The following is a 57671-nucleotide window of genomic DNA, read 5'->3' on the forward strand; positions in this document are numbered from 1 at the left end:
CGGGTGCTTCGGGCAGAGCAGTGGCCGACGTGGGCGTCAGGACCTGGATCGCGTTGGTCTGCCCGACATAGACGGCTTCGGTCGCGACCTTTCCGCCGGTCGCTTCCAGGCGGGCACTGTCAGTATCGGCGATCTCGGGGGAGAACCACTCGCCCCAGGTCCCGTCGGGCTTCTTCGCCCGGATTTTCGACTCAGCGGCCCCGACCGTTTCGGATGTGAGCGCCACCATACTGAAGGGGGTATCGCGAGTGACTTCCTTGACGATCGTGCCTGGCTCGTGATCGGCCGGCGGAGGCGTCGCCGGGTCGGAGACGTCGCCCATCACAGGGATTTTCAGCGGGATTTGCACTCCACCGGGAAGTTCCAGAGTGCTCGGAATCTGAATGGACGGCGGAATCGGCAGGTTCCTTAGCTCGCCGATGTTGACGTCAGGCAGGTCCAGCCCGGTCAATTCCTTCAGCGGAATTACGACATCGGGGATCTGGGCCAGGACCACCTCCGCGATGTCGGTCGAAATCTCGGTGGTTTCGCTCGTAGAGCTGATGCCGGAGGGCCCGTTACCGCTGTAGACCGCCACGGTACTCGTGACAGTCAGAGCAGCGACAGCCCCGAGGACAAACGAGGGCTTCAGTCGGCGGTGCGGCACGGGACTCTCCTCAGTCGTAGTTTTCTGCGAGTTGCTTCGCAAACCTGCAACTTGTGGTACTCATGTTGTTAGAGTGTCTCTTGTTGCACACTCCAGTCACTCTTGACACACTAATCCCACGAAAATATGAATCTCAACCTTACGTTGAGACTTTATCGGATTGTTTCGAAGCTTCCGGGGAGCGAGGCGCACGCCACGCCACGGAGCCAGTTCCGAAGTGGTGAGGAGTGTGTGATGGCGAAGCCCGAATTCGGGGTCCGCGCAGTTAGACGGGCCCGCACTCGAAGCAGGCTGTACATCGCGAGGCCCACCAGCACACGCGGTTGGACGAGATCGCTGTTGCGTATGTCGGCACTCGGAATCGCACCCGCCCTCGTAGTTGGTGCAGTAACCGGAGTGGTCGCCCAACACCAACCCGCGAGGCAGGAGGTTCGGGTCGCAGTCGCGTCCGACACGCCGTTCACAATCTCCGGGCACGGCAACGGGCACGGCCGCGGAATGGGCCAGTGGGGTGCGTACGGGTACGCCAAGGATCACGGATGGGCGGCCGAGCGGATCCTCGCTCATTACTACGGTGGGACCACGCTCGGTACTCTCGCCGACGCGCAGATCAGCGTGCGACTGCAGGGACGCGACGATCAACCCCTCGGCGTGTATTCGGACGTGGGTGCCGTCGTTGCGGGCAAGTCAGTCGGACCGGGAGATGGCGTCCATTTGACGCCGACTGAAGGAGGCGGAGCGAGCGTCGTGGTCACCCGGGGGTGTGCCGGCGATGTCCTGTGGCAGGAAACGACCGACCATCCGTGGGTGGACCCCGTCGACCTCGGGCCCGACCGGCCCCCAAGCGAGCACCTGAAGCTGTGCGCCGATGACACCCCATACCGTGGCTCGCTAGGTGTCGCACTCGACGGCGGAGCCACGCGCACCGTCAACGTTCTCGAAATAGATGACTACCTACTGGGCGTCCTCCCTCACGAAGTCAAAGCCAACTGGGCTGATACCGGTGGGGCGGAGGCACTTCGGGCGCAGGCAGTCGCGGCACGCTCTTACGCCGCCGCCGAAGACCGCGAGGAATATGCCAGGACCTGTGACACCAAGGACTGCCAGATCTACGGAGGATCCGCCAGCGAGGATCCACGGACGACGGAGGCCGTCCGCTCAACCTCGGACATGATCTTGACGAGAGACAACAAGGTCGTCGCGGCCGAATTCTCCTCGTCCACAGGTGGATACACGGCCGGCGGAGAGTTCCCTGCCGTCGTGGATCTCGGCGACACCGCGTCGCCGTACCACGACTGGACGGTGACTCTCACCGCGGGCGACATTGCCTCCGCATTCGGAGTGGGAGAACTCGAGTCGTTCGAAGTCGTCGCCCGCAACAACTTTGGGGCCGAGGGCGGTCGCGCCACCGGCGTGAAGGTGGTCGGGTCGACGGGTACGGCCGAGGTGACCGGTCTCGAAGCACGCTCGAAACTGAACCTTCGGTCTGACTGGTTCACAGTCGGCCCCGGCGTCGGCGACCCGGAGCCACTGTCGCTGATCGGTAACCCGGACCCAGCCTCTCCAGCGGGTGAGGACGTGGGCGCCGTCGGTACAACGCTGGGTTCGCCGATCGACGAGAAGTACGAGGAAGTCGGCGGCGTGAACGGCACACTCGGAGCTCCGGTCGGACCCGAGATGATGCTGCCTTCCGATGCGGGGAAGTTCCGCACATACACCGGCGGAACGATCATCTGGACGGAAACACTGGGCGCACGAGTAGTCGACGCCAACGTGCTGCGTGAATGGGCACCGGAGAGCGGAAGTTAAGGAAGGTGGGCCAGTAGGGGTCGCAAGTCACCTGCTCACCTTCCGTCACCGACGGTTCGCTCGCCTATTCGCGTTCCCGCCCGAGGGAGGGCGGAATCTGCAGGACTTTCCGTGCTTTGCGGGAGATGTCGCAGTTGCCGGAGGCGACGGAGTGGAGGATGCCGTTGTAGACCAGGTCCCACATCTGTGGGTTGCTCTGGACATCTCGCAACCCGAAGGAGTGGACCTTCCTGCCCTCGGCGTCTTCGAGGCGCAGTACCCGACGGAGTCCGTCGACGCTGAACCTGATCCGGACCAGCTCGTAGGTGTTGACCCACTTCGGGCCCTCCTGGACCCACATGGCCCCGGCCGCCATCCACTCGTATCCGGTTCGCCAATACATTACGGCGCCGATAACGGTCAGAAGAACCCAGAATCCCCAGTCGCTGACCCAGTCGAATCCACCAACCTTGAGGGTGGCGAAGGCTGCAACGATTGCCGGCATGCCGATCGTCGCTTGCATTCTGTGCTTGCTCTCGAACTGGAACCATTCGAGGGTGGGGCCGAGGTCCTCGGGGGCGGGTGGGGGCTTGGTCGGGGTCCGGTCGGTCGGGGTCGTCTCGTTGGCGGAGCTTTCCCGGCGGGGAGCCGTGGGTGGACGTGGTTCGCCGGTGTGTGGGTCGGGGACCGGGGGGAGGCGGAACTGCCCGCGCGGGAAGTAGTGGGTCATTGTCAGTCCGCTTTGTCCACTGGCTCCCGGCCGAGGGAGGGCGGGATCTGCAGGACTTTCCGTGCTTTGCGGGAGATGTCGCAGTTGCCGGAGGCGACGGAGTGGAGGATGCCGTTGTAGACCAGGTCCCACATCTGTGGGTTGCTCTGGACATCTCGCAACCCGAAGGAGTGGATCTTCCTGCCCTCGGCGTCTTCGATTCGGAGTACCCGGTTGAGTCCGTCGACGCTGAATCTGATCCGGACCAGCTCGTAGGTGTTGACCCAGAATGGGCCGTCCTGCACCCACACCGCCCCGGCCGCCATCCACTCCTGGCCGGCCCGCCAATACATGAACGCGCCGCACCCCACGATCCAGAACCATGGGAACCACTGACCGACCCATTCGAATCCGCGGTTTGTAAAGATGATGAATGCCAACAAGAGTCCCGACATAGCAACTGCCGCTTGCACTCTGTGCTTCGTCGACGCCTGTGACCATTCCAGGGCGGGGCCCATGCCCGAGGGCTCAGGCGGGGCTTTTCTCGGGGTCCGGTCGGTCGGGGTCGTCTCGAACGCGGAGCTTTCCCGGCGGGGTGCCGCGGGTGGGCGGGGTTCGCCGGTTTGTGGGTCGGGGATCGGGGCAGGGCTGATCCACCTGCGGGGGAAGTAGTGGGCCATCGTCAGTCCACCTTGTCGACGGGCTCCCGGCCGAGGGAGGGCGGGATCTGCAGGACTTTCCGTGCTTTGCGGGAGATGTCGCAGTTGCCGGAGGCGACGGAGTGGAGGATGCCGTTGTAGACCAGGTTCCACATCTGTGGGTTGCTCTGGACATCTCGTAACCCGAATGAATGGATCTTCCTGCCCTCGGAGTCTTCGATTCGGAGTACCCGGTTGAGTCCGTCGACGCTGAATCGGATCCGGACCAGCTCGTAGGTGTTGACCCAGAATGGGCCGTCCTGGACCCACACGGCCCCGGCCGCCATCCACTCCTGGCCAGTTCTCCAGTACATGAATGCGCCCATCAGCACCATCCAGATCCAAGGGAACCAGTGGTCGACCCAACCGAATCCCCCCTCTTTGACGGTGGCAAAAGCGGCAATGAGTGCTGGCAGGGCAACCGCCGCTTGCGTCCTGCGTTTGGGCTCGAACTGTGACCATTCCAGGGTGGGGCCGAGGTCCTCGGGGGCCGGTGGGGGCTTGGTCGGGGTCCGGTCGGTCGGGGTCGCCACGTTGGCGGAGCTCTCCCGGCGGGGAGCCGTGGGTGGGCGTGGTTCGCCGGTCTGTGGGTCGGGGATCGGGGCAGGGCTGATCCGTCTGCGGGGGAAGTAGTGGGTCATTTTCAGTCCGCTTTGTTCACGGGTTCCCGGCCGAGAGAAGGTGGGATCTGCAGGACTTTCCGTGCCTTGTTGGAGATGTCGCAGTTGCCGGAGGCGACGGAGTGGAGGATGCCGTTGTAGACCAGGTTCCACATCTGTGGGTTGCTCTGGACATCTCGTAGCCTGAAGGAGTGGATTTCTCTGCCCTCGGCGTCTTTGAGGCGCAACACCCGGCGGAGACCGTCGACGCTGAATCTGATCCGGACCAGCTCGTAGGTGTTGACCCACTTCGGGCCTTCCTGGACCCACACGGCCCCGGCTGCCATCCACTCCTGGCCCACCCGCCAATACATGAACGCGCCGGTCAGCGCCGCGAGGAGCCAGTAGCCCCAGTCGCTGGTCCAGTCGAATCCGCCCTCTTCGAGGGTGATTAATGCTGCACAAAATGCCGGCAGGCCGACCGCCGCTTGCATACTGTGCTTGGGTGCGAACTGGGACCATTCGAGCGTGGGGCCGAGGCCCTCGGGGGCGGGTGGGGGCTTTCTAGGGGTTCGGTCGGTCGGTGTCGTCTCGACTGCGGAGGTTACACGGCGGGGTGCGGTGGGTGGGCGTGGTTCGCCGGTGTGTGGGTCGGGGACCGGGGGGAGGCGGAACTGCCCGCGCGGGAAGTAGTGGGTCATTGTCAGTCCGCTTTGTCCACTGGCTCCCGGCCGAGGGAGGGCGGGATCTGCAGGACTTTCCGTGCTTTGCGGGAGATGTCGCAGTTGCCGGAGGCGACGGAGTGGAGGATGCCGTTGTAGACCAGGTTCCACATCTGTGGGTTGCTCTGGACATCTCGTAGTCCGAAGGAGTGGATCTTCCTGCCCTCGGCGTCTTCGATGCGCAGCACCCGGCGGAGTCCGTCGACGCTGAACCTGATGCGTACCAGCTCGTAGGTGTTGACCCAGTCCGGGCCGTCCTGCACCCACACAGCCCCAGCCGCCATCCACTCGCAGCCTGTTCGCCAGTAGAAGAACGTGCCGGTCAGCGCCATGAGAAGCCAGTAGCTCCAGTTGCCAGTCCAGCCGAACCCGCCCTCCTTGACCGTGACGAACGCCGCGCATAGCGCTGGCATGATGACCGCCGCTTGCACTCTGTGGCCTGTCGCGAACTGGGACCATTCCAGCGTGGGGCCGAGTCCCTCGGGGGCGGGTGGGGCCTTCCGCGGGGCATGGTCTGTCGGGGTCGCCACGTTGGCGGAGCTTTCCCGGCGAGGTGCCGCGGGTGGGCGAGGCTCACCGGTCTGCGGGTCCGGGATCGGGGGGAGGCGGAACTGCCCGCGCGGGAAGAAGTGGGTCATGGAGTCAGTCCGCCACGTATTCGATGAGTTCGCCCACCCCGTAGCTGACAAGTACACCTGCGCCGACCGCAAGGAGGGTGGCGGGGCCTCCGGCGGCGCTAGCCAGAAGCAGACTCGTTGCGGCGGTTCCCGCCAGGAAGCCGCCCGCGTCTTTCGCGACAACCTTGGCGATATCGCCAGCGTCCTCGGCGCCCTGCACGTCAGACAAGATCTGGAAGCCGGTGAATGCCAACCCGGCCGCCGGAATCTTGGACCCGAGCGAGGACACGTTCTTGGGGACGATCCCGGCATCAAAGAACTGGGCGACCCGACTCCCGGTCTGTCCTGCGATCAGTCTGGAGTTCTGCGCGGCGAACCTCGCGGCGTCGTCGGCTGCGGTTCCGAATGTGTTGGCTGCGTTCGTAGCAGCGGCTCGCATCGAGTCGGTGGTGGCCTCGGCCGCAATCGTTCGGAACGTCTGCACCTGCGTGGCCCGGGTCTGCGCGATAGCACCCCACTTGTCGGCCTCCTGGACCGCGGTGCCTACGTAGCCGATCCCCGCGCCCCCCGCCATCCACGGGGCTGAACCCTTCAAGCGATCGAGCCAGTTATCTTCGCCACTTTCATTCGTTCCTCTGAAGGCCATGCGGAGGTCCTCGTGGGCGAGTCGCTCCTTCTCCCTTGCCTCGGCCACCATGCCGAGGGCTTCCTGGTACGCGGCGATCTGGTTCGCCTGCTTGGTTAGCTGGTCGATGGTCCACACACCGGGGGGCAGTAGTTCGGGTTCGGCGATCCAGTCGGGGAAGCACACGTCAGGTCCGACCCACAGGCCGGCCTCGAGGGCTTCGGCCGCGGCCTCGGTCATGCGCTTCTTGACTGTGCTCATCTCGTCGGCAAAAGCACGGAGGGCCTTGGCCAGGTTCTCTGCGCGGTCGGCGACCTCGGTCGTCGCCTTCCCGAGCTTCTCGACCGCGGTGCGGAAATTGTCACCGGCCTTGTACTGCCAGTCCGCCTCGGACCGATCCCGGGCATTGCGGAATTCTCGTGCGGCGTCGTCGGCGCCCTCGGCGAGTTGGTCGAGGGCAACGGCGCACTCGGTGCAAGACTCGGGGTCGGCGTCGACATAGACGTAGATGGGCATCAGCGCATTCCTCCGCCAGATGTCTCCGGGATATGTTCGCCGACGCCGGACAGCTGCCGGCCATTCGCCTGGTCTGTGGCGGCGTAGTTGGCGTCGGAGGCCTGCACGACATCGGCAGCGTTCGCCGACGCCTGCGCCACGAACGACATTGCCTCTGCGAGTTCCACGAGCGCGTCACCGACCAGCGCGGTCGACGGTCCTGCGTTCGGCACACTGGGGGCCTTCGCGCCCAGGTCTTCTACCTCTCGAGCGTTGCGCGCAAGAATCTTCGCGGTCTCGTTGAGGTGTTCGACCTTCAAACCGTCCGTACTCACCAGCTGTTCCCTCTTCGTCTTACCGAGCCATACGGCTATTGCAGAAAGGACATCGGAATATGACTGCCGGGTTCTTCGTCGTCCCGGTCATCCGGCGCAACTTCTCTTCGTGAGCCGGGCGGCATCTCGGCGTCGAGCAGAACCACGTCGTAGCCGGTCGAGCTCTTGATCTCGTCCAGGCCGTCGGAATTGACTGCCCCCCACGGCTGGCCTTCTCCGCAACACCTGGCCAACTGGGCGGGGGAGGTGTAGGCCGGTAGCGCCAGCCTGCCGTCAGGAAGGGTCCTCAGCTCCAACTGCACCTGGCCGGACGCGCTCCGAGGCAGCATCGGCAAATACAACACGCCCCCGGCATGCCGCGACGACTGGTCAACCATCGATCCCCCCTCGGTCACCTACTCGGCGAGTACCTTAACTATTGGTGTCTGTAATCACACGCGGCGGGTCACGCCACCGGGTCGAGTTCGGGGATCCCTGTACCCGGAACGAGTGCATCGGGGGGTATCGACGAGATTGCTGTCACCTTTTGGCGAGCAGGGACTACCAGAGGCTTACGTAAACGGCACGGTCGCTTACCCTGGTCTACCGTGACCGCTGCAAACTCACAGACCACCTCCCCCGCGACGGCCGAGTCGGACTACGACCTCATCGTCGTCGGATCCGGATTCTTCGGACTGACGATCGCCGAGCGTGCAGCAACACAGCTGGGCAAGCGCGTGCTCGTGCTAGAGCGTCGTCACCACCTCGGCGGCAACGCGTACTCGGAGGCCGAACCGGAGACCGGGATCGAGGTCCACAAGTACGGTGCGCACCTGTTCCACACCTCCAACAAGAAGGTGTGGGACTACGTCACCCAGTTCACCGAGTTCACGAACTATCAGCACCGCGTCTTCGCGCTGCACAAGGGCCAGGCGTACCAGTTCCCGATGGGTCTGGGCCTGGTGTCACAGTTCTTCGGCCGCTACTTCACCCCCGACGAGGCCCGCAAGCTCATTGCGGAGCAGGCCAGCGAAATTGATTCCAAGGACGCGGCGAACCTCGAGGAGAAGGCCATCTCGCTGATCGGCCGCCCGCTGTACGAGGCGTTCGTGCGTGACTACACCGCCAAGCAGTGGCAGACAGACCCCAAGGAACTACCGGCGGGCAACATCACCCGTCTTCCGGTGCGGTACACGTTCGACAACCGCTACTTCAACGACACGTACGAGGGCCTGCCCGTCGAGGGTTACACGGCCTGGCTGGAGAACATGGCCAAGGACCCCAAGATCGAGGTCCGGCTCGATATCGACTACTTCGAGGTCCGTGACGAACTGCGAGCCGCCAACCCCGACGCCCCCGTCGTCTACACCGGTCCGCTCGACCGGTACTTCGACTACGCAGAGGGTGAACTGGGATGGCGGACCCTCGACTTCGAGACCGAGGTCCTGGAGACCGGTGACTTCCAGGGAACACCGGTGATGAACTACAACGACGCCGACGTGCCCTTCACGCGCATCCACGAGTTCCGCCACTTCCACCCGGAGCGGAATTACCCGAAGGACAAGACGGTGATCATGCGGGAGTACTCGCGGTTCGCCGAGAGCAAGGACGAGCCGTACTACCCGATCAACACCCCCGAGGATCGTCGGAAGCTCGCCGCCTATCGGGAGCGCGCCAAGGCGGAGACCGCTGCGGAGAAGGTGCTGTTCGGTGGTCGCCTCGGCACGTATCAGTACCTGGACATGCACATGGCTATCGCTAGTGCCTTGTCGATGTTCGACAACTCCTTGCGCCCGCATCTCGAGACCGGTGCGCTGCTCGTAGAGGAGAGCGAATGAGCCCTCGCCATCTGCTCGCCGCCGAAGAATCCAGCGGCGAGGTCGAACTACTCGGCAAGGCGCTTCTTCAGCGGGTGATTCTGCCGCGCCCCGGCGAACCACTGGACGTGCGCACCCTCTACCTGGAGGAAGCCAAGACGAACAGTCGCCGGGCGCACTCGGTGTCACGGACTTCGCTGTCGCTGGGCGCCGAGTCCGAAGTGTCGTTCTGTAGCTACTTCAACGCGTTCCCGGCCAGTTACTGGCGCCGGTGGAGCACCTTGACATCGGTGGTGCTGCGGCTGGAGTTGTCCGGTCACGGGCGTATCGACGTGTATCGGTCGAAGGCCGATTCCTCCCGAATTCACGTGGAGGGCCGCGAGTTCCAGGACGACGAGGCCGCCATCGAGTTCGAGATCGACCTCGGCCCGTTCGAGGACGGCGGCTGGATCTGGTTCGACATCACCTCGGACACCGAGGTGATGCTCGAGAGTGCAGGCTGGTTCGCACCTGTCGACGCACCTGGCGAGGCCACCGTGGCGGTGGGTATCCCCACGTTCAACCGACCTGCCGACTGTGTGAAGGCGCTGGTGGCACTGGCTTCGGACGAGTTGGTGATGGACGTTGTCAAAGCCGTCATCGTTCCGGACCAGGGCACCCGCAAGGTCAAGGACGAGAACGGTTTTGCCGAGGTCGCCACAGCTTTCGGTGACCGGCTGGCGATCCACGACCAGGCCAACCTCGGTGGGTCGGGCGGCTACAGCCGAATCATGTACGAGGCGCTGAAGACCACGGACTGTCAGCACATCTTGTTCATGGACGACGATATCGAGATCGAACCCGATTCGATCCTGCGCGCGCTCGCCATGTCCCGGTTTGCCAAGACTCCCATGCTGGTGGGCGGGCAGATGCTCAACCTGCAGGAGCGTAGTCACCTGCACACGATGGGCGAAGTGGTCGACCGCAGCATCTTCATGTGGACCGCCGCTCCCAACGTCGAGTACGACCATGACTTCTCCCGGCACCCGCTGAGTGATCGTGAGAACTCGAAGCTGCTACACCGCCGCATCGACGTCGACTTCAACGGCTGGTGGATGTGCATGATCCCGCGGGAGGCTGCGGAGAGGCTCGGGCAGCCGTTGCCGCTGTTCATCAAGTGGGACGACGCCGAGTACGGCTTGCGGGCCCGCGAGGCCGGCTACCCGACGATCACCATGCCCGGCGCTGCGATCTGGCACATGGCATGGAGCGACAAGGATGACGCCATCGACTGGCAGGCGTACTTTCACCTGCGAAACCGACTTGTCGTAGCGGCCCTGCACATGCCGGGCAACGGGCGCGGCCTCGTCATCAATACGGTCAAGGCCACGATCAAACACCTGCTGTGCCTCGAATACTCCACCGTGGCGATCCAGAACCAGGCCATCGCCGACTTCCTGCAGGGCCCGGAACACATTTTCGAATTGCTGCCCACGGCACTCGGCAACGTTCATGCGATGCGCAAGGAGTTCCCCGACGCAGTGGTCCTGCCGTCATCGACGAGCCTGCCGATGCCTTCCGGTGCCGGTGTCGGCGCCGTCGGTGAGCCCCACAACCCGCTTGCAAAGGTCGTCCGGCTCGGCAAAGGCCTGCTTCACAACGTCAAGCCCGTTGCCCAAGAGCATCATGAGCGCCCGCAGCTGAACGTGCCCACGTTGGACGCGCGCTGGTTCCTGCTGTCACAGGTGGACGGTGTCACGGTCACGACCGCCGACGGCAGGGGAGTCGTCTACCGCAAGCGCAACCCAAAGCAGGCGCTGGAATTGCTGAAGGAAGCCTTGCGGTTGCGCCGCGAACTGGCTCAGCGGTTCCCGGATCTCAAGCGCGAGTACCAGGACGCCGTTCCTGCGTTGACCAGTAAGGAGAGGTGGGAACGTGTCTTCGGCATCGCGTGAGGTCAAGATCCTTCAGACTGTGCAGGCGACGATCGCGAGCAAGCCCGCAGTCGTGGCCACCGCACGAGGGATGTCCCACTTCGGGGAGCATGCCCTCGGCTGGGTGGGGCTCGCCGGTGTCGGCGCAGTTCTCGACAAGCCGCGGCGACGCCAGTGGGTAGGGGCCGCGGTCGGTGCGGTGGGCGCCCACGCGGCTTCGATCGCGATCAAGCGTGTCGTCCGCAGGCCCCGGCCCGATGATCCGTCGATCCAGGTCAACGTGTCTACGCCCAGCAAGTTGAGCTTCCCCTCCTCGCACGCCACGTCCACGACTGCTGCCGCCGTGCTGCTCGGGCGCCTCACCGGGTTACCCTTGCCTGCTGTGTTGGTACCGCCGATGCTGCTCTCCCGTCTCGTTCTGGGAGTGCACTACCCGACCGATGTGCTTGCCGGATCTGCCCTGGGGGCCGCCTCCGCGGTCGCAGTGCTCAAGGCCGAGCAGAAGTTTGGAGAGAAATGAGCGAGGAACCGGCTGTCGCCACCGGACCCCCGTCGTCCCTGGCGGCAGGCATCGTCAAGGCAGTCCGCCCGCGTCAATGGGTCAAGAACGTTCTGGTCCTCGCAGCTCCCGTCGCAGCTGGAACAGCGACGGAATCGGGTGTCCTGATCTCCGTTGCGATCGCTTTCGTCGTGTTCTGCATGGCGGCATCGGGAATCTACCTCGTAAACGATGCGCTGGACGTCGAAGCGGACCGTGCGCATCCCACCAAGCAGTTCCGCCCGATTGCCGCGGGTGTGCTCCCTGTCAATGTGGCGTACGGGTTGTCGGTCGTGCTGCTCGTCGGCTCCATAGCTCTGTCGTTCGCCGCCAATTGGCAGCTCGCGGTCGTGATGGCCGTCTACATCGGCATTCAACTGTCGTACTGCTTCGGTCTCAAACATCAGGCCGTGCTCGACATCTGCATCGTCTCGTCCGGGTTCCTCCTGCGAGCCATCGCAGGCGGTGTGGCTGCCGAAATCGACCTGTCTCAGTGGTTCCTGTTGGTCATGGCGTTCGGCTCGCTGTTCATGGCGGCAGGCAAGCGGTACGCGGAACTGCAGCTTGCCGAGCGCACGGGCGCGAAAATCCGTAGGGCGCTGGAGAACTACACCACGACCTACCTGCGTTTCGTCTGGACGCTCAGCGCCACCGCCGTGGTGCTCTGTTACGGACTCTGGGCGTTCCAGCAGGACGACGTGAAGGGCACCAACTGGTACGCAATCTCCATGGTGCCGTTCACCATTGCGATCCTGCGTTACGCCGTCGATGTCGACGGCGGCGAAGCAGGAGAGCCCGAAGAAATCGCGCTCGGCGACCGTGTGCTCCAGCTTCTCGCGGTTGCCTGGATCGGGGTGGTGGGTGTCGCTGTCTACCTCGTCTGATTTGGAAGCCGGCACCGAGGAGTCGGAAGCCGCCGTGGAGCAGACCACCGCACGTCAGTGGACCACCTCGTCCAGGGTGGTCTTCCTTTCAGGTGTCCTCGTCTCAGCTCTCCTGATGTTCTGGGGTGCCTGGGAACGTCGGTGGATCGCCGACGACGGCCTCATCGTGCTGCGCACGGTTCGCAACCTGCTCGCGGGCAACGGTCCCGTCTTCAACGAGGGCGAGCGCGTCGAGACGAACACGAGCACCGCGTGGACGTACATCGTCTACGTGTTCAGTTGGCTGTCCCAGGTACGGCTCGAGTACGTCGTTCTGACGGTCGCGCTGGTCCTGTGCACGTCGGCAATCGTGCTCGCCATGTTCGGCGCGGCGCGGCTGTACCGGCATGGATCGTTGGTGTCGGGCGGCACGTTGTTCCTCATGCCTGCAGGCGTGCTCGTCTACATCGCGATGCCCCCGGCTCGCGACTTCGCGACCTCAGGGCTGGAGAGCTCCCTTGTGATCTTCTGGATCGCGCTGCTCTGGCTGTTGCTGATCAGGTGGAGTCAAGCCAAGACTCCGTCGACCACATCGGTGCTGCTTCTCGCGCTCATAGCGGGGTTGGGACCACTGGTGCGTCCCGAAATGACGATTCTCGCGGCCATGTCGTTGGCGATGATCTTCTTCGCGCCCGGCCTCACTCTGAGGGTGCGCTTGTCGATGGTGGCTGTTGCGGGCATCGTCCCGGTGGGTTACCAGATCTGGCGCATGGGTTACTACGCCCTCCCGTACCCCAACACCGCTGTCTCCAAGGACGCCGGTGGCGCCAAATGGGCGCAGGGGTTCGCTTACCTGTGGAATTTCGTCGGCCCGTACCTACTGTGGCTGCCCCTGCTGTTCCTCTTGGTCGGTGCGGTGATCATCTACCGAGGCCGGGACAAGCTCCTTGAAAGTGGTGTTCGTCACACTAGTGCTAACCGGATCGACCGTGCGCGCGCATCGCTGCGGACACCAAAGGCCGTCGTCGTTTTCATTCTCGTCAGCGGCTTGCTCCTCGGTCTCTACTCACTGCGAGTGGGCGGCGACTTCATGCACGGCCGCGTTCTGCTTCCCGTCCTCTTTTGCTTCATCCTTCCCGTGGCAGTTGTCCCGGTGCGAATTCCGGATCGGTCCTCTTGGGGACGTAATCGGGAATCATCGATTTTCCTGGCGACTGCATTTCTGTGGGTCGGCACGGTGGTGTGGGCCTTTTTTGCGGCGAATACCACGGGAATGCCGGAAGGTGCCGTTGTCGGGCGTTCCGGAATCGTGGACGAACGGGCGTTCTACGTTCTGAATACCGGCCACACGCACCCGATCCGAGCCGAGGACTACCTCGACTACCCGCGCATGCGTGCCATGCTTCAGGCCATCTCGAACACCCCCGACGGCGGTCTGCTCATCCCAGCAGGCGACTTTACGTATTGGTTCGTCGACCCACCGCCCCTACCGATTCCGGACGGTGGCGCAGGACACACGGTTTACTTCCTGAACCTCGGCATGACGAGTATGAACGTCGGCCTCGATGTCCGGGTCCTCGACCAGATGGGGTTGGCGTATCCACTTGCCGCGCACACCGAGCGCCTGGACGACGGCCGGATCGGTCACGACAAGAACCTGTACCCCGACTGGGTCGTGGTGGATACCGGAATGAACGAAAAGCATCCGTGGATGCCCGCATTCTTGGACGAGGAATGGGTAGCGGAAGCGAGGGTCGCGATCACGTGCCCTGAGACGCAGGAATTGTTGACGTCGTATAGGTCTGAACTGACCTGGGCGCGATTCAAGCAGAATTTGAAAGAGGCATTCGACTTCGCGAGTTATCGGTTCGATCGAGTTCCGGCATACGAAATTCAAAGGTGCAATCTAGAGCCGCCGTTCCCCGGACCTTGACAGCAGGGCGCGCCCTGTGCACCGACGTTTCGGTGTGGTACCAGCTGGATCTCGAGCCCTGAAGATCGCATCTCGTTCATGTAACAATGGGTTCGTCGGCGATGATCCATACCGATGAGAGTGAGCGGTGACGGCGTTCGGGGCCCTCGAAGGGGCTTGTCGAACGATTGCCCGGGACCTTCCCGTGGCATCCAGTCCACCGACAGCAGTGCGACTCGGAAGAGGTCCGCTGCCGCCCCGGGAACGTCCTGGGTCGGAGATTCGCCTGTTCCCGACGGAATCCGCGGGAGCCGCCCATAGCGGAGTCCGCAGACGAAGAGAGCGAGCAGTTTCATGCGTTTTTCCCGACCGAGGTTGTTTCATCGCCTCAAGCAGCGTGCGATGGCCGTCGGTGCCCTCGCGTTGGTACTGCCCGTAGGCGCTGGAATCGTCGGTGGAGCCGGCGCTGTAGCAGCACCGACCCATGCGGGGCCCGCTCGCACCGTGCCGGCGGGCGGTTATGAAGAACTGTGGGTTCCCTCCCCCATGGGCAATATCAAGGTCCAGGTCCAATGGGCGTCGCGCGGCGGCAACGCCGCGCTGTACCTGCTGGACGGACTGCGTGCCCGGAACGACCGCAACGCGTGGACCTTCGAGACCAACGCTCTGGACGAGTTCCGTGACAACAACTTGACTCTGGTGATGCCTGTCGGCGGAGAGTCCAGCTTCTATACCGACTGGTATGCACCGTCCAATACGAACGGACAGAGGTTCACCTACAAGTGGGAGACGTTCCTTACCGAGGAGCTTCCTCAGTTCCTTGCGAATTACGGTGTCTCACCCACCAACAATGCCGTCCTCGGTCTGTCGATGGGTGGTACCGCTGCCCTGACGCTTGCCGCATACCACCGCGAACAATTCAAGTACGCGGGTTCGCTGTCCGGATACCTCAATATCTCCGCACCGGGGATGCGCGAGGCGATTCGATTGGCAATGCTCGACGCCGGCGGATACAACGTCGACTCGATGTGGGGTCCTCCCTGGGACTCGGCGTGGCTGCGCAACGACCCCTTCGTATTCGCACCGCAGCTGAGGGGCCTGCCGATGTTCATCATGGCTGCCAGTGGTCTGCCTGGGCAGTTCGACCGCCCGGCTTCGCTGGTCGGCGCCTTCAACACTGTCAACGCCATGGGGCTGGAAGCCCTCGCTCTGGCCAACACGCGTGCATTTCAGGCGCGTCTGAATTCGCTGGGCATACCGGCAACCTACGATTTCCCCGCAACCGGTACACATTCGTGGCCGTATTGGGGTGAGGGGTTGGCGAAGGCCCGTCCCCAGATTCTCGACACCATGAACGCCTGGTGACCTGAGGCCGCACCTTCCGCGGATGCCACTGCGCCCGATGGGCGTGGTGGCATTCTTTCGATCCGGTCAGGCCTGAGCCAATTCAACCCAGATGTGTGCAACGGCATGGTATGTCAGTAGGGTAACCCCGTCGAGACGCCACCCGCGCAGCTGTCGCTGTTCGGGTGGCGTCTACGTGAGAACTAACGGGAGTTATCTACTTCGTACCGCAACCGCGGCGCGGGGAGGTATCAAGCGGAGGGAAGAGGGTTTCATGCGATATAGGGGTTCAGGGAGGATGAGCGGATGGGTGAGGCGTACAGCTGCCGCACTTGCTCTTGCGGTCGCTGTGCCACTCGGTGTGACGATGGTGGGTGGCGGCGCAACAGCCTCGGCAGCCTTCGACCCCGCAGCCGAGGACTTCTGGGTGGACTCCAGCATGGGTCCGATCAAGAGCCGCATCTGGCGTGCTGCTGACGGCAACACCGAGCGAGTTGTCTACTTGCTCGACGGACTGCGCGCGCAGAACGATCTGAACGGCTGGGAAATCAACACCGACGCGGGCGACTTCCTCTCCAAGTGGAACATCAACGTCGTTCAGCCCGTTGGGGGGCAGTCCAGTTTCTACACCGACTGGTTGAACACCTCCAACCTCAACGGCCAGGAGACCAAGTACATGTGGGAGACCTTCCTCACAGAGGAACTCCCCACAGCCTTGAACGAGCGCCTCGGGTTCCAATCCACCCGAAACGGCGTCATCGGTCTGTCGATGGGTGGCAGCGCTGCCCTCACGCTCGCCGCATACCATCCGGAGCAGTTCAACTATGCCGGCTCGCTGTCCGGCTACCTGAACATCTCGGCCCCCGGCATGCGTGAGGCGATTCGACTGGCGATGCTCGATGCCGGTCGATACAACGTCGACGCGATGTGGGGTCCGCCCTGGAGCAAGGCGTGGCTGCGTAACGATCCGTTCGTCTTCGCCGATAAGCTCCGCGACAATGGCACCCGCCTATGGGTGTCGGCAGCAAACGGAATTCCCGCGAAGGGAGGACCTGCACCGAGCGGGTTCATGGATGTCTTCAATGCGAGTACCGGTGCAGCCCTCGAGGTTCTGTCGCGAGCGAACACCCGCGCGTTCCAGATCAAGATGGCCGCCATCGGCGCCGACAATGTCACATACAGTTTTCCCTCCCGCGGAATCCATGCATGGCGTTACTGGCAGGACCAGATCTACGATTTGGCCGGCGATTTGAGTAGCACGATCGGGCCGCAGCCATGATGTCCAGTCCCGGGCTCGGGGTTGCCGTACGATTTGGCCGGCGATCTGAGTAACACGATCGGGTAGCCGAACGAAGAGTCACAGGAAATAACAATTGCAACAGCAGAACCAGTGGTAACAGCGCGGCATCCCCACTGGTCTGTTGATTGCGTGTAGAAAGAACGGGAACGCGAGGCCGCGCTCGGTGTTTTGGTCTCCTCCCGCAGAGAAAGAGTGAAGTCATGCGAGTAGGCCTGTTCAGAGCGGAACGTCAGCGGGCAGTAGTTCGAAGCCCTAGACGACGGGTACTCGCTTGGCTCTCTGCTGCGCTCGTCGTACCGGTGTCGGCCGGGTTCGCCCAGGCCGCCACCGTTTCGGCGGCGCCAGTTGCAGCCCACGCATCGTCACCTGCCACTGCGCAGGCACCGCTGGACCTCGGGAGTACCGGGGCAACGGTCGATCGCGTCGACTGGCTATCGGAGCGGCGAGTCGCTCTTTGGGTCAACTCTCCCTCGATGGGTGTGCCGATCCAGGTCCAGCTCCTGCTGGCACGTGACTGGTACTTGAAGCCGGACGAAAAGTTCCCGGCGGTGTACATGCTCGACGGTCTGAGGGCTCAGGACGACGAGAACGGCTGGACGCTCGAGACGGACGCCGAGCAATTCTTTGCGGACAAGAACGTCAACGTCGTTCTGCCGGTTGGTGGCGAATCGAGCTTCTACTCCGACTGGCTGGCACAGGACAACGGTCAGAACTACCAGTGGGAGACGTTTCTCACGAAGGAACTTCCGCCGATCCTCGAGAACGACTGGCGCACGACCCAGACTCGCGGTGTCGTCGGACTCTCCATGGGAGGAACGTCCGCGATGTTCCTCGCAGCTCGCAACCAGGGGTTCTTCAAGTTCGCTGCATCGCTGTCGGGCATTCTGACAACCACTGCACTCGGCATGCCTCAGGCAGTGGCCTACGCGATGAGCGACGCGGGGGGCTTCGATGCGGAGGCGATGTGGGGTCGGCCGACCGACCCGGCGTGGGATGAACACGACCCGTACCTGCTCGCCGACAAACTCGAGGACGTCAGCCTCTACATCTCCAGCGGTAGTGGAACCACTGGTCCATACGATCAGCCATCTGGGATCCCCGGTGTCAGCACCAATTACGCAGGTATGGGACTCGAGATCCTGTCGCGGCTCACGTCGCAGACGTTCGCGACCAAGCTCAACAAGCTGGGGATTCCAGCGCAGGTCAATTACAGGCCTTCCGGTACACACTCGTGGCCGTACTGGCAGTTCGAGCTCCATCAGTTGTGGCCTCAGCTCGCAGGCGCCGTCGATGTCCCGGCCAACAAGCCGGCTTGCGGAACCTCGGGAGCGATCGCAGGGGCGGCGGGCGCCAACTCCTGGATCGGCGACTGCCTGACCCCCGAGTACGGCATCGCGGGTGGCACGGTCCAGGACTTCACGAACGGGCGGATCTTCTCCAAGCCCGACACCGGTGCGCAGCCGGTTGCCGGTGCCATCGGTGGTGCATACCAGGTCAGCGGTGGCCCGGAAGGGCCGCTCGGCTTCCCGACGACCGGGGATCTTGTAACCCCGGACGGCCGTGGTCACTTCAACCACTTCGAGAACGGCTCCATCTACTGGACTCCTCAGACCGGTGCGCATCCTGTCAGCGGAGCGATTCGGGATGAATGGGCCCGTCAGGGTTGGGAAGGTGGACCTCTCGGATACCCGGTGGCCGAGCAAGTTGACACACCCGGCAAGGACGGAGTGGTGCAGGGGTTCGAGATCGGTGCCATGTACTCGAGTCCGGACAACGGCACTCATGCGGTGCAAGGCCTGATCATGGCCAAGTACGCCGACCTGGGATACGAGGGCGGTTGGCTCGGATTCCCGAAGACGAGCGAGATCCCGGTCAAGGACGGCGGGAGATTCAACGAGTTCGAGGGCGGCAACATCTACTGGAGTCCGTTCTCGGGTGCCTGGGCCGTCGAGAACGGGCCGATCTTCGACGCCTGGAAGAGCGTCGGCTACGAGGCAGGCCGAATCGGATTCCCGATCAGTGACAAGTTCGCCATCCCCGGGGGCGTACAGCAGAACTTCCAGTTCGGCTACATCACCCTCATAGACGGCAACGCAGAGGTCCACTGACGTCCCGGCGGCGTTAGATATCCCACACACAGCGGCGGGACCAGGGCAGATGGGCCAGGTCCCGCCCGCTGCGTCTGTAGCCTGTTTAGAGGCAAGGACTTTAAAGCTGAAGTTAAGGACGGATAAGGATGGCGCAGCACTCGCGTATGGGCACTACCTTGGGGCGCAGGATCGCGGTTGGCGCGGTTGCAATCGCAGCAGGCGGGCTTCTGGTCGCGTGCGGTGGTGACGACGTCACCGCTACTTCCACCCCGACGGTCAGTGCAACCACCACTGCCGCCGAATCCACTGACGAGAACGCGGCCGCTGATGCACCTGAGGCCGAGGCCGAAGAGTCCACCCCTGCGCCAGTAGAGAGCCCGGGTCAAGCCGCTACGGCCCCACCGACCCAGCCCGAGTCGCTTCCGGAGGACTTTCCGGGACCCGATGAGGTTCCCGTCAGCGGCGACGCGCAGCGGTTCCTCGACGCCCTGAAGAGCGCGGGAATCGACCCTGCCATCGACGGCACCATGGCGCTGAGCACGGCCGACTTCATTTGCCAGGCGGCAGCCGAAGGCCAGAGCGATGAAGAGACGATGGTGTTCGTCACGGCGATGGTCGGTACCGAGGCGTCCGCTGCGGGTAGGGAAATCACTCACGAGCAGGCCGAGGCCGACGCTCGGACCTACATGGATGTCGCGCACGCGACCTACTGCTAGTAGGCACCGATGACGTTGACGAGGCGGAGAACGCGAAAAAGGGGCGGCCGCCTACGCAAACTGGTGGTGCTGATAGTCGTCCTTGCGGTGATTCTCGCCGCACTGATCGCGCTCTGGTACATCCTCGCCGGCCGGTTGCCCAAGCCGATCCCGATTCCGCCCGGTCCCGAGCGGCCGAGCGCGCAGCCGGCTACCTGCCCCGATGTTCAGGTTGTCGTGGTCCCCGGCACCTGGGAGTCCAGCCAGACCGACGACCCGTACAACCCGTCGGCCAACCCGGCGTCGCTGATGCTCAATGTGTCGCGTCCACTGCAAGAGCAGTTCGAGTCCTCGCGCGCGGACGTCTACACGGTTCCGTACGTCGCGCAGTTTTCCAATCCTGTGGCCCTCCCGCCGGATGGGCAGCAGTCGTACAACAAGAGTCGCGCCGCAGGTACTAAGGCCACCGAGGACATCCTGATCCGCCGGCACGAAGAGTGTCCGCTCACCACGTACTTGCTCACCGGGTTCTCGCAGGGCGCGGTGATCGCCGGTGACGTCGCGTCGAGCATCGGCAACGGCGACGGCCCGGTCCCTGCTGACCTCGTACTCGGTGTCGGACTGATCGCCGATGGCCGCCGCGACCCCGGCGCTGCCACCGAAATCGGCACTCCGGTCGCCGGAGTTGGCGCGGAGCTGTCGTTGGACGGTCTGAAAATCCCCGGAATAACGATGACCGGCCCACGCCCCGGTGGGTTCGGCGAGTTGGCAGACCGGACAGTGGACATATGCGCCCCATCGGACGGCATCTGTGACGCCCCGCCAGAGGCTTTGAAGCCGAGTAACTGGATCAGTAGTGGTTTGCGACTGCTCGAGTACAACAACAACCCGGTTCATGCGATGTACAACTCGTACGTGGTGAACGGCTCCGGCGTGACGGCCACCCAGTGGATCGCAGATTGGGCTGCCGAAAAGATCGAGGCCGCCCCGGTCCCTGCACACTATTGATTTTCCGAATTCCGTGGTGGACTAGCAGAGTGGGATTCGTCAGCTGTGACATTTTCCCTACTTGTATTGGCGAATCTTTTACTGGTCGGTAGTGTGCGGTGCTCAGCAGATGTAGAGTGCTGCACGGTCGTACCACCGGTACCCGAGCACATCGATGCTTGCGTCCCGCATCAGGGGCGTATCACCACAGGAGAAGTTATTCATGAGTTCCGACTCCAGGTCGCTGCGAAAGTTTCGGTTCGCGGCCGGCGGAGAGGGCAACGCGGAGGAGGGCGGCGCTCGCCGATTCGTCAAGCTTGCCCAGAAGGCCGAGGAACTCGGATTCGACAGCTTCATGATTCCCGATCACCTGGGCAACCAGGTCGGTCCGATCGCAGCTCTCGGTGCGCTCGCGGTCGCCACCGATAAGATTCGCCTGGGGACAGCTGTGCTCGCCAACGGTTTTCGCCACCCCGCGATCCTTGCAAAGGACGCGGCTACCATTGACGTTCTCTCTGGTGGGCGCCTCGAACTCGGAATCGGCGCCGGCTGGATGAAGGAAGAGTTCGACAAGGGTGGAATCGACTACGAGCGCCCATCTGTGCGGATTGCGAAACTAGAGGAGTCCCTGCAGATTCTCGACACGCTGCTGCGCGGTCAGGAATGCAACTTCGACGGCAAGTTCTACCAGATCAAGGGGCTCAAAGGCAGTCCGCGGCCGCGTCAGGGGCCGAGGCCTCCGATCGCGGTCGGTGGCGGTGGACCCAAGATGCTTGCGCTGGCCGCGAAGTACGCGGACATCATCTCCGTGGCCACACCCACCAGCAAGGAAGGCAAACTTCTGCTGTCAGGGGTCACGCTCGAGAAGACCATCGAACGCGTCGACCGTATCCGTGAAGCCGCCGGTGACCGGTTCGACGAAATCGAACTCAATTGGACGATCACGACCATCGTCATCACCGACGACCGTGAGCAGACCGCCGAAATGGCGCTGTCGGCGCTGGATCAGGGCTTCCCCCCGAATATCGAGGTCGATACCAAATTGTCCGTCGAGGACATCCTCAGCTCACCCTATCTGGCGATCGGAAGCTTCGACGAGATCGCAGATCAGATCCGCATGGTGAGAGAGAAGACGACGATGTCGTACGTCGGTGTGTTCCCCACACAGATGGACGCGTTTGCGCCGATCATCTCGCAGTTGAAGGGCGAGTAGATGCAGTGAGACAAAGGCGGCGATGCCGATCTGTAACATATCGATGGTTTGCGATCGATTAGTACGTGTCTAGGGCGATGGGTTTCACGCGATCCCACAAGTTGGACAAGATCCGATTAGACGAACGAAGTCTGGGGCGCGGTCATGGTGGCATGTCTGTGTGATCGCTTCGGAGGAGATGGAATGAAAGCGCTGTTCGACGACTTTATCGACGAGATGGGCCGAATCAGGCTCGAACCCGACAGTACGCTGGTCGACTACGTCCAGCGTCACACGCGCGACAACGCGGATGAGCTTGCCTACCGCTACATAGACTACTCGCGTGAACGTGACGGTGAAGTCCATGAGCTGACTTGGGCCCAGTTCGGACACCGCATACGCGCCGTGGCGACTCGTCTCGAGCAGGTGACGCAGCGCGGGGACCGTGTCGCAGTCTTGGCGCCGCAGGGTCTCGACTACGTCATCTCCTTCTTTGCGGCCATCCACGCCGGAACCATCGCAGTGCCGCTCTTCGATCCGGACGAGCCCGGACATTCCGACCGGCTTCACGCCGTCCTCGGGGACTGCAAGCCTTCTGCCATTCTGACGGCCACCTCCTCCGCCGCCGGTGTGCGCGAGTTCTTCCGGTCCCTCCCCGCTGCCGAGCGCCCCAGGGTCATCGCCGTAGACGCCATCCCCGACAGCGTCGGAGAAGCCTGGGTGCGCCCCGAGATCAATCTCGACGACATCGCGTACCTGCAGTACACGTCGGGCTCGACCCGCGTGCCCGCCGGTGTGGAGATCACGCACCGTGCCGTGGGTACCAACGTATTGCAGATGGTCGATTCCCTCGAACTCAACGAGCAGTCGCGAGGCGTCACGTGGCTGCCGCTGTTCCACGATATGGGGTTGCTGACCGTCATCATTCCCGCACTGGGCGGCCAGTACATCACCATCATGAGTCCGCGAGCGTTCGTGCAGCGTCCGTACCGGTGGATCAGGGAACTCGCTGCCGTGTCCGACGGTGCAGGCACGTTCGCCGCCGCACCGAACTTCGCCTTCGAGCACGCAGCGGCGCGTGGTCTGCCCAAGAACGGTGAGGCCCTCGACCTGAGCAACGTGATCGGTCTCATCAATGGCAGTGAACCGGTCACCACGTCGTCGATGCGCAAGTTCAACGAGGCGTTCGCTCCCTATGGCCTGTCGAAAGCGGCGATCAAGCCGTCTTACGGCATGGCGGAGGCAACACTGTTCGTGTCCTCCACCAATCATTCGGACGAAGCACGTGTCATCTACGTCGATCGCAACGCTCTGAACTCCGGCCGCATCGTCAAGGTCGACCAGGACGCCGAAAACGCCATCCCGCAGGTTTCCTGTGGTTACGTTTCGCGTAGCCAGTGGGCCGCCATCGTGGACCCGGAGACGAGCACCGAGCAAGCTGACGGCCATGTCGGCGAGATTTGGCTGCATGGTGAGAACATCGGAATCGGTTACTGGGGTCGCGAAACCGAGACCACCGAGACTTTCCGCAACAAGCTCGAGAACCCTCTTACCGATGGCAGCCACGGTGAGGGTGTGCCCTCGGACGCCAATTGGATGCGTACCGGAGACTTCGGTGTCTATGTCGACGGCGAACTGTTCATCACCGGACGTGTCAAGGATCTCGTGATCGTCGACGGTCGCAACCACTACCCGCAAGACCTCGAGGCATCGGCGCAAGAGGCCAGTGCCCTCCTGCGTCCCGGCTTCGTGGCTGCGTTCTCGGTGCCCGCCAACCAGTTGCCTTCCGTGGTGTTCGCGAACAGCCATTCCGGCTTGAGCTTCGATCCGGACGACTCGTCCGAGCAACTTGTGGTCGTAGCCGAACGGGCTCCTGGTGCGGGCAAGGCCGACCCGCAGCCCGTCGCGGATACGGTGCGCGCGGCTCTGTCGAGCAAGCACGGCGTGACCGCGCGGGACGTCCTGTTGGTACCGGCGGGTTCGATCCCTCGTACATCGAGCGGAAAGATCGCGCGCCGCGCCTGCAAGGCGAGCTACATCGAGGGCACCTTGCGCGGGGGGCACAGGCAGAACGCCTTCCCCGATAGCGTTTGACGAATAAGTTCACTTCCTGACGGGTAGCTTGGTGAGTTGATGGCTGAGATGGGTGATGATCGTGACGAGGCGAGCGAATCGACGGGGGATTTTTCGGCGAGCGAATCGACGGGAAGCGTGAGCGCGACCGAATCGACCGCTGCCGAAGGTGATCTGACGGTCGCGCAGCTGAGTGAGTGGCTGCGCAACTGGATCGCCGACGTCACCGGGCAGCCGGTCGAGCAGATCACCGACGACCGCCCGATGGAAGAGTTCGGTCTTTCGTCCCGCGATGCCGTCGCTCTCAGTGGCGAAATCGAGGAACTGGCAGGGGTCACGCTCACCGCGACCGTTGCCTATCAGCATCCCACCATCGCGTCGCTCGCCGCTCGCATCATCGAGGGTGAACCCGAGCAGGCTGACGAATCGGTCGATGCGTCGTACTACGCGGCGGCGGCGACATCGGATGCACACGACATCGCGATTGTCGGTCTGGCAACACGCTTCCCGGGTGCCGGAACGACTCCCGCGCAGATGTGGGAGATGCTCGCGGAGGGTCGTGACGGCATCTCCGAGTTGCCCGAAGGCCGCTGGGAGGAGTTCACGTCCGACCCGCACATCAAGGCGGCGATCGAGAAGGCCAACAAGCTCGGCGGCTACCTCGACGACGTTAAGACCTTCGACGCCGAGTTCTTCGCGATGTCCCCGCTCGAGGTCGTGAACGTCGATCCGCAACAGCGTTTGGCGATGGAACTTACCTGGGAGGCGCTCGAGCACGCCCGCATTCCCGCGAGTGATCTGAAGGGCGGGCAGGTCGGTGTGTTCATCGGCAGCTCCGCCAACGACTATCAACTTCTCGCGGTCAGCGACCCGGTCAATGCGCATCCGTATGCGCTGACCGGGACGTCGACGTCCATCGTCGCCAACCGGGTCTCCTACTTCTACGATTTCCGCGGCCCCTCCATCGCGGTCGACACAGCGTGTTCCTCTTCGCTGGTGGCCGTGCACCAGGCTGTGCGTTCGCTGCGGACCCGTGAATCGGACGTCGCACTCGCCGGTGGCGTCAACATGCTCGTCGCTCCGCCCGCCACGCTGGGATTCGACCAATTGGGCGTGATGGCGCCGAACGGCCGGATCAAGGCATTCTCCTCCGACGCCGACGGCATGATTCGCGCCGAGGGCGGTGGTCTCGTCGTGCTCAAACGTCTCGACGACGCCGAGCGCGACGGCGACGAAATCTTGGCCGTCATCGCAGGCAGTGCGGTCAACCAGGACGGCCGTTCCAACGGTCTCGCCGCCCCGAACCCCGATGCGCAGGCCGACGTACTAAAGCACGCGTATCGGGACGCAGGCATCAATCCGTCGGGGGTCGACTACATCGAGGCTCACGGCACCGGCACGATCCTCGGGGATCCCATCGAAGCCGATGCGCTCGGACGGGTCGTCGGGCGTGGGCGCACCGACGACCAGCCCGCGCTGCTCGGTTCCGCCAAGACCAACTTCGGGCACCTCGAGGCTGCCGCTGGGGCTGCCGGGCTGATCAAGGTTGTCCTGTCGATGCAGGAAGACTCCCTACCGCCAACGCTGAACTTCGCGGGCCCCAACCCGTACATCGCGTTCGACAAGGCGCACCTGAAGGTGATCCCCGAGGGTGCGGCGTGGCCGCGGTACACGGGTTCAGCCGTTGCGGGCGTGTCCGGGTTCGGGTTCGGTGGCACCAATGCGCACGTGGTCGTTCGCGAATACACCGGTCCGGCTGTGAACGATGCGACGGAGGCGCCCGAGCCCCCGGCGACGGAGGCAACTGAAGCAACTGAAGCGACGGAGTCGCAGAGCGCCGAGCAGACTGTGCTGCTCGCTGTGTCGGGTGCGCTGCCGTCGCGCCGCCGCCGCGCCGCCGCGGATCTCGCTGACTGGCTCGAGACGGAGGAAGGCAGCACCACTGCGCTCACCGACGTCGCCCGGACCCTCGCGCGCCGCAACCACGGTCGCTCGCGTGCTGTGGTGCTCGCAAAGACTCGCGCCGAGGCAATCACAGGATTGCGCGCTGTCGCCGCGGGTAAGCCGGGTCAGGGAGTGTTCTCGGCGGATTCGCCGTCCGCCAAGGGTGCCATCTGGGTCCTGTCGGGCTTTGGTTCGCAGCATCGCAAGATGGCCAAGCAGTTGTACCTGGAGAACTCGGTATTCGCGGCCGCGATCGACGAGGTCGACGAACTGATCGAGTATGAAGCCGGCTACTCCATGAAGGAGAAGTTCCTCGACGACGCGGTCGACTACGACGTCGAGACGTCGCAGGTCGGCATCTTTGCCATCCAGATCGGTTTGGCGGCGCTGCTGCGTCACCATGGCGCCGAAGCCGAGGCGGTTGTCGGACACTCCATGGGTGAGGCCGCCGCCGCCTACATCTCTGGTGGTCTGCCGCTAGAGGACGCGGTACGCGTGATCTGCGCCCGCTCTCGTCTGATGGGCGAGGCCGAGGCGCTGCTACAAGGTGACGACATCCGCCTCATGGCGCTCGTCGAGTACAGCGCCGCGGAGATCGAAACCGTCTTCGCCGACTTCCCCAACCTCGAGGTCTGCGTGTACGCGGCCCCGACGCACACTGTGATCGGCGGCCCCGAGCCCGAGGTCAACGCCATCGTCGCTCGCGCCGAGGCTGAGGAGAAGATGGCGCGGGTACTGAAGACGAAGGGTGCGAGCCATACCTCTCAGGTCGACCCACTGCTGGGTGAGCTGGCTGCGGAACTGGCGGGAATCGAGCCGAAGAAGCTGAAGCTCGGTGTGTACTCATCCGTCGACCAGGAAACCTTCTACCGCGCCGGCCACGAGCCCATCCACCGCGAGGGGTACTGGACCAAGGGGTTGCGCCACAGCGTTTACTTCACCAACGCGGTCCGGCTCGCGGTCAGCTCCGGGCACACCACATTCGTGGAGTTGGCGCCCAATCCCGTGGCGCTGATGTCTGTGGCGGCCACCGCCTTCGACGCCGGCCTGCACGATGTGCAGCTCATCCAGACGCTCAAGCGCAAGGAGGACGAGCCACTCGGTGTCCTCTCTGCGCTCGCCCAGTTGTACGTGCACGGCCACGCCGTCGATCTGTCGTCGCTGCTGCCGGAGGGCGACTTCGCGGATGTCCCACGCACCGCATGGATCCGCAAGCCGTACTGGCTGGAGACCCGGATCAACTCGGGCGGCGATACCCGCGTTCCGGGAGCGCACGTGGCGTTGCCGGACGGTCGGCACGTGTGGGAGGTTCAGGCCGGCGTCGTCACCGACCTGCCCGCGCTGGTAACCGCCGCCGCGTCCCAGGTGCTGTCCGATGTGACGCTGTCGGCGGCCGTATCGCACGCCCAGGTTCCCGCAGGGGGAACGCTCACCACCACGCTCAATTCCCATCCGGGTGGGGCGTCGTTGCAGGTGCATGCTCGGGCAGGCACGAGTTTCACGCTGTTGTTCGAGGCCACGGTCACCTCCGGTGAGGCTCTGCCCGAACCTGTCCTTGCTGAACCGGTGCGCTCCAGCTCTCCCATGGAGGAGCTTCCGGAGGTCGTCGACGACATCGGTGAGAAGTGGGATCCGAATGGGTCGCAGTCGCTCGAGGGCCGTCTCGCGCTGATCGTCGCCGAGTCGATGGGCTACGCCACGGAGGACCTGCCCGCAGAGATCCCGCTCATCGAGTTGGGCCTGGACTCGCTCATGGCTGTCCGTATCAAGAACCGTGTCGAGTACGAATTCGACATTCCGCAGTTGCAGTTGCAGGCCGTCCGCGACGCGAACCTCTTGGAGGTAGGCAAGTACCTGCGCTATGCGGTGGAGAACCGCGAAGAAGTGCAGGCACTCGCCGAGAGTCAGAAAGCGCAGAGGGAAGCCGAGGCCGCCGAGGCCACTGAAGCCGACAGTGAAGCCGGGGCTGACCGTGAAGCTGGGGCCGACCGTGCCGAGGTCGCTTCCCCGAGCGGCGAGGAGGAGTCGGCTGACGCGGGTGATTCCGACGTACCGCCTCGCGATGCGGCCGAGCGTCTGACGTTCGCCACGTGGGCCGTCGTCACCGGCGAGTCCGCCAAGGGCATCTTCAACACGCTTCCGATCCTCGACGACGAGACAGCGGAAAAGCTCGCAGCTCGACTGTCGGAGCGCGCGAACGGAGACATCACGTTCGACGACGTGCTCGACTCCACGACGATCGAGGAACTGGCCAATGTCGTACGGGGATTCCTCGAGGACGCCGGCCAGGTCGATGGGTTGGTCAGGGCTCTGCGGCCGCGCCCCGAAGGCTCTAACGCAGTCCCCGTCTTCGTCTTCCACCCGGCCGGTGGTTCCACGGTGGCCTACGAGCCGCTGCTGAGGCGCCTGCCGGCGGATACCCCGATGTATGGACTCGAACGCACTGAGGGGCCGATCGAGGTCCGGGCGGCGGAGTACCTGCCGATCATTCGTGAGATCCAGGGCGAGGGACCGTATGTGCTCTACGGTTGGTCGCTCGGCGGGGTGTTGGCGTACGCGGTAGCGAGAATGCTGCGCGAGTCCGGTGCCGACGTCCGGGTGGTCGGTCTCATCGATACCGTGATGGCCGGTGAGAAGGTCGAGGACACTCCGGAAGAGGTTCGCAAACGGTGGCAGAGGTACGCCGCATTCGCGAAGAAGACCTACAACGTGGACTACCCGCTCCCGTACGACAAGCTCGCCGCTGCCGAGTCCGATGAGGAGCAGATCAAGATCTTGATGGATCTGCTCAAGCTGAGCGGCGCGAAGATTCCCGGCGGAATCATCGAGCATCAGCGCACGTCGTGGCTCGACAACCGGGCGATTCAGACGGCCGAGTTGCAGCAGTACGACGGCGAGGTCGTCCTGTACATGGCCGACCGCTACCACGACGACGCGACAACTCTCGAGCCTGCGTTCAAGACTCGCAAGCCCGACGGCGGCTGGGGCCAAGCGGTGAAGAACCTCGAGGTCATCCATGTGGGTGGCGACCATATCCAGATCGTTGACGAGCCGTACATTGCGAAGGTCGGAGCCGATCTGACCAAGAAGCTGGCGGAGATCGAGGCCGCCGGAACTGGAGCGCATCAGTGACAACCACCGCACAAAAGCTCGAGGATCTGCGTGAAAAGCTAGAGCTGGCGAAGACGCCCGGGTCGCCGAAGGCCATTGCGAAACGTGAGGCGAAGGGACTGCCTACCCCACGTGAGCGCATCGACATGCTGCTCGATCCCGGAAGCTTCGTCGAGATGGGTGCGCTCGCGAAGTTGCCCGGCGATCCGAACAATCCGTACGGCGACGGCGTCGTCACCGGACATGGCACGGTGGATGGCCGTCCGGTTGCGGTCTTTTCGCACGATCAGACGGTGTTCGGCGGCGCGGTGGGCGAAATGTTCGGCCGCAAGGTGGCCGCCATCATGGAGTTTGCTGCAAAGATCGGCTGCCCCTGCGTCGGTATCAACGAATCTGCGGGAGCTCGAGTCCAGGACGCGGTGACATCGCTGGCCTGGTATGCAGAACTGGGCCGTCGGCAGGAGCCACTGTCGGGCATGTGCCCGCAGATCTCGGTGATTCTGGGCAAGTGTGCGGGCGGCGCGGTGTATGCGCCGATCAACACCGACATTCTGGTGGCGACCGAAGAGTCGTACATGTTCGTCACCGGACCTGATGTGGTTCGCAAGATCACGGGAGAGGACGTCAGCCTCGAGGAACTGGGCGGGGCGCGGGCGCAGGCTCAGTTCGGCAACCTCCACCACATCGCACCGGACGAGAAGGCGGCGTTCGAGTGGGTCCGCAGGTACCTGAGCTACATGCCGTCGAGTTGCAAAGAGTTGCCACCGGTGGTCAATCCAGGTCTCGAACCGGAGATCACGGCGTCCGATCGTGAACTGGATACGTTCATCCCTGATTCGGACAACGCCGGATACGACATGCACGACGTTCTCATGCGAATCTTCGACGACGGGGAATTCCACGAGATCTCCGGGCAGGTGGCGATGAACATCATCACCGGGTTCGCTCGAGTGGACGGGCGCACCGTCGGAGTGATCGCGAACCAGCCGCTGGTGTCCGCCGGTGCATTGGATGCCGCGGCGTCCGACAAGGCTGCTCATTTCGTCCGCATCTGTGATGCATTCGAGATTCCGCTCGTGTTCGCGGTCGACACACCCGGATTCCTTCCCGGCGTCGAACAGGAGAAGATCGGGGTCATCAAGCGCGGTGGGCGTTTCATCTTCGCGTTCGTCTTGGCGACGGTGCCGAAGGTAACCGTGGTTATCCGCAAGGCGTACGGCGGTGCCTACGCGGTCATGGGCTCGAAGCAACTGGGTGCAGACATCAACTTGGCGTGGCCCACTGCCCGAATCGCAGTGATGGGTGCCGAGGGTGCTGTCGATCTGATCGGCCGCAGGCAGATCGAGGCGGCAGGCGACAATGCGCCCGCTGTGCGTCGGCAGCTGATCAACTTCTACAACGAGAACATCGCGACGCCGTACATCGCTGCCGAGCGTGGATACATCGACGCGGTGATCGAGCCGTCGACGACACGGCTCGAGATTCGGAAGGCGCTGACGCTGCTGCGCGACAAGAAGGTGGAGCGCAACCCGCGCAAACACGACCTGATGCCTCTCTAGGCCTACCTGCCCAGACCTAACTTCCTTTTCGCCCAATATCCCTTGGGCTCAGTCTGATTGCGCGACAGTGGTCCCCTGCGCCGTCTCCGGCGCAACGGGGGTCCGCTTGGGGGTTCTACATGCCCTCGTACACCCGTAGGGTGCCTGGTGACCACATCCCCGACCTGGTCACGGTCGAGGTGTCGAGTGTGGCCGGAGTCGTGTCCGGGTAGTACCGGTCGAGGCGTTCGAGGGAGCCCCAGTCGCGATCCCAGTCATCTTTCAGGTAGGTGGGGACACTGTTGGCGCCCGCGAGCATGTAGGAGAACCCGAGAGGCCCGCCGCCTTCCTCGGACTGCCACTGGTTGGTCATCAGGTTGGCCAGCACGTAGTCGGGGAGTATGCGGTAGTTCGGCATTTCCGCGACACCGTCCCGGTGGTCGAACGGGCGCTGGCACGGGAACTGAAGTGCCACAGCCCAATCCAGCAGCACTGGCTGCGAGCTGCCGATCACCGTGTTGAGGGTCTCCAGCTTGGGAACGCGGGGTGGGGTGAACGCGAGCCACTGGTCGCCGGCGAGGTTGGGATCGTTGGCGACGATACGCACCGCGTCGGCGTCCGGGGACAGTTCGTTGATCGGGATGCGGAGGTTGCGCCACGACGGTGCCGGTCCGATGTCCTTGGGGAGGTAGGTTCCCTGAGCCTCGACGGTGCCGTCGGGTTGGCGCTTGCCGTATTCGAGGAGTAGTGACTGCCCATAGGTGGTGGCGCCGGTCGAGTCGACCGACCATATGCGTCCGGCCGCAGTTATGACGATCAGCGGACTGTCGGGGCTGCGTTCGGGGAGTGCGTACCAGCTCGACGTCAGTCTGGCTGGTTCCTGGACGCCTTCCTGGAAGCTGCCCATGACGGGTGTAGTGCTGGGGTCGAGTCCGAACGGCAGTGAGACGCTGCTGCCGTTGACGCCGACCTGGCCGGTGCCGGCGGCCGATCCGGTATCGAGGGCGGGGTCCACGCTCTGGCCGTTGGTGCTGCGCTCGCCGGGCACGGCCGCAACGGCGTCGGCGGTCAGGTCGGACGCAACCCCGTTGGGAGAGAAACCGACGGGATCTGTGCCGCCCAGTGGGTTGGCGGGGTCAGCCAGCGGTTGTGTGGGATCGGTTATGGGAGTGAGATTTCCGCCGTTGGTGTCGGTCTCCACGAGGACGTCGTCGGCGAGTCCGCAGCTGTGTCCGGCCAGGGCCTCGAAATTGGACCGGGCCAGTGAGTACGCCGGGTACTGCGCAACGGCACCCTTGAGAAGTGACGCCACTTCGAACAGCACCATCAAGCCTGCGGCGACGGTGAGTGGGGCCGCGGCGAATTTGTTGACGAATCTGCGTTTGCGTGTTTTTTCGCCGGTGGGTGATGCGGCGAAACCTTCACGCAGGTGCTGCCACGCCGCCACGGCCAGGGCGATTCCGAACAGGATGTAGAGGAACGTGTAGGACTGGTATCCCCGGAAGGAGACAGGCTTGTCGAACCAGGGGATGCCATAGGTCGAGACGTACCAGTACCCGTTGATGCCTGCGAAGCTCACCGCCAGCATGAACAGCACTCCGGCGAGAAAGACCGTGCGGTTGCGGCGAGATCGGAGAACGGACGCCGACACCAAGACTGCGGTAAGTGCGGCGAGTGAGCCCGCGATACCGGCGTACGCACCGAAGTGGTGAGTCGACTTGGTGGGGTTGAACATCATCAAGAAGATCGTTCCGACCACGACACCTACCAGCCGCCATGACGGAGCAATCGCGATTCCGGGAATCCGCCCGCGACGCACCAGGATGAACATGGTTGCGAACAGGCACAGGATCATCGCGAAGAACGCGAATCGACGGGGGAGGGAACCGTCGGCGGTCGGGAGTAACAGAAAGTAGTAGCGCAGGAAGTCTTCGAACCACTTGAGGTTCGGCCCGATGAGGGTGCGCACACGGGTGGCCTCCGTCACCGTGGCGTAGGTCTGGGTGAAGAACACCACGACCAGAAGAATGGTTCCGGCGGCTGCGATCGGTGCCAGCAGCGGCAGCGTTCCTACCTGACGGTGACGCTTGACGATGATGCGGACGATCGGACGCGCACCTGCGAGCAGGGCGGCCACGCACATCAGGCCCGTTGGGGCGGCGGCGAGAGTGAACGCTGCGATCAATACTGCGATGGCCGCCGGGAACAGGCGTCCCGTCGCGATGGCACGCTCCATCGAGCACCAGGTGAGCAGCGCGCCGAGCGCCACGATCGGCTCGGGCCGCAGACCGTTGTTGTAGGGCAGCCAGAAGGCGAGGAAGATGAATCCGCCGGTCCACAGGGCGACGTTGTTTCGCCGGACGGCGCGGCCCAGGCGAGGTGCTACCTCGCGGCTGATCAGCAGCCAGCAGAGGATCCCGGCGATCAGGGCGGGCAGCCGCATGAACGGGCTCGCAGTCGAAATCTTGGTCATCGCTGCGAGGACGTCGTAATACCAGCCGAACGGTGCTTCGGGGACGCCGAACCAGCGGTAGTAGTTGGCCATGTAGCCGGAGTGCTCGGAGACTCGGGCCATGCTGAGTATGTAGCCGTCGTCGGAGGTATTGGCGCCGATGAAATGCCAGAGCACCAGTGTGCCGACGACCACCGTGTCGAGTCGGGTGAACTTCCACCAGTTCGACGGGAAGAAGCTGCGGTGCCCCCGTCCGTCCGTGCCATCGAGGCGGCTGAGGGCGACGAGCGCGATCACCGTGGCAAGGATGGCCGCGAAGATGCCGATGGATTTGATGATTGTCGGGCTCAACGAGAACCGGGAGTCGATATTTGCGGTGAACGACAGACCGGCCGGTGCCGGTCCATCGGAGAGGTCGCTGAACACGCCCACGATCTGCGGCCGGAGGTCGCCGGTGAGCTGACCGGAGACAGGGTTGCCGCTCGGGGTCGTCAGACCGGCGAACTCCGCAGTTGTCTCGTCGATGTTCGAGGTGATGCGGATTTCCGAGCATCCAACCGATTGCACCTGATCGCGCGGTGCCGTCGCGACCACGACGTTGCGGTCGATCACGTCGACGGAGTTTGCGGTGGCCCGAACGAACATCGCGTTCATCGCAGCGTTCTCCCCCTGAGCGGGAGCAGTCGCCAGAAGAAGACCACCCTCCGGCGGCAGTTGGGCCACCAGTGAACAAGGAATCGTCGCCGACAGATCGATCGGAACCTGCGACATCAGCGGTGCTTCGAGATCGCCGACGACGCCGTTCTCGGGCCAGTTCAGCACAGCCGTCGTCTGCTGTACCGGCATGAATGGTGTCGCCACCGACAACACGAACCCGATGAGCCCGGCGACTATGGCGACCAGACGAGTTGTCCGATACTCGTTCCGACGGTCCTCGCCGGCAGGCGGCAAGGACCCCTCGGGTTCAGAGACGGAAATTGTTGCGACGTCTGGCACGATATTCGATCGTAAGCGAGGAAACTGAGTATGAAAATGTTAACCAAGCGAACTAGGAATTTTACTGCTGGTCGCGCACCGGTCCGGGCGACCAGATACCTGACCTGGTCACTTGTTCAGAAATGACCTGGGCCGGCGTCGCCGCTTCGTCCAGTGGCGTGTACCGCTCGAGTGAGCCCCAATCTCGGTCCCAGTCGTTCGACAAATAGGTTGCCAGGGTTCTTGCCGACAGGAGCTGGTCGATCCAGCCCAGCGGACCGCCGCCGAACTCGTCCTGCCAGCCATTCGTAACTTGCGCATTGGTTCGATCGGGCAGAATGCGCCAATGCGGGACCTCGGCCACACCGTAGCGATGGTCGAAGGGGCGCTGGCAGGGGAAGGCCAGCCCGACAGCCCAGTCCACGAGTACCGGGTCGACTGAGCCGACGACCGTCTGCAGTGTCTGCATCTTCGGCACCCTGGGCGGGGTTATGGCCAGCCACGGGTCGGGGTCGGTACCCGGGTCTTCCGCGATGAGTCGCACGGTGTTTGCGTCGGTCGGGATCTGATCGAGCGGAACACGCACGTTGCGCCACTCCGGTGCGGGGCCGATATCGATGGGGTCGACTGAGCCGAGCTGGGTGACGGTCCCGTCGGGCTCGGCAAACCCGTACTCGACAGACAGGGTCTGCCCGGGGGTGACGAAGCCGACCGCGTCGACCGAGTGAATGCGTCCGGCGACCGAGATCGTGAGGATCGGAGCGTCGTCGCTGCGCTCGGGCAGTCCGTACCAGCCTGTGATGATGGAGGTGGATTGCTGCCGCCCGCCAGGCTGGTAGCTGCCCAGCACCGGGGTGCGTGCCGGGTCCAGACCGAACGGCAGAGCGACGGTGCTGCCGTTGATGCCCACAATGGCTTCGTCACCACCACCAGTTTCTGAGCTGGTGGTCTGGTAGTTGGCGGTGTCGACGGTATCGGCGTCGCCGACCGCGACCAGTTCGGAACCGGTGGAGAGGTCGGGTGGAACGCCACCGGGTGTAAATCCCACCGCATCCGTGGCGCCGAACGCGCCCGCCCCGTCCAGATCTGTTACCGGGGTGAGCAGCGGGAGTAGCGCCGAGGTGGGGTCGGTTTCCACCAGCACCTCTTCGGCGAGGCCACAAGTATCCCCGCCGACCGACTCGATGTCGGACTTGGCGATGGAGTACGCGGGGTACTGTTCCACTGCCCCCTTCAGGAGGGACAGCACCTGGAACAGAACGACCGCAGCCGCCGCAATGGTCAGCGGGGAAGCGGCGAGAATCCGGGCGTACCTTTCGTCGGGTTGCTTCTTCTGTTCCGTCTCGAACGGTTCCTGCACGTGGAACCAGGCGGCAAGGAGCACGGCCAGTACCGCCAGACCCAGGAAGACCGTGGAGAAGCCCTTGCCGCCGATCATCGGGGGCTGGTCGAACCAGGGGACGCCGTAGCTCGAGACATACCAAAAGCTGTTGGATCCGGTGAACGTCAACGCCAGGATGAACAGGATCCCAGCGGTGAAGAGGGTCTGGTTACGTTTGGACCGGACGCTCGCTGCGCCAATGCCGACCGCGGTGAGCACCGCGACAGAGCCCGCGAGTCCGGCGTACACACCGAAGTGGTGCGTCCACTTCGTAGGCGTGAACATCATCAACAGAAGCGATGCGAAGACGATTCCGAGAATGCGGCGGGACGGCCCGACGGCGGCGCCCGGTACTCTCCCTTTCCGCAAGATCAGCACCACGCAGACGACTACGCACAGCAGCATCACCAAGACACCGAATCGGCGGGCCAGGGAACCGTCCGGGGTGATACTCAGGAGAGCGTCCCAACGCTGTCGTTCGTCGAACCATGCCACGTTGGGTCCGACAGCGGAACGGACGCGGGTTGATTCTCGCACCGTCGCGAGCGTCTGATCCGCGAACACAACCACCAGCACGACCGTTCCTGCGGCGAGGATCGGCATGATCTGGGGAGCCAGTCCCACCTGACGTGCGCGGGTGATCATGATTTGAAAGATGGGGCGGCCACCTGCGAGCAGGGCAGCGACGCAGATGAGACCCGACGGACCGGCGGCGAGCGAGAACGCGGCGATGAGCACGGCGACGGCGGCGGGAAGTAGTCGCCCGGTCGCGATGGCACGTTCGACAGAACACCAGGTGAGAAGGGCGCCGACCGCAATGACGGGTTCAGGTCGCAGGCCATTGTTGTACGGCAGCCAGAAGGCGACGAAGACGAGGCCGCCGGTCCAGAGTGCAGTTCTGTTGTGGCGTACTGCGACGCCGAGCCGCGGAATGACCTCCCGGCTGATCAACATCCAACAGAGCAGACCCGCGAGCAGAGTGGGCAACCGCATCCACATGCTTGCGGTGCTCACATTCGCCATCAGCGCGAGAAGTTCGTACGACCAACCGAACGGTGCCTCGGGTACACCGAACCAGCGGAAGTAGTTGGCCATGTAGCCGGAATGCTCCGAAGCGCGCGCCATACCGAGGATGTAGCCGTCGTCGGAAGTGTTGGCGCCGATGATGTGCCACAGCACCAGCGTCCCGATCACGACGGCATCGACTCCGGTGAACTTCCACCAGTGGGCGGGCAGGAAGCGGCGGGCACGTCTGCCGTCGATGCCGTCGATGCGGTGCAGCGCATACAGCGACGTCAGCGTCGCCAGGACGCACATGGCCATCACCAGCAACTTGAGCGTGGTCGGGCTGGATGAGAACCGGGAGTCGATGTCGACGTGGACGTTCAGTTCGCCGAGGGCGGTGCCCTCCGTGTTGCCGAGGGCGGTGCCCTCTGTGTTGCCGAGGGCGGTGCCCTGTAGGTCGGTGAAGAGCCCGACCATCTGGGGGCGCCAGTCTCCGTCGACACGGCCGGTCACCGGCTGCGCGAGACCGGTGATTTCGGCGGACGTTCGCTGATAGTCGGAGGTGACGCTGATAGTCGCGCACCCTTGGAGATCGGCAAGGTTCGCGGAGATCAACGAGGTCCCGCGGATCACGACGTCAACCGTGGCGTCGTCGCTGCTCTTGATGACGAGACCGTTCTGCTCGAAGTCGGGCGCCCGGTCCGGGAGCGTCGAGAGAACGGTGCCGCCCTCCGGTTCGAGGTGAGTGAAAGCCGAGCACGGAATGCTGACCTGCATGTTCAGCGGTGTATAGGAGACGAGTGGGGCCTCGACGCTGTTCAGGACGCCGTTTTGCGGCCAGTCGATCGAGGCCGCATCCTGCTTCACCGGCAGGAACGGGATGGCTAGCGCGAGCAGGAAACCGAGCAGACCGGTCGTGATCGCGAGGATCCGGAATGTGCGGATGGTCCGAATGTCAGCCGGCGTCGGCTGTGATGATGGAGGTTCGACCTCGTCGGGTTCACCGGACCGCACACGATGATGCTAAGCGGTGGGAGGTTCCGGCTCATACTCCTGAACTCGTGAGGAGCGCCGACGGTGCCCCTCGCCGTTCCGCCGACGTGGGTCCGAGCCGCCCTACGTCAGCGCCCGCACGTCCCATATCCATACGTCGTCAACGGCTCTTGCAGGCGAACCGATGAGTCGACCGACCGTCTCGCGAAGGGCTTGGTCATTGTGGGTGTGCGGAAGCACCAAGATGTCCGCCTTCCAGAATCTCAGATCCGCGAACGCCTGAGCTTTCGTCGCGTCGTCGATGTCCGGCACCTCTCCGGACCTCTGCGCGGACGCCAGTAGCAGCGCGGTTGGGCGGTCGTCCGGCCCGTACTTGCCGCGTTCCTCGCTGCCGGCCGGACCGATGAAATATCCTCCGGCGATTGGGAATGCGAAATCTTGCTCGATCTGCCAGCGCAACATTCGCGCATTCTCGGGTGACGGCAGCGGCACGGTGACCACGGAACCATCGGTGACATACTCTCGCCACGCGCCGTCGGCGAAGAAGGCCGGTGGGCTCGTTCGGGGCACTACGGGCAGTGGGGTGGGAGCGAGGGGAACAAGGGCCACCACGAGCCATCCCATCCACACGGCGATAGTGGTGCGACGACCTTCTCCGGCGGAATTCAATGCCCGCTCTGTGCCCAGGGCGAGCAACAGAGCGGCTGCCGGTAGGCAGCCCATCGCGAAACGCGATTCGAGGACCGACTCCAGTAGCGGGAGATGCGAAATCAGCTTCCAAGGCAAAGAGATACCGGTGTCCCGGCCGCCGATGGTGAGCGATGTGCCGAGCGACAGCACACCCATCACGGCCACCGTCACCGCAGCTGCCCGTGCCAGCGGTATGCGCCACAACCACACCGCAGACAAGCCGAGGAGTATCAGCAGTGGCCAGCCGAAGTATGCGTTCTCCTCGGTCGCGTTGATGCTGAACTCGGCGGATCCGGGCTTCCCAGCCAGCGAGGATGTTGGAAAGCTGGTGATCTCCTTGACGTCGTTGCCGACCGAACCGTGCTCGATCGCCTTGTAGCTGCCGGGGCCGAAGAACTGCCACCAGAGTGGGAAGGCGGTGATGGCCAACGCAACGACGCCCGCGACGGCGAAACCTTTGATGCTTCGCTTCGCCGCCGCCACGGCCGCGCGTGGACGCGATGCTGCGAATGCAACCCCGAAGACCGCGAATGCAAGCGCGTAGATCAGCAGGGGTTCCTCGCCGAGGAAGATCTGATAGGCGATCAACAGGCCCGCGGTGATGCCGTCTCTGACCGGTCGCGCTCCTGTGCCCAGTCGGACCACCGTCAATGCGATGAACGGCAGCAGGAACAGCGCGACGAAATTGGGATGCCCGTTGGCGTGTGAGATCAGCGCCGGGGCGAAGCCGCACAGGCCGCCGCCGACCGCCGCTGCGAATCGCGAGGACACGACATGGCGCGAAAATACCCAATACCAGGCAGCAGCTGTGCCCGACAAGCCAAGTGCGAGCACAAAAGTGAACGTTACCCCTGGACCGAACAGCAGCGTGACCGGCGCCAAGGGAATGCTGACGCCGAACATCGCCGTGTTGCTCATCAAGTTGACGCCGAGCGGATAGTTCTGGAGATCGCTGAACAGTGGGTTTTCGAGATGAACCAGAGAACGTGCGGCAACGGCGAAGAACCACTCCCACATCGTCTGGTCCTGCCCGCTGTTGACCAGGTATCCCGTCCCGAGGTGCTTCCACTGATTGCTCAGGACAAATCCTGCCAACCCCACGTAGAAGGCGACCGCGGCGACATCACCCGGGTGTGGTGGGAAGCGGGAGCGGAGACGACGAATAGCAGTGCTGGTTGCGCTAGCGTTCGGTGTCGTCGTCTCCGCATCGGCGAGAATCTCAGTCACGAAGCAGCGCCTCCGGGGCTCATGTCGGTGCCGATCGTCCGAGAATACCGGAGTTAGCCAACTGGTAGCTGAACAAGGCTCCGGAGCGCACCAGCGGGTGCGTGGAAGTCGTTGTGGGCGCACGGATCAGCGTTCAGCAGTGGGTCCTGGATATTTGGCGATATCGGCTTCGCCCGCGTTGTTATCAGGTTATTCTCTGTGCTAAACGGTTGGACGATTTGTGAACTTCTGATCAAGCCGGGTGTCGAATTCGGCTGCCAATGTGTACGCTCAGCATGGATTTTGTAACGCAACGCACATCCTGAATGAGGTCCGCATGACAAACATGAACAAATCTCGCCTTGGCTTCACACGAGCGCTTGCAGTTGCAGGCGTCACTACGCTCGGTGTGGTCATGGGCAATGGCTCGGCGTCAGCGGCCATCGACAATTCCAGATCGATCACTGACGTAAACGGCAACGTGATCACGGTCGTGCAGGGCGATACCAGCTTCCAAGGCGTTCCGCCGCTTGACAGTGCGCCGACCAGTGTCGAGTTCTTCCACGACGGCTATGCGGGATTCGCAATCGAGGGCCCCAATGCGGGGGAATTCGAGGCCACTGAGCTGAGCATGGGTTATCAGATCGGTTATCCGGTCGCCTTGGTCGGCGCGTTGGTGGTGCTCTCCACGCCAAACCTCGACTGGGAGGTCGGGGCAAACAACGCGGTCGTTGTGGAAGTCCTCCCGGTCCCAGCTCTGGTCCTCGAGTCGGGAACCCAAGGCGCGATCGGTGGCTCGATCATTCCGTCGCAGGAACTCGCCATCGACCTCGAGCCCGGCGGAATCACTACCGTTCCGGTCCTGGACAGGCAGCCCTTCGATGGGCCGGCGGCATTGGTGCGGATGGACGGAATGCACGGTGCGGTCTCCGGTGCGCTCGGCCCGGTCACGATCCGCCCGTACGCGATGGTATCCACCGTCAGTGGAAACACTGTGATGACCTACGGTGAGCCGCAGCGGCTCAACTAGCGGGTTGATCCTGGAACGAGTCGTGAACGATCAACGATCGTAGATTCGTTCGGAGGTTATGCCAGCGATCTGGTCGTGGGGGCTGGCCCGGCCCAGGATGTCGCGGACACAGCCAGAATCGCTGCTGAGCCCCGATGAACACCTCATGAGTGGTACACAACCACCCGTGAGGTGTTCTCCGTTTCAGGGCCTCCCTGTCGACGCCGAGTCGACCGATTTGCCGACACGGAGCGTGGAGGCGCGGCGGTCTGCACGTTCTACGCCGCACGCTCGGCAGGTCGCGTCGGCGAGGATGCCCGCCCGATGTTTCGCGACTTGTCCCGACTGACACGGGCAACGAGGTCGCTGACCATCCACAGCGCTACACCGAGCACTGCGATCGCAAAAACAGCCCAGTGCCCGACGTGCACGCCGACGATCGCTCCTATCGTCAACGCGAGGCCGGCCAGTATGAACACTCCGCCGCCGGCGGTGCCGAGAAGATGGACTTCCCCATTGTCTGCACTACGTTCAGGCTCCACCGGATCTGCCATGACCGCTCCTCGCAACGACCGTGAATTGTTCTCCGAAGAACGGAACTGGCCCCCCTCCTGGAGTGAGTGCGGAGTTCCCGCACGCAGCCCGGGCTAAACGCGAACCGCTCAGATTCTCGAGACGACTACGAACGGACCGATCTCCGAGACCGTGAATCGTGGATCGTCGAACAGTTCCTTGGAGAACGAGACGGTGTAGCGGCGGACGTTGGGGTCGTTGGGGTAGACGTCCTCTGCAAGTCGCAGCGTGTAGCCGTCCACGCCCTGACGGAAGATGAACACGTCGGGAGCACGCCAAGGGGATTCGTCCAGCGCAGCCACGAGCTGATCCGGAGTCTGCAATTCGCTCCAGTCTTCGATGGCTCGTGCGCGGTCGGCGAAATCTGCCAGGGGATTGGCGTAGTGCGATGTCAGAGCCTGGAACCCCAGGTATGGATAGAAGCTCAGGAAACTTGTGTCGGCGGTCAGGATCACCGTGTCATCACGATCGCGTGGAATCTGCGACGTGATGGTCTCGTCAAGTTCGGCGTAGTACGCCGCCGCGCCGGGTGGACGTTTGTCTGCCCGATTGCCATCGCCATCGGTGTCCGTGTACGCAACGGTGATGTCCGAGCCGAGATGCTGCGGGATGTCTTGGACGAAAGCCAAGCCGCCGAGCACGCCGATCACGACGACGGCGCCCTTCACGCGTGGACTGTCGCTGGTTGCCAGTACCAGCCATCCCGCGAATTCGACGAACCCGAACACACCGGCAGTGCCGAGAAGGACGATGAGAACCGGCTCGAGCCGGAACGAGAGCAGTGTGCTGCCGAGAACCGTGAACGTCATCGACATCAGTGACCACAGGTAGATGGTCACGACGCCGACCCCGAGCGCCTGCGCACGCCGCGACGAAGACGCTCTGGCAACCAGCCAGAGGGTGCCGAGCAGGCACAGCGCCCCGGTGAGCGAGAACTCGATCATCGGCAGGGGTAGTTGCGCACCGGACTCGGGTAGATAGTGCAATGCCGTTCCGGAGGTCGCCGGAGAACCGTGCACCACCTCGAGCAGGTACGGCAACCAGACCGTCAGTGCGAGCAGACCCGACACCACGGCAATGACGACCAACCGCGCCAGCGGATCGATCGCCGCCCTCCACGTCTTCTGCGCCCGTGTGCGCAGAACGGCAGACAGCAGGGCGAGCAGCGTTATCGCGAGGGCGGCGACGGCGAGATACAGCGAGTAGAACGTGGCAGCGAGACCGAGGAACAGTCCGGTGCCGATCACCGCACCCCAGCCGCCCCGTCCGTTGGATCGGTACAGGCCGCCCCAAGCGAGGACGAGGCCGGGACCCACCAGCAGGGCGATGACGGCGCTGTAGGGCTCAGGGGAACCGTAGGCCAGAACCAGCGCTGCGCTCGCGAGCGACACCAGGATGGCCAAGTCGTGGCGGATCAGATTGCTCCACAGCACCAGCGCCACCACAGCTGCCACGGCGAGAGACCCGATGGCATACGGCTTGAACGCTTCCCAGCCGTCCAAGCCGAGTAGGTTCGCGACGCGCCCTCCCACCCAGAACCACCCGGCCGGATAGTACGGCGGCAGGTCCGCGTACGTCATGTCCCGCAGCGCGGCGGAGTCGGTCAGCCGCGTGAGGTACTCGGTGCGGAACTCCTGGTCGACGGAGATTCCGTGCAAGTACAGCTTGGTCGCAGCAAGCGGAAGGCCGAGCGTGACGGTCACGAACCCGGACAGGCTCGCCCACGACAGCAGCGTCGCGAACCGGCCTGCCCGGTGCAGGCGTACCAGGAGCACGGACAGAGCGATGCCCGCGATGGTCGCGACCTGGCCGACCGTCGTGACCGATTGCAGCACGTTGGACGAGTTGAAAGCGGGCCACTGCACGCGCGAGAAGGCGAACAACCCGACTGCGGCAACCACCGAGGCCACGATGGCTCCCAGCAATATCTCGACAGCTGTCGAGAGGGACTTTCGAGCTGGTGCTACGTCTGCTTCCGGCGTCTCTGCTTCCGTCGTCTCTGCGTCAGTTGTCACAAAGGCGAAGCTTAGATGGGCAGCTTCTTGAATATCGGACGCGGGATGTGTCGCAGGATCATCATCACGTACCGGAAGGCGCCCGGTGCCCAGACGAGATCCTTGCCCTTCTCCGCCGACGAGACCGCGAGTTTGGCCACGTCTTCCTTGTTCACGGTGAGCGGGGCCTCTTTCACGTTCGCGGACATGCGGGTGCGGACCTGGCCGGGACGGATGACCAGCACACGCGGACCGAATTCGCTCAGAGCCTCACCGAGGCCGAGATAGAACCCGTCGAGCCCGGCCTTGGTGGAGCCGTACACGAAGTTCGAGCGACGCACGCGTTCACCGGCGGCGGAGGACATGGCGATGATCTGACCGTAGCCCTGGGCCTTCATCTTCTCGCCCACCAGCACACCCACCGACACCGCGGCGGTGTAGTTGACCTCGGCGATCTGAACCGCCTTGCGCTGGTCCTGCCACAACTCCTCGGCGTCTCCGAGCAGGCCGAACGCGACGATGGCGACGTCGACGTCACCGCCATCCCAAGCCTCGTCGATCACCTTGGGGTGCGCTTCGGTGTCGATGGCATCGAAGTCGATCACGTCGACCGCACTGGCGCCTGCCGCCTTCAGTTGGGTCACGGCATCGTCGCGACCGGGGTCGCCGGGCAGCGCCGCGAGAATCACCCGCATCGGCGCCTTCTTCAGGTACTCCTCACAAATGGCAAGACCGATCTCGGACGTGCCGCCGAGGAGCAGGAGGGTTTGGGGATTACCGACAGCGTTGATCACTTAAAGTTCCAACCTTCTGGACATATCGGACGCGAAGACATTGGTGGGGTCGTACTTGCGGCGAGTGGCGATCCACTCGTCGATCCGCGGATACATGGCGTGGAAGGTCTCGGCGGTGGTCCGCGAGTCCTTGGCTGTGTAGAGACGGCCGCCGAACTCGAGTACGCGCTTGTCGAGTTCGGTGACGAACTCGTTCAGGCCTGGCTTGATGCGGAAGTCGACGCAAATGTTCCAGCCGGCCATCGGGAAGCTCAGCGGGGCTCGATTGCCTTCACCGAACAGTTTGAACACGTTGAGGAACGAGTAGTGCCCCGACCTTTGGATGTCACGGATGATCGCCTTGAACTCGTCGACCTCGGTGGTCGGTACCACGAACTGGTACTGCAGGAATCCGTTGGGCCCGTAGGCGCGGTTCCACTCACCGAACATGTCGAGCGGGTGGTAGAACTGCGTCAAGTTTTGAACCTTGTTGCGATAGTTGCCTGACTTCCGGAACCACAACTCGCCGATCATCGAGAAGTTGAACTTGTTGGCCAGCCCGTTCGGGAAGACGTCCGGGAGCGTCAGCAGCTGCGGCGCATCGAACGCCAGTGGGTTCTTCTGCAGCTTGGGCGGCAACTGATCGAGCTTGGCCAGTGACCCGCGGGAGATCGCGGCCCGTCCCAGCTTCGGCGGTGCGGAAATGGCATCGAACCAGGCGCTCGAGTACTCGTAGTTGGCCTCGCTGCCGTCGCTGTGCAGCGCGATCGTCTCGTCGAGCGTCTGGGTGACGTCCCCGTCGGCGATGAAGTACGCGGTCTCGGTAGGCGTCATCTTGATAGTGGCCTCGAGGATGATGCCGGTCAGGCCCATCCCACCGATCGTCGCCCAGAAGAGCGCACCCTTGGGGTCGCTTCGGCCGCCCTTCGGCGTCAGCTTCCGCACCTTGCCATCGGCGGTGAGCAGGTTCAACGACACGATGTGATTGCCGAAGCTGCCGGCGCTGTGATGGTTCTTGCCGTGGATGTCGGAGGCGATTGCGCCGCCGAGGGTGACCTGGCGGGTGCCAGGCAGAACCGGTACCCACAGGCCGAACGGCAGGGCAGCCTTCATCAACTGGTCCAAGTTGACGCCTGCGTCGGCCCTCACCAGTTGGGTGTCGCGGTCGATGCTGTGGATGTGGTTCAGCGCGTTCATGTCGATGACCAGGCCACCGGCATTCTGCGCCGGGTCGCCGTAGGAGCGGCCGAGACCGCGCGCGATCACCCCTCGCTGCAGGTGAGTGGGCTTCGACTCGTTCCGCTCCGCCACCTGGGCGACCGCTTTCGCGATCACTTCCACATCGGGGGTGGACAGCACTTGCGCCGTGGTGGGGGCGGTGCGTCCCCAGCCGGTGAGGGTGCGGGTCTGTGTGGGTAGCGCCGGCGTCGGCGTCTCTTCTGCTGTCGTGGACATCGAGGTAGAGGTTACCTGTCGGTCAGTATGCGGGCAGTGTCCGTGACGCTCCGGTGCGGTACCGGCGGGTCCTCGGTAGTTAGTCTCGTCGTCGTGTCAGAATCCCAGCCGAGCCGCGACCACGAGCCTCACGCCCCACTTCCCGTCGAAATTCCTGTCACCGAGAACATCGCGGACGCCGCCCTGGACTTGAAGACCCAGGTCGTGCGGTTCGTCGTCACCGGCGGGTTGTCGGCGGTGGTCGACTTCGGTTTGTACTTCGTCCTGGTTCAGGTGGTAGGACTCCCGGTCAACGTCGCCAAGTCGATAAGTTTCATCGCGGGTACCAGCACCGCGTACCTGATAAATCGTCGCTGGACATTCAAGGCCGAACCGAGTCGGGCACGCTTCGTCGCGGTCGTTGTTCTCTATGCGATCACGTTCTCCGTGCAGGTGGGCCTCAACGGGGTGATGTACGAGGCGTTCCCGGACGAGTGGTGGCGTCTGCCGTTGGCGTTCGTGATCGCCCAGGGCACGGCCACGGTCATCAACTTCGTCGTGCAGCGTGCGGTGATCTTCAAAATCCGGTAGATGCGAATCGCCCTAGTTCGGTTTCGGGCCTACTCTCCTTCCCATAACGACCGTGTAAGAGAGGTGGAGCACGTGAGTTTTACGTGCAGAATCAAACGATGCTGATCGTTCTCGACACCTCGGCAGCGGCAAGGAATCCGCGTTTCGAGGCATTTGTACGCAATGCGACCGCCCGGGGCGTGCGCGTAATCGTTCCGCGCTTGGTCCTACTCGAGTTGATCTACCGCTGTGAGCAGGAGTCGGCCGCCATGATCGAAGCACTTTCGGTTCGGGCGAGGATGTACGACAGGCTGGGTCTTCGAGAAGACCTCACCCGGTTCGTGGAAGCCGCGCGGGAGAAGGCAGCAGGGTACGCCGAGACGATGGCCGACGAACTGGGTGAGCTCGGTGTAGACATCGTGGAACCGGTGGATTCTTCACATGTAGAGATCGCCCAACGCTCTGTGCAGTGTCGTCGGCCATATCTGGACAAGAAGCGCCACGACGGTTATACGGACACCCTGAACTGGCTCACTGTCCTGAATCTCGCTGACCGGAATCCGGCCGATGAAGTGGTGTGGGTCAGCGACAATCCCCGAGTCTTCGGTAGCGGGGAGCCTGCGAAGTTGCACGACGAGTTGTGGGCAGAGTTGCAAGAGCGAGGCCTCGAAGGCCGTGTGGAGTGGGTTGGCGACCTCGCCGACGTAGATCTGGCAAAAGTCGACCGTCCATCACGTAGTCAGGCCGTCGAACCGGTCAGCGGAACGCTTGTCGCGCCTGCCGAGCCGGCTCCGGAGCTATTCGTCGCGTCCACGGAGCCTTCCACGTCCCCGGTTGACGAGAAGGTTGCTGCGGTATTGCCACCGACGCCTCCCGTGCAGGTCGAAAAGCCCCGCGTCGGGCCTCAGCGCATCCCCCCTGCGGGCAACGCAGACCGTGGGAGACGCCGTGGGCTCGGCAGAATAATCGGCGGACGAAGGCGAACTGCGACACTGGTGGAAGAACTCGACGAGCTCGACTTCGGACAATAACAATTGTCCCGAACTAGATAACGACTTGGGACACGCCGCCCGATAGTCGCCACGGGAGCCTCCTCGGTACCTAGCGTGGAGGGAACGTACTGATCAACGATGATTGGTACCGGCGAGTAGGGAGCGGGCATGAAAGCTGTGCCGAACGACCGCAAGCCGTCCGTGCCGAGTCGGAAACCGGATATTCAGTACCGTTCGGGAGCCAGACTCGCGGGGCCGAGTGTCGAATCCCAACTTCTCTACAGCGCGTTCAGATGGTTCGTCCGGCCTGTCGCCAAGATTGCCCCGATCAATGATCCGGCCATCCGTGGCGCTGCGTTGCTGGACAAGGCGGCCATGATTCGTCCGGCGCCCGGCATTCGCAGGCAGCGAGTGCGACTGCCCGGATTCAACGCCGAGATCGTGCGCGCGCCAGGTGTTTCAACCGATCTGAGCAATGGCGTCGTCCTATACATTCACGGTGGCGGGTTCGTGTCATGCGGACTGAATACGCATCGACCAGTGGTGGCCACCATCGCCAAGCTGACGGGGCTGCCGGTGATGCATGTGGGATACCGGCAACTTCCCGACACCAACATCAGCGGTTCGGTGGAAGACTGCCTGACGGCGTACAAGTGGCTGCTCGAGAACGGGGCCCGAGCAGAAGGAACGGTGTTCGTCGGCGATTCCGCAGGCGGATTCCTGGTGTTCGCGACGGCGTTGGCGGCCCGCGAGAAGGGCATCGACCTGCCCGCAGGCCTCGTGGGACTCTCACCACTGCTCGATCTGGACTGCGCCGACAAGTTCGAGTACGCCAACGCTTCCCGCGATGTGTTCGCTCATGTGAATGCGATCGCCGCCATCGGGAGGCTCGGCGGTGAGGTGGACGGGGTACTGGACCGCGCGCTTTCCCCGGTGAACGGCGATCTCAAAGGCTTGCCGTCGTCGTTGCTGTTCGCCGCCGAAGGTGAGGTGCTGCGGTGGGATTCGGAGTTGATGGCGGACCGTCTGAGCGCCGCGGGCGTTCCGACTACCCTGCAGATCTGGGAAGGGCAGGTTCATGCCTTCCCGGTGTTTTGGCCGGGACTGCCTGAAAGCCGTGTGGTGCTTCGCCGTATCGCGCGGTTTGTCAGGACGCACATTCGACCGGACCACGAGATCGTTCGGGGCAAGACCGCCTGACCCCTACCGTGGAGGGCCTTCTTCGAGAGTGATCGTCGTCGTGTGTTGCCGTCCAGCTTCGTCGATCCAGTGCACTTCGACCGTGTCGCCGGGATGGTGTGCGATCATGAGTTCGCGGAGATCGTCAGGCGACCGTATCGGAACTCCGGCGAAATCGGTTATGACATCACCGATTTGGATTCCCGCATCGTCGGCGGGGGTGCCAAGGCTTACCCACAGTACCTCCGCGCCTCGGGCGTGATTCGTGACGCTGAGACCGAGTAGTGCAGTGTCACCGATATGCACCGTGGCGGATGTCCTTCCGGCGCGAATCTGGTCGACGATCGTCATGGCGGTCGCGATCGGCACGGCAAACGATCTCGGTTGGGCTGGAGCAGGTTCCGACGGATCCGAGGAGGCATTGCCGGCTGTGTTGACGCCCACGACTGTGGCGGTGACATCGACGAGGGGGCCGCCGGAGTCTCCTGGGCGAACCGGCGCGTCGATCTCGATCATCCCGTCCAGTCGATTCAGCGAACCGTCGGTGGAGCTACGGGCGGTGATCGTCTGCCTGAGATCGGTCACGAAGCCACCGGTGGTCATCGGCATTCCGCCCCCATCTGCGTTGCCTACCGCGATCACGGGGTCCCCGATCCGGACGGTCGAATCCTCGGCGAGCGTTGCGGATGCGAGATCACGCGCGCCTCGGAGTTGGAGTACTGCGATATCACGAGAACTGTCGTAGCCGAGGACATCCGCCACGTACTGCGCACCGGTGCCGAGGCTTACGGCGGTAATGTCGAGCGCGCCGTCGATGACGTGTTGGCTGGTGAGGACGACGCCGTCGGGGGTCAGCACAATTCCCGTGCCCGCGGTTTCGACGAGCCCCGTATCCGCGACGAGGGCGACGACCGTGGGTATCACCCTGGCCTCGATCTCCTCCGGTGTGAGGACGATTTGTGGTTCGGCCGGCGCGGTCGAGTACGGGGCCTGAGCGGTCGGAGGAGAAATGGACTCGTGGACCTGCGGCGAGGACAGCACGAGCGCGCCGATCACCATGGCGGTGACGGCGACGACGGATGTGACACGACTCCCGGTCACGTCCGCCAGCTCAGTCCGGCGGACTCGGTTCCGGCTGTTCCGGCGGGTTTTGCAGCGACAGATGTCGTGTGGACATCTCGGCTGCGTCCCGCTGGAGTAGAGGCTTGGACATTCTAGAAAGATACTCCGGGACCCGACCGAAATTGGGCGAAACTCGTGCGGTGGCGTCGAATTCGCTCATCCGGCGAGCATTCGTCCCATATGTGTCGGGGCCTATCGAGTATCCCGGAACTGGGGCTCGCGCTTGTCCTTCCGCGCAGCGGTGGCCTCCTCGAAGTTGTCGGTGAGCAGTCGCACGAGCAACTGTCCGAGTCCCTCCTGGTTCATATGCGATTCGAGAGAGGCGGCATCGAGCCCGGACCACAGCGTCCGCTTGGTCAATTCGAGCCCCGGCCGTGAGAACCGGGACATACGCTCGGCGAGGTCGAAGCATTCGGACAGGAGATTCTCGCTGGGCACGCAGCGCGACACCAGCCCGATCCGCTCGGCTTCGTCGGCGTCCACGTCCCGCCCGGACAGCATGATTTCGAACGCTCGGGACGAACCGATCGCGCGCGGCAACAGATAGCTCAGGCCCAATTCACTCGACGTGAGGCCGTTGTTGATTCCTGCCGCCCGGAAGTAGGCGTTCTCTGACGCGATTCGGATATCGGAGGCGAGTGCGAGGCACAATCCACCTCCGATGGCTGCACCGTTGACGGCGCTGATCACCGGTTGGTGCATTCGACGTAGTACGAGGACGACGTTGTCGAGCATTTCCATCGCTCGTAGCGCGACAGTCGGGGGAGTCAGGCCATCGATGTGGGGGAGAGTGCCCGCCGACGTTTGATCGGCGCCGGAGCTGAAACCACGCCCGGCGCCGGTCACTACCACCGCGCGGACCGAATTGTCGTTGCTGATCTTCTCCATCGCGTCGCGGAACGGGATCATCACGTCGAATGCCATCGCATTCATGCGTTCGGGACGGTTGAGCGTCACCAGGGCGATGCCAGGACGAGGGTGGTCGACGAGGACGAAGTTCACGGATCGATGTTAGAACACGTTTCAGTTTGTGAAGTCGATTCGAGGGAGAGGGAGTCTCGAAGCGGTACGGGACGGGCCGTGACCTGGGCGGAAAGGCTTTTAAGAATTTTCTCAGACGCGTTTATCGATGGTTGAAGACCTCGCTCCTACGTTCTTGTGTCAGCGGCGAACGTCGCATCAACCGAAAGGGAGTGCACACATGAGAAGCTCGAACAGGAACTTTCGAAAGGTTGCGGTCGTGGCGATGGGTATAGCCGCCACTGGAGTGCTGTCGGTTCCGTTGGCACAGGCTGCCCCCTCGGACCGGGCGGACAAGCCGGCGTGTACGGCCGAGCAGATCGAGGCGGCCCGTGCCGAAACCTCGTCGAAGATGGCTGCCCTCCTCGAGGCTCATCCGGAGCTCAAGGACAAGGCTGCAGAGATGAAGGCTTTGCCAAAGGAGGAGCGTAAGGCGCTGGCCGAGGCGAGCATGAGCGAGAACCCGGAATTGGCCGCTGCGATCAAAGATGCCCGGTCGGCCAAATTCGAACTCCGCCAAGAGTGCAGTGCGCCCAGAGCCGGTAAGTGATTTGCCGGGTGATGCAGGGCAAGATCGTCGGGTATGAGCACTGACCCGAAGGTTTTGATGGTCGACGACGACCCCGACGTCCGGCATTCGGTCGCTAGAGGCCTACGGATGTCGGGGTTCGCCGTCACGACGGCGGTCGACGGAAGTGACGCCCTTCGAAAGATCAGCACCGACGCCCCCGACGCTCTGGTTCTCGACATCCAGATGCCAGGTCTCGACGGTGTGGCGGTGGTGACGGCGTTGCGCGCAATGGGCAACGAGGTGCCGATCTGCGTGCTCAGCGCGCTCGACACCGTGAACGACCGGGTGGCAGGGTTGGAGGCTGGAGCAGACGACTACCTGATCAAACCGTTCGACATCACCGAACTGGTGGCACGTCTGCGTGCCCTGCTTCGCCGGACCGCATCCTCCGAGCCGACGGGTGGCGGAGCCCGTGTTGTCGGACCGCTGCAGATCGACCTGGCGCGACGGCTCGTGTTCATGGATGGCAAGAGGGTCGATTTGACCAAACGCGAGTTCGAGCTCCTGGCGACCTTGAGTGCGGACGCGGGAGTCGTCTTCTCCCGCGAACGGCTGATGGAGTTGGTCTGGGGATATGACTTCGCTGCTGACACCAATGTCGTCGACGTGTTCATCAGCTACCTGCGTAGGAAACTCGAGGCCGGTGGCGCGGATCGTCTGGTGCAGACGGTCCGCGGTGTCGGATTCGTACTCCGTGAGCAGTCGCCGCGATGAAGACCCGTATGCGATCGTTGTCCTTTCGGGCCCGGGTGACCTGGGCGGCCGCCCTGGCGGCCGCACTGGTGGTCCTTGTGGTGGCAGCGCTGACCGCGATCACGATGGTGGGCAACGAATATCGGCAACGGGATCGCCGCGTGGACGCTGTGGCGGAAGCGCTTGGAGGCAATAACAATCTGACCGCGCGTGGGCGGGGCTATGTGTCGACGCTGAGGTTGGACGGCACAGTCCTCAGATCGACACCGGTCACGCTTCCCCCGGCCGCGGAAGGGCTGTCGACCCAGGTCGTGGACGGGGTGAGCTATCGGGTTCGCACGCGCGAACTGAACAGGCCGGAGGGTGCCCTCCTGTCAGTGGGAATCCCTGAACCTCCCACTCGGGACGTGATAGGTCGGCTGGTTCCACGTCTTGTCCTCTCGGGCGTGCTCGCGGTGATTCTGGCAGCACTGCTGGGATGGTTGTTCGCCGGCCGCGCGGTGCGCCCGCTGCGTGAACTGATCACCCAGACGCGCACTCTCACGGCGGAGGGCCAGCACACACCGCCGCAGGTGAGCGGAGCTGCCGAGGCCGAAGAACTCGCCGAAGCGATCACCGACATGTGGAGCCGGATGAACTCCGCGCAGGAGAGCACCCGGATAGCTTTGGATTCGGCGCGCGGGTTCGCTGCATCCGCAGCTCACGAACTTCGCACACCGCTCACAGCCATGCGCGCGGATCTCGATATCGTGCGCACCCATCCTCTTTCGAAACCAGAACTCGACGAGATCGTAGGAGATCTCATCCGCACTCAACGTCGAGTGGAGTCGACTTTGACCGCTCTCGGTCAACTCGCCGCCGGCGACTTGATGCGACCCGAGGACCGCGTGCGGTTCGACGTCATCGAGTTGTTCGACCGGGTGGCGCAGGAATGTTCGCGGACGCACCCCGAAGTTCGAATCACGGTCCGGGGCGATCGTGCGGTGCTGATGACGGGATGGCCCGACGGTATCCGCCTCGCGGCAGACAACCTGCTGCGCAACGCGATCGCACATGGTGGTGCGACGGAGATCGAGTTGTCCGCCGTGGCGATCGAAACCCCTGATCGCCGACCTTCGCTCGCCTTGCGAGTCGATGACAACGGCGTCGGGCTACCTGTCGAGGAGCGGGAACGGGTTCTGCGTCGTTTCGAGCGGGGCAGTGCCGCTCGCGTAGCGGGGTCGGGTCTCGGGTTGGCGCTCGTCTCTCAGCAAGCCGCACTTCACAACGGCGACGTCGTGCTGTCGGACAGTCGCCTCGGTGGGCTGTGCGTCACACTGACCGTCGACGCTTCTTGACACAGCGGTACCAGTGATCCACACATCGTGGACCACGGACGGTGGCAACCGGGAGAACTCGAATCTTAGGGTCGGCAACGCTCTCAGTTCAGTTGCGCTGTAGCGAGATCAATCTTCGGTATGAGCGTCATCCAGTATGCTGCAAGCTTCTCTCATGACCTCAGGGGAGTCCATGTCATAGTGCTGTCCGGCTACCGTTCGCTCGATGATTCTTCCCTTCACGAATGCGGCCCATCGTGGGCCCAGTGGTGTGCTCGGTGTCCCGTCGAGGTTGGTGTCGGCACGGATGATGAGGAGATCTCCGGTATGGACGGACGGGTTGTACTCGTGTAGCAGTCTGGTGTTGTTGACCAGAATGTGTTGCGTAGATTCCTCGAGAGCCGAGAATTCCGGAGAGTTGGATACGTCCCCATATCTGGCTGCCGCTACCGAGCGGAGTTCGTTCCGGATTGACGCCGCTTCTGCCAGTGCTTGCCCCTCTGGTTCGTGTTCGGAAGGAATGCTCGGTTCACTGTCCATCACGATCAGCCGGCTCACCGAGCGTCCCCGTGCGCGAAGTTCGACCGCCATGGCATGGGCGACCACTCCACCGAACGACCAACCGAGCAGTTCGATCGGATCGCGAGGTGACTGGGCAACGACTTGGTCGACGTAGTCGTTCACCATTTCCGTGATCGAGTGTGCAAGCGGTGCGGCGCCGTCGAGTCCTCGAGCCTGGAGAGCGTAGATCGGTTGGTCCGGAAGATGCTGGGCGAGAGTCAGGTAGCACCAGGCAACCCCAGAGCCTGGATGGATGCAGAAGAGGGGTGGCTTGGAGCCGGACGGACTGATCGTGAGCAGGGGCGCGAGGGGGTCGGATGATTCGATCGTGAAGTCTGCGTGCAACAGCGGGGCGAGTTTGGCGATGGTGGGTGCGTCGAACAGAGTTCGAATGGGTAGTTCGACACCGAGGGTGGCCCGGATCCGGGCCATGAGACGGGTGGTCAGGAGCGAGTGGCCGCCGAGGTCGAAGAAGGAGTCGTCGATCCCGACCTGGAGGACACCGAGTACGTCGGCGAACAGGGCGGCCAGCGTGCGTTCGTCGTCGGTCCGGGGGGCGCGGTAGCGGCCGGTGGTGTAGTCGGGGGCGGGCATGGCGGCGCGGTCGAGTTTGCCGTTGGCGGTCAGGGGGAGTTGGTCGAGGACCACGATCGCGGCCGGGACCATGTAGTTCGGCAGTGCGTCACCGATATACGTCCGAAGTAGGTGGGCAGCTTCGGAGTCCCGGTCCATGACCGTGTCCTGGTCGAGGTTCAGAGATATCTGGGGGTCGAGGACGACGTATCCGACGAGTTGGGTGTCGGTGCCGTTGGTGCCGGTGGCGTCGTCGGTGGCGGTGCTGGTGGGGCGGGCGATCACCGCGGCCTGGGTGACGGCGGGGTGGGAGGCCAAGGCGGCCTCGACTTCGCCGGGTTCGACCCGGAATCCGCGGATCTTGACCTGCTCGTCGGCCCGCCCGGCGAATTCGATCACCCCTGCGGTTGTCCACCGCACCAGGTCGCCGGTGCGGTAGAGGCGGGTGCCTGTGCCGTACGGGTTGGCCACAAACCTTTCCGCGGTCAACCCGGGTCGCCGCCGGTAGCCGCGGGCGAGTTGGGTGCCTGCGATGTACAACTCGCCGATCACCCCGACCGGGACCGGGTGTAGTCCGGCATCGAGGACGTACACCTGCACATTGGTGATCGGTGTCCCGATCGGCACACCCGTTGACCCGGGAGCGAACTTGCCCGGCTCGATAATGTGGCGGGTTGCGTAGACGGTGGTTTCGGTGGGGCCGTACCCGTTGGTCACGCGGACGCCGGGTATCAGGGTGTACATCCTTTCGGCCAGCCGGCTCGGCAACTCCTCACCCGCACACACGACAGTGTCCGGTGTCGGGGGTATGGGGGCCTGTTCGAGGACTTCGGCCAGGACCGAGGGAACAGCGCTGATCACTCCACTTTGCACACGGTTACCGTCTTCGGCGAGGACCAGCAGGCTCCGGACCAACTCGACGCTGCTGCCTGCGCACAACGGGGCGAAGATCTCGAAGACCGACACATCAAATGCCACCGAGGTGCTGGCCAGGACCCGAAGCGGGTCCTCGGTCCCCACGAACGCGGGTTGTTGTACCAGGAGGTTGGTGAGGTTGTGGTGGGTGACGGCAACGCCTTTGGGGATTCCGGTGGATCCGGAGGTGTAGATCAGGTAGGCGAGGTTGTCCGGGTGTAGGGGTGTGGTGCGGTCGGCGTCGGTGGGGTCGATGTTGTGGTCATCGGTGTCATCGAGGTCGGTGGTGTCGGTGTACATGCGGGGTAGGTCGCTGGGGGGCAGTGTGGTGTCGATTTCGGTGTCGGTGAGCAGGAGTTCGGGGCGGGCGTCGGCGAGGATGAATCCGGTGCGGGCGCTGGGGTAGTTGGGGTCGATGGGTAGGTACGCGGCTCCGGTTTTGATCACGGCGAGCAGGGCGATGATCAGGTCCGCGGTTCTGGGTAGCGCGACGGCGACGATCTGGTCGGGGCCGATGCCGGTGTGGATCAGGTGCCAGGCCCACCGGTTGGCGGTGGCGTTCAGTTGGGCGTATGTCAGGGGTTGGTCGCCGTAGACGAGGGCGACCTGGTCCGGGTGTTGGTGGGCTTGGTGTTCGAAGAGGGCGGGCACCGTCGATCCGTATATCGGCGTGTCGGTACCGGTGAGTGTGTTGTTCCATTCGTGGAAGAGTTTGTGGCGTTCGTGTGGGTCGAGGAGGTCGATGTCCGCCAGGCGCAGGTGAGGGTTGGTGGTGATGGTGTCGAGTAGTCGCAGGAAACGGTCGGCGAGGGTCCGCACCGTCGGTGGGTCGAACAGGTCGGTGGCGTACTCGATCTCCCCGGGGATGTCCTGGGGAGTTGCGGTGGTGGGTCCGGGGTCGAGGAGGTTGAAGAACAGGTCGAATCTCGCGGTACCGGTCGGCACGGTTTCGGCGGTGGCGTGCAGGTCGGGGAAGTCGAGGTCGGGCAGGGTGTTGTTCTGCCAGGCGATCGCGACCTGGAACAGAGGGTTGTGGGTGGTCGAGCGGATGGGGTTGAGCAGTTCGACCAGTCGTTCGAAGGGGGCGTCCTGGTGGGTGTAGGCGGTCAGGGCTTTGGCGCGGACCTGTTCGAGGACCTGTTCGAAGCGGGGGTTGTGGGTCAGGTCGACCCGCAGGACCCAGGTGTTGACGAAGAAGCCGATCAGGTCGGTCAGGGCGGTGTCGGTGCGGCCGGCGATCGGGCCGCCGATGCTCACATCGGTGCCTGCGCCGTGTTTGTGCAGCAACACCGCCAGCGCCGATTGCAGCAGCATCGACATCGTCACCTGGTGATCGCGGGCGTGTTGGTCGAGTCGGCGGTGTAGCGCTGCGGGGATGGTGAAGTCGATGGTCCCGCCCCGGTAGGTGGCGATCTTGGGACGGGGCCGGTCGGTGGGCAGCGGGAGTAGTTCCGGTGCGCCGGCCAGTTCGTCTTGCCAGTACCGGAATTGGGCGGACAGCAGGCTGTCAGGGTCGGTGTCGGTGCCGAGGAGGTGGTGTTGCCAGAGGGTGTAGTCCGCGTACTGAACCGGTAGTGGTACCCAGTGTGGTGCGGTGCCGTCCCGGCGTGCGGTGTAGGCGTGGACCAGGTCGCGAGCCAGCGGTGCCAGCGACCAGCCATCCGCGGCAATGTGGTGGAGCACCAGCACCAGCACATGCTCGCCCGGGCCGAGGCGCAACAGTGTCGCCTCGACCGGGATGTCAGTGGACAGGTTGAACCGGTGGCGGGCGGTGTGGGCGATCGCGGAGGCCACTGCGTCTTCGCCTGCGCCGGTGAGGTCGGTGACCGGGACCGAGACCTTGGCGGTGATCTGGTCGGTGGGCAGAGGGTGTTGGAACGGTTGGCCTTCGGTGTCGGTGAAAAGGGTGCGCAGGCTTTCGTGGCGGGCGATCACGTCACCGATCGCGGCGATCAGCGCGTCGATATTCAGTGGGCCACGCAGACGCAGGGTGATGGGGATGTTGTAGGTAGCCGAGGGGCCCTCGAACTGGTGCAGGAACCACAGTCGTTGCTGAGCATAGGACAACGGGATCCGGTCCGGGCGTTCGGCCGGAACCAGTGGTGGCCGGGTCGGGGCGTTCTGGTGCAGCAGGGGGGCCAGGGCGTTGATGGTGGGGTTGTCGAAAAGGGTGCGGATGGGCAGTTCGGCCCCGACTTCGGTGCGGATCCGGCTGATGAGGCGTGTCGCAAGCAGGGAGTGGCCGCCGAGGTCGAAGAAGGAGTCGTCGATCCCGACCCGGGGGACACCGAGGACCTCGGCGAACAACCCGGCCAGGGTTTCTTCGTCCCCGGTGCGGGGAGCCCGGTAACTGCCGGTGGTGTACTCGGGGGCCGGGAGGGCGCTGCGGTCGAGTTTCCCGTTGGCGGTCAGCGGCAAGGCATCGAGGACCACGATCGCCGCGGGGACCATGTACTCGGGAAGTTTGCTCGAGATGTACTCGCGTAGTTGCGGGATCTTCTGGGCGCCGGCGGGGTCGTTGACGTACCGGGACAGCGGCCCGATCGGCCCGTCAGGCAGATACAGGTCGGTCAGGGGCGTGCGGTGTCCGGTGAGGGCGAGGAAGACTGCGTCGATGTGTCCGGGTGTGGCCGAGTAGGTCACGGCGGCGGTGTAGCCGGTGTTCTCGGCGAGCCGGTGGCAGTCCTCAGGGGTCAATGCGGGCGGGGTGGTGTCGTCGCCGACATCGCCAAGGTGGTCGAGGAGGTCGGTGAGGGGGGTGTCGGGGGAGGTATGGGAGGCGTCCTGGTAGGCGGTGACCTCGTCGATTACCCCGGCATGCGGTATCTCCGTGACGCGCAGGGCGGCCGGTCGCTGCTGTTCGAGCAGAGACCGTAACCGGATGGGACCGAACAAGTTCTGCCAGTGCCGGGTAGGGATTGAGTGCATCGACCGTGCCCGGGTGGGGGTCTTGTGCAGGACCACGTCGTAACGGTGCCGGGTCATTTCGGTGTCAGGGTGCCCGCGTTCGAGTTGGATGTCGACGCCGCTGATATCGGGGTGGTCTTCGGCGAGGGCGAGGAAGAATTCCGGTGCCAGAAGCAGTTCTTGTTCGGCGGCGACCTCGCGCCGGATCCGGTCGAGGAGGGCGCCGGTGGTGCCGGA

General features: G+C 63.7%; 40 protein-coding genes and 1 pseudogene (1 of these 41 only partly in view). 22 read left to right on the forward strand and 19 right to left on the reverse strand.

Going from position 1 to position 57671, the window contains the following annotated elements; all coding sequences use genetic code 11:
• Window positions 1–646, reverse strand: a pseudogene (locus tag AB0I57_RS10825) (cold-shock protein); the annotation flags it as partial.
• 234 nt (window positions 647–880) lie between these two features.
• On the opposite strand from AB0I57_RS10825, the gene AB0I57_RS10830 reads away from it, so the two are divergent.
• Entirely contained in the window at window positions 881–2455 is a 1575-nt protein-coding gene (locus AB0I57_RS10830; protein ID WP_358334137.1) for a SpoIID/LytB domain-containing protein, read from the forward strand.
• A gap of 64 nt (window positions 2456–2519) precedes the next feature.
• On the opposite strand, the gene AB0I57_RS10835 is transcribed toward AB0I57_RS10830, so the two are convergent.
• The 8 genes from AB0I57_RS10835 to AB0I57_RS10870 are packed head-to-tail and all read right to left on the reverse strand — an operon-like array spanning window position 2520 to window position 7611.
• A complete protein-coding gene (locus AB0I57_RS10835; RefSeq protein ID WP_358334139.1) occupies window positions 2520–3164 on the reverse strand; it encodes a hypothetical protein in 645 nt (214 codons plus the stop codon).
• A 2-nt stretch (window positions 3165–3166) separates the two neighbouring features.
• Window positions 3167–3823: a hypothetical protein gene (locus AB0I57_RS10840; RefSeq protein ID WP_358334141.1), complete on the reverse strand. Its 657-nt coding sequence runs from the start codon at window positions 3821–3823 to the stop codon at window positions 3167–3169.
• 2 nt (window positions 3824–3825) lie between these two features.
• The gene (locus AB0I57_RS10845; protein WP_358334143.1) at window positions 3826–4482 is read right to left on the reverse strand and encodes a hypothetical protein; all 657 of its coding nucleotides are present in this window, start codon (window positions 4480–4482) and stop codon (window positions 3826–3828) included.
• Window positions 4483–4484: 2 nt separating this feature from the next.
• Entirely contained in the window at window positions 4485–5141 is a 657-nt protein-coding gene (locus AB0I57_RS10850) for a hypothetical protein (protein ID WP_358334146.1), read from the reverse strand.
• Window positions 5142–5143: 2 nt separating this feature from the next.
• Entirely contained in the window at window positions 5144–5800 is a 657-nt protein-coding gene (locus AB0I57_RS10855; RefSeq protein WP_358334148.1) for a hypothetical protein, read from the reverse strand.
• 4 nt (window positions 5801–5804) lie between these two features.
• Window positions 5805–6920 carry a hypothetical protein gene (locus AB0I57_RS10860; protein WP_358334151.1) on the reverse strand — a complete coding sequence of 372 codons (1116 nt, stop codon included), beginning with the start codon at window positions 6918–6920 and terminating at the stop codon, window positions 5805–5807.
• On the reverse strand, window positions 6920–7234 hold the full coding sequence (locus AB0I57_RS10865) for a hypothetical protein (RefSeq protein ID WP_358334154.1): 315 nt from the start codon (window positions 7232–7234) through the stop codon (window positions 6920–6922). The genes AB0I57_RS10860 and AB0I57_RS10865 overlap by 1 nt, the downstream gene beginning before the upstream one ends.
• Window positions 7235–7269: 35 nt before the next feature.
• On the reverse strand, window positions 7270–7611 hold the full coding sequence (locus AB0I57_RS10870; protein WP_358334157.1) for an SAV_915 family protein: 342 nt from the start codon (window positions 7609–7611) through the stop codon (window positions 7270–7272).
• Window positions 7612–7821: 210 nt separating this feature from the next.
• Here AB0I57_RS10870 and glf point away from each other — a divergent pair, with 210 nt between their 5' ends.
• From glf to AB0I57_RS10940, 14 genes are all read left to right on the forward strand, one after another.
• On the forward strand, window positions 7822–9051 hold the full coding sequence (gene glf / locus AB0I57_RS10875) for a UDP-galactopyranose mutase (RefSeq protein ID WP_358334160.1): 1230 nt from the start codon (window positions 7822–7824) through the stop codon (window positions 9049–9051).
• On the forward strand, window positions 9048–10964 hold the full coding sequence (locus AB0I57_RS10880) for a glycosyltransferase (protein ID WP_358334162.1): 1917 nt from the start codon (window positions 9048–9050) through the stop codon (window positions 10962–10964). Before glf ends, AB0I57_RS10880 begins: the two co-directional genes overlap by 4 nt.
• Window positions 10945–11463, forward strand: a complete 519-nt coding sequence (locus AB0I57_RS10885; protein WP_358334165.1) for a phosphatase PAP2 family protein — start codon at window positions 10945–10947, stop codon at window positions 11461–11463. The genes AB0I57_RS10880 and AB0I57_RS10885 overlap by 20 nt, the downstream gene beginning before the upstream one ends.
• On the forward strand, window positions 11460–12365 hold the full coding sequence (locus tag AB0I57_RS10890; RefSeq protein ID WP_358334168.1) for a decaprenyl-phosphate phosphoribosyltransferase: 906 nt from the start codon (window positions 11460–11462) through the stop codon (window positions 12363–12365). The genes AB0I57_RS10885 and AB0I57_RS10890 overlap by 4 nt, the downstream gene beginning before the upstream one ends.
• Window position 12366: 1 nt before the next feature.
• Entirely contained in the window at window positions 12367–14277 is a 1911-nt protein-coding gene (gene zomB, locus AB0I57_RS10895) for a flagellar motor control protein ZomB (protein WP_358334892.1), read from the forward strand.
• Window positions 14278–14610: 333 nt separating this feature from the next.
• Entirely contained in the window at window positions 14611–15621 is a 1011-nt protein-coding gene (locus AB0I57_RS10900; protein WP_358334171.1) for an alpha/beta hydrolase family protein, read from the forward strand.
• A gap of 253 nt (window positions 15622–15874) precedes the next feature.
• Entirely contained in the window at window positions 15875–16879 is a 1005-nt protein-coding gene (locus AB0I57_RS10905; RefSeq protein WP_358334174.1) for an alpha/beta hydrolase family protein, read from the forward strand.
• Between the two features lie 221 nt (window positions 16880–17100).
• Window positions 17101–19008, forward strand: a complete 1908-nt coding sequence (locus AB0I57_RS10910) for an alpha/beta hydrolase-fold protein (protein WP_358334176.1) — start codon at window positions 17101–17103, stop codon at window positions 19006–19008.
• Between the two features lie 128 nt (window positions 19009–19136).
• Window positions 19137–19706 carry a DUF732 domain-containing protein gene (locus AB0I57_RS10915; protein ID WP_358334179.1) on the forward strand — a complete coding sequence of 190 codons (570 nt, stop codon included), beginning with the start codon at window positions 19137–19139 and terminating at the stop codon, window positions 19704–19706.
• Between the two features lie 9 nt (window positions 19707–19715).
• The gene (locus AB0I57_RS10920; RefSeq protein ID WP_358334182.1) at window positions 19716–20693 is read left to right on the forward strand and encodes a cutinase family protein; all 978 of its coding nucleotides are present in this window, start codon (window positions 19716–19718) and stop codon (window positions 20691–20693) included.
• Between the two features lie 202 nt (window positions 20694–20895).
• Window positions 20896–21885, forward strand: a complete 990-nt coding sequence (locus tag AB0I57_RS10925) for an LLM class F420-dependent oxidoreductase (RefSeq protein ID WP_358334185.1) — start codon at window positions 20896–20898, stop codon at window positions 21883–21885.
• Window positions 21886–22068: 183 nt separating this feature from the next.
• On the forward strand, window positions 22069–23958 hold the full coding sequence (fadD32, locus tag AB0I57_RS10930; protein ID WP_358334188.1) for a long-chain-fatty-acid--AMP ligase FadD32: 1890 nt from the start codon (window positions 22069–22071) through the stop codon (window positions 23956–23958).
• 153 nt (window positions 23959–24111) lie between these two features.
• On the forward strand, window positions 24112–29013 hold the full coding sequence (gene pks13 / locus AB0I57_RS10935) for a polyketide synthase Pks13 (protein ID WP_358334895.1): 4902 nt from the start codon (window positions 24112–24114) through the stop codon (window positions 29011–29013).
• A complete protein-coding gene (locus AB0I57_RS10940; RefSeq protein ID WP_358334191.1) occupies window positions 29010–30551 on the forward strand; it encodes an acyl-CoA carboxylase subunit beta in 1542 nt (513 codons plus the stop codon). The genes pks13 and AB0I57_RS10940 overlap by 4 nt, the downstream gene beginning before the upstream one ends.
• A gap of 115 nt (window positions 30552–30666) precedes the next feature.
• Here the strand turns inward: AB0I57_RS10940 and AB0I57_RS10945 are convergent, their stop codons facing one another.
• The 3 genes from AB0I57_RS10945 to AB0I57_RS10955 form a co-directional block, all read right to left on the reverse strand.
• Window positions 30667–33978 (reverse strand): arabinosyltransferase domain-containing protein, encoded by a 3312-nt coding sequence (locus AB0I57_RS10945; RefSeq protein ID WP_358334194.1) that lies wholly within the window; start codon window positions 33976–33978, stop codon window positions 30667–30669.
• A 61-nt stretch (window positions 33979–34039) separates the two neighbouring features.
• Window positions 34040–37288, reverse strand: coding sequence for an arabinosyltransferase domain-containing protein (locus tag AB0I57_RS10950; RefSeq protein WP_358334898.1), 3249 nt, complete (start codon window positions 37286–37288; stop codon window positions 34040–34042).
• A 171-nt stretch (window positions 37289–37459) separates the two neighbouring features.
• Entirely contained in the window at window positions 37460–39253 is a 1794-nt protein-coding gene (locus AB0I57_RS10955) for a glycosyl transferase (protein ID WP_358334196.1), read from the reverse strand.
• Window positions 39254–39569: 316 nt separating this feature from the next.
• On the opposite strand from AB0I57_RS10955, the gene AB0I57_RS10960 reads away from it, so the two are divergent.
• Window positions 39570–40262: an MspA family porin gene (locus tag AB0I57_RS10960; RefSeq protein WP_358334199.1), complete on the forward strand. Its 693-nt coding sequence runs from the start codon at window positions 39570–39572 to the stop codon at window positions 40260–40262.
• Between the two features lie 257 nt (window positions 40263–40519).
• On the opposite strand, the gene AB0I57_RS10965 is transcribed toward AB0I57_RS10960, so the two are convergent.
• The 4 genes from AB0I57_RS10965 to AB0I57_RS10980 all read right to left on the reverse strand — a co-directional run bounded on the left by AB0I57_RS10965 (window position 40520) and on the right by AB0I57_RS10980 (window position 45036).
• Window positions 40520–40795 (reverse strand): hypothetical protein, encoded by a 276-nt coding sequence (locus AB0I57_RS10965; protein WP_358334202.1) that lies wholly within the window; start codon window positions 40793–40795, stop codon window positions 40520–40522.
• 108 nt (window positions 40796–40903) lie between these two features.
• Window positions 40904–42829 (reverse strand): galactan 5-O-arabinofuranosyltransferase, encoded by a 1926-nt coding sequence (locus AB0I57_RS10970; protein WP_358334205.1) that lies wholly within the window; start codon window positions 42827–42829, stop codon window positions 40904–40906.
• Window positions 42830–42840: 11 nt separating this feature from the next.
• Window positions 42841–43602 carry a decaprenylphospho-beta-D-erythro-pentofuranosid-2-ulose 2-reductase gene (locus AB0I57_RS10975; protein WP_358334208.1) on the reverse strand — a complete coding sequence of 254 codons (762 nt, stop codon included), beginning with the start codon at window positions 43600–43602 and terminating at the stop codon, window positions 42841–42843.
• Entirely contained in the window at window positions 43603–45036 is a 1434-nt protein-coding gene (locus AB0I57_RS10980; protein WP_358334211.1) for an FAD-binding oxidoreductase, read from the reverse strand.
• Between the two features lie 93 nt (window positions 45037–45129).
• Here AB0I57_RS10980 and AB0I57_RS10985 point away from each other — a divergent pair, with 93 nt between their 5' ends.
• From AB0I57_RS10985 to AB0I57_RS10995, 3 genes are all read left to right on the forward strand, one after another.
• Window positions 45130–45606, forward strand: coding sequence for a GtrA family protein (locus tag AB0I57_RS10985; RefSeq protein WP_358334214.1), 477 nt, complete (start codon window positions 45130–45132; stop codon window positions 45604–45606).
• Window positions 45607–45704: 98 nt separating this feature from the next.
• Window positions 45705–46616, forward strand: a complete 912-nt coding sequence (locus AB0I57_RS10990) for a PIN domain-containing protein (protein WP_358334218.1) — start codon at window positions 45705–45707, stop codon at window positions 46614–46616.
• A 129-nt stretch (window positions 46617–46745) separates the two neighbouring features.
• Window positions 46746–47777 carry an alpha/beta hydrolase gene (locus AB0I57_RS10995; RefSeq protein WP_358334221.1) on the forward strand — a complete coding sequence of 344 codons (1032 nt, stop codon included), beginning with the start codon at window positions 46746–46748 and terminating at the stop codon, window positions 47775–47777.
• Window positions 47778–47780: 3 nt separating this feature from the next.
• Here AB0I57_RS10995 and AB0I57_RS11000 read toward each other — a convergent pair whose 3' ends face one another.
• Both AB0I57_RS11000 and AB0I57_RS11005 read right to left on the reverse strand, forming a co-directional pair.
• Window positions 47781–48815, reverse strand: coding sequence for a trypsin-like peptidase domain-containing protein (locus AB0I57_RS11000; RefSeq protein WP_358334901.1), 1035 nt, complete (start codon window positions 48813–48815; stop codon window positions 47781–47783).
• Between the two features lie 255 nt (window positions 48816–49070).
• Window positions 49071–49880: an enoyl-CoA hydratase gene (locus tag AB0I57_RS11005; protein WP_358334224.1), complete on the reverse strand. Its 810-nt coding sequence runs from the start codon at window positions 49878–49880 to the stop codon at window positions 49071–49073.
• 199 nt (window positions 49881–50079) lie between these two features.
• Between AB0I57_RS11005 and AB0I57_RS11010 the strand changes: the two genes are divergently transcribed.
• From AB0I57_RS11010 to AB0I57_RS11020, 3 genes are read left to right on the forward strand one after another with little or no spacing between them, the layout of a single operon-like run.
• Window positions 50080–50448 carry a hemophore-related protein gene (locus AB0I57_RS11010; RefSeq protein WP_358334227.1) on the forward strand — a complete coding sequence of 123 codons (369 nt, stop codon included), beginning with the start codon at window positions 50080–50082 and terminating at the stop codon, window positions 50446–50448.
• Between the two features lie 33 nt (window positions 50449–50481).
• Window positions 50482–51183, forward strand: a complete 702-nt coding sequence (locus AB0I57_RS11015) for a response regulator transcription factor (protein WP_358334230.1) — start codon at window positions 50482–50484, stop codon at window positions 51181–51183.
• 8 nt (window positions 51184–51191) lie between these two features.
• Window positions 51192–52499: a HAMP domain-containing sensor histidine kinase gene (locus tag AB0I57_RS11020; protein ID WP_358334232.1), complete on the forward strand. Its 1308-nt coding sequence runs from the start codon at window positions 51192–51194 to the stop codon at window positions 52497–52499.
• Window positions 52500–52607: 108 nt separating this feature from the next.
• On the opposite strand, the gene AB0I57_RS11025 is transcribed toward AB0I57_RS11020, so the two are convergent.
• Window positions 52608–57671, reverse strand: the 3' portion of a protein-coding gene (locus AB0I57_RS11025) for an amino acid adenylation domain-containing protein (RefSeq protein WP_358334235.1). The gene runs 3471 nt beyond the window's last position; 5064 of the gene's 8535 nt are visible here — the last part of the coding sequence; its start codon lies off the right edge, out of view; its stop codon occupies window positions 52608–52610.

The organism is Rhodococcus sp. NPDC049939 (assembly GCF_040656415.1).
Lineage (GTDB): Bacteria > Actinomycetota > Actinomycetes > Mycobacteriales > Mycobacteriaceae > Rhodococcus_F.

Bases quoted from the DNA above. Each gene is read 5' to 3' on its own strand.
- AB0I57_RS10925 (WP_358334185.1), top strand. From the start codon at position 20,896: ATGAGTTCCGACTCCAGGTCGCTGCGAAAGTTTCGGTTCGCGGCCGGC.
- AB0I57_RS10850 (WP_358334146.1), bottom strand. From the start codon at position 5,141: ATGACCCACTACTTCCCGCGCGGGCAGTTCCGCCTCCCCCCGGTCCCC.
- AB0I57_RS10915 (WP_358334179.1), top strand. From the start codon at position 19,137: ATGGCGCAGCACTCGCGTATGGGCACTACCTTGGGGCGCAGGATCGCG.
- AB0I57_RS10870 (WP_358334157.1), bottom strand. From the start codon at position 7,611: ATGGTTGACCAGTCGTCGCGGCATGCCGGGGGCGTGTTGTATTTGCCG.
- AB0I57_RS10860 (WP_358334151.1), bottom strand. From the start codon at position 6,920: ATGCCCATCTACGTCTATGTCGACGCCGACCCCGAGTCTTGCACCGAG.
- AB0I57_RS10890 (WP_358334168.1), top strand. From the start codon at position 11,460: ATGAGCGAGGAACCGGCTGTCGCCACCGGACCCCCGTCGTCCCTGGCG.
- fadD32 (WP_358334188.1), top strand. From the start codon at position 22,069: ATGAAAGCGCTGTTCGACGACTTTATCGACGAGATGGGCCGAATCAGG.
- AB0I57_RS10910 (WP_358334176.1), top strand. From the start codon at position 17,101: ATGCGAGTAGGCCTGTTCAGAGCGGAACGTCAGCGGGCAGTAGTTCGA.
- AB0I57_RS10920 (WP_358334182.1), top strand. From the start codon at position 19,716: ATGACGTTGACGAGGCGGAGAACGCGAAAAAGGGGCGGCCGCCTACGC.
- AB0I57_RS10905 (WP_358334174.1), top strand. From the start codon at position 15,875: ATGCGATATAGGGGTTCAGGGAGGATGAGCGGATGGGTGAGGCGTACA.
- AB0I57_RS10965 (WP_358334202.1), bottom strand. From the start codon at position 40,795: ATGGCAGATCCGGTGGAGCCTGAACGTAGTGCAGACAATGGGGAAGTC.
- AB0I57_RS11015 (WP_358334230.1), top strand. From the start codon at position 50,482: ATGAGCACTGACCCGAAGGTTTTGATGGTCGACGACGACCCCGACGTC.
- AB0I57_RS10900 (WP_358334171.1), top strand. From the start codon at position 14,611: ATGCGTTTTTCCCGACCGAGGTTGTTTCATCGCCTCAAGCAGCGTGCG.
- AB0I57_RS10880 (WP_358334162.1), top strand. From the start codon at position 9,048: ATGAGCCCTCGCCATCTGCTCGCCGCCGAAGAATCCAGCGGCGAGGTC.
- AB0I57_RS10960 (WP_358334199.1), top strand. From the start codon at position 39,570: ATGACAAACATGAACAAATCTCGCCTTGGCTTCACACGAGCGCTTGCA.
- AB0I57_RS10990 (WP_358334218.1), top strand. From the start codon at position 45,705: ATGCTGATCGTTCTCGACACCTCGGCAGCGGCAAGGAATCCGCGTTTC.
- AB0I57_RS10980 (WP_358334211.1), bottom strand. From the start codon at position 45,036: ATGTCCACGACAGCAGAAGAGACGCCGACGCCGGCGCTACCCACACAG.
- AB0I57_RS11010 (WP_358334227.1), top strand. From the start codon at position 50,080: ATGAGAAGCTCGAACAGGAACTTTCGAAAGGTTGCGGTCGTGGCGATG.
- AB0I57_RS11020 (WP_358334232.1), top strand. From the start codon at position 51,192: ATGCGATCGTTGTCCTTTCGGGCCCGGGTGACCTGGGCGGCCGCCCTG.
- AB0I57_RS10835 (WP_358334139.1), bottom strand. From the start codon at position 3,164: ATGACCCACTACTTCCCGCGCGGGCAGTTCCGCCTCCCCCCGGTCCCC.
- AB0I57_RS10845 (WP_358334143.1), bottom strand. From the start codon at position 4,482: ATGACCCACTACTTCCCCCGCAGACGGATCAGCCCTGCCCCGATCCCC.
- AB0I57_RS10830 (WP_358334137.1), top strand. From the start codon at position 881: ATGGCGAAGCCCGAATTCGGGGTCCGCGCAGTTAGACGGGCCCGCACT.
- AB0I57_RS10995 (WP_358334221.1), top strand. From the start codon at position 46,746: ATGAAAGCTGTGCCGAACGACCGCAAGCCGTCCGTGCCGAGTCGGAAA.
- AB0I57_RS10840 (WP_358334141.1), bottom strand. From the start codon at position 3,823: ATGGCCCACTACTTCCCCCGCAGGTGGATCAGCCCTGCCCCGATCCCC.
- AB0I57_RS10855 (WP_358334148.1), bottom strand. From the start codon at position 5,800: ATGACCCACTTCTTCCCGCGCGGGCAGTTCCGCCTCCCCCCGATCCCG.
- AB0I57_RS11000 (WP_358334901.1), bottom strand. From the start codon at position 48,815: ATGGTGATCGGCGCGCTCGTGCTGTCCTCGCCGCAGGTCCACGAGTCC.